This is a genomic window from Streptomyces sp. NPDC059743 (genome assembly GCF_042732975.1).
GTDB lineage: Bacteria > Actinomycetota > Actinomycetes > Streptomycetales > Streptomycetaceae > Streptomyces.
In genome coordinates, this window is sequence record NZ_JBHWGS010000014.1 from 76658 (window position 1) to 132584 (window position 55927).

54 protein-coding genes (1 of these 54 only partly in view) are annotated in these 55927 nt (G+C 69.9%); 15 read left to right on the forward strand and 39 right to left on the reverse strand.

Annotated elements, in window-relative coordinates:
* Positions 1-193: 193 nt before the first annotated feature.
* The 14 genes from ACFV6H_RS24745 to ACFV6H_RS24810 form a co-directional block, all read right to left on the reverse strand.
* Complete coding sequence (locus ACFV6H_RS24745; RefSeq protein WP_384985580.1) at positions 194-817, reverse strand: DUF1772 domain-containing protein; 624 nt, start codon at positions 815-817, stop codon at positions 194-196.
* 352 nt (positions 818-1169) lie between these two features.
* Positions 1170-2123 carry a methylenetetrahydrofolate reductase [NAD(P)H] gene (gene metF, locus ACFV6H_RS24750; RefSeq protein ID WP_385545809.1) on the reverse strand — a complete coding sequence of 318 codons (954 nt, stop codon included), beginning with the start codon at positions 2121-2123 and terminating at the stop codon, positions 1170-1172.
* Positions 2124-2268: 145 nt separating this feature from the next.
* Positions 2269-3174, reverse strand: coding sequence for an alpha/beta hydrolase (locus ACFV6H_RS24755; protein ID WP_385545812.1), 906 nt, complete (start codon positions 3172-3174; stop codon positions 2269-2271).
* Positions 3175-3303: 129 nt separating this feature from the next.
* Positions 3304-4017, reverse strand: coding sequence for an indole-3-glycerol phosphate synthase (locus ACFV6H_RS24760; RefSeq protein ID WP_093598119.1), 714 nt, complete (start codon positions 4015-4017; stop codon positions 3304-3306).
* Positions 4014-4760: an N-(5'-phosphoribosyl)anthranilate isomerase gene (locus ACFV6H_RS24765; RefSeq protein ID WP_385545816.1), complete on the reverse strand. Its 747-nt coding sequence runs from the start codon at positions 4758-4760 to the stop codon at positions 4014-4016. Before ACFV6H_RS24765 ends, ACFV6H_RS24760 begins: the two co-directional genes overlap by 4 nt.
* Positions 4757-5902, reverse strand: coding sequence for an acyl-CoA dehydrogenase family protein (locus tag ACFV6H_RS24770; protein WP_384985587.1), 1146 nt, complete (start codon positions 5900-5902; stop codon positions 4757-4759). The genes ACFV6H_RS24765 and ACFV6H_RS24770 overlap by 4 nt, the downstream gene beginning before the upstream one ends.
* 91 nt (positions 5903-5993) lie before the next feature.
* Positions 5994-6368, reverse strand: a complete 375-nt coding sequence (locus ACFV6H_RS24775) for an ectoine synthase (protein ID WP_093598128.1) — start codon at positions 6366-6368, stop codon at positions 5994-5996.
* A 2-nt stretch (positions 6369-6370) separates the two neighbouring features.
* A complete protein-coding gene (gene trpA / locus ACFV6H_RS24780; protein WP_385545821.1) occupies positions 6371-7195 on the reverse strand; it encodes a tryptophan synthase subunit alpha in 825 nt (274 codons plus the stop codon).
* Positions 7188-8237, reverse strand: a complete 1050-nt coding sequence (locus ACFV6H_RS24785) for a hypothetical protein (RefSeq protein WP_385545824.1) — start codon at positions 8235-8237, stop codon at positions 7188-7190. Before ACFV6H_RS24785 ends, trpA begins: the two co-directional genes overlap by 8 nt.
* Before the next feature lie 2 nt (positions 8238-8239).
* Positions 8240-8503, reverse strand: a complete 264-nt coding sequence (locus ACFV6H_RS24790) for an acyl carrier protein (RefSeq protein ID WP_093602737.1) — start codon at positions 8501-8503, stop codon at positions 8240-8242.
* Complete coding sequence (locus tag ACFV6H_RS24795) at positions 8500-10005, reverse strand: AMP-binding protein (protein ID WP_385545828.1); 1506 nt, start codon at positions 10003-10005, stop codon at positions 8500-8502. The genes ACFV6H_RS24790 and ACFV6H_RS24795 overlap by 4 nt, the downstream gene beginning before the upstream one ends.
* Positions 9995-10984 (reverse strand): MaoC/PaaZ C-terminal domain-containing protein, encoded by a 990-nt coding sequence (locus tag ACFV6H_RS24800; RefSeq protein WP_385545831.1) that lies wholly within the window; start codon positions 10982-10984, stop codon positions 9995-9997. The genes ACFV6H_RS24795 and ACFV6H_RS24800 overlap by 11 nt, the downstream gene beginning before the upstream one ends.
* Positions 10981-12231, reverse strand: a complete 1251-nt coding sequence (locus tag ACFV6H_RS24805) for a beta-ketoacyl-[acyl-carrier-protein] synthase family protein (protein ID WP_385545834.1) — start codon at positions 12229-12231, stop codon at positions 10981-10983. The genes ACFV6H_RS24800 and ACFV6H_RS24805 overlap by 4 nt, the downstream gene beginning before the upstream one ends.
* Positions 12232-12358: 127 nt before the next feature.
* Positions 12359-13576: an aminotransferase class I/II-fold pyridoxal phosphate-dependent enzyme gene (locus ACFV6H_RS24810; protein WP_385545837.1), complete on the reverse strand. Its 1218-nt coding sequence runs from the start codon at positions 13574-13576 to the stop codon at positions 12359-12361.
* 393 nt (positions 13577-13969) lie between these two features.
* On the opposite strand from ACFV6H_RS24810, the gene ACFV6H_RS24815 reads away from it, so the two are divergent.
* On the forward strand, positions 13970-14899 hold the full coding sequence (locus tag ACFV6H_RS24815; protein ID WP_384781241.1) for a BTAD domain-containing putative transcriptional regulator: 930 nt from the start codon (positions 13970-13972) through the stop codon (positions 14897-14899).
* Positions 14900-15095: 196 nt separating this feature from the next.
* Here the strand turns inward: ACFV6H_RS24815 and ACFV6H_RS24820 are convergent, their stop codons facing one another.
* The 3 genes from ACFV6H_RS24820 to ACFV6H_RS24830 are packed head-to-tail and all read right to left on the reverse strand — an operon-like array spanning position 15096 to position 17106.
* A complete protein-coding gene (locus tag ACFV6H_RS24820; RefSeq protein WP_384781243.1) occupies positions 15096-15851 on the reverse strand; it encodes an SDR family NAD(P)-dependent oxidoreductase in 756 nt (251 codons plus the stop codon).
* Positions 15848-16834: a 3-oxoacyl-ACP synthase III family protein gene (locus tag ACFV6H_RS24825; protein WP_079124951.1), complete on the reverse strand. Its 987-nt coding sequence runs from the start codon at positions 16832-16834 to the stop codon at positions 15848-15850. The genes ACFV6H_RS24820 and ACFV6H_RS24825 overlap by 4 nt, the downstream gene beginning before the upstream one ends.
* An 11-nt stretch (positions 16835-16845) precedes the next feature.
* Positions 16846-17106, reverse strand: a complete 261-nt coding sequence (locus ACFV6H_RS24830; RefSeq protein ID WP_046502425.1) for a hypothetical protein — start codon at positions 17104-17106, stop codon at positions 16846-16848.
* Between the two features lie 184 nt (positions 17107-17290).
* Here ACFV6H_RS24830 and ACFV6H_RS24835 point away from each other — a divergent pair, with 184 nt between their 5' ends.
* The 6 genes from ACFV6H_RS24835 (at position 17291) to ACFV6H_RS24860 (ending at position 23429) form a co-directional block, all read left to right on the forward strand.
* Positions 17291-18175 carry a class I SAM-dependent methyltransferase gene (locus ACFV6H_RS24835; RefSeq protein WP_066945730.1) on the forward strand — a complete coding sequence of 295 codons (885 nt, stop codon included), beginning with the start codon at positions 17291-17293 and terminating at the stop codon, positions 18173-18175.
* Between the two features lie 10 nt (positions 18176-18185).
* Complete coding sequence (locus ACFV6H_RS24840; RefSeq protein ID WP_385545843.1) at positions 18186-19748, forward strand: flavin-containing monooxygenase; 1563 nt, start codon at positions 18186-18188, stop codon at positions 19746-19748.
* Positions 19749-19768: 20 nt separating this feature from the next.
* On the forward strand, positions 19769-21292 hold the full coding sequence (locus tag ACFV6H_RS24845; protein ID WP_385545846.1) for an FAD-binding protein: 1524 nt from the start codon (positions 19769-19771) through the stop codon (positions 21290-21292).
* A 115-nt stretch (positions 21293-21407) separates the two neighbouring features.
* Positions 21408-21899 (forward strand): SRPBCC domain-containing protein, encoded by a 492-nt coding sequence (locus ACFV6H_RS24850; protein WP_384781250.1) that lies wholly within the window; start codon positions 21408-21410, stop codon positions 21897-21899.
* Entirely contained in the window at positions 21896-22765 is an 870-nt protein-coding gene (locus ACFV6H_RS24855; RefSeq protein ID WP_385545849.1) for an alpha/beta fold hydrolase, read from the forward strand. The genes ACFV6H_RS24850 and ACFV6H_RS24855 overlap by 4 nt, the downstream gene beginning before the upstream one ends.
* 7 nt (positions 22766-22772) lie before the next feature.
* Positions 22773-23429: a 4'-phosphopantetheinyl transferase gene (locus ACFV6H_RS24860; protein WP_385545852.1), complete on the forward strand. Its 657-nt coding sequence runs from the start codon at positions 22773-22775 to the stop codon at positions 23427-23429.
* A gap of 443 nt (positions 23430-23872) precedes the next feature.
* Here ACFV6H_RS24860 and ACFV6H_RS24865 read toward each other — a convergent pair whose 3' ends face one another.
* The 8 genes from ACFV6H_RS24865 to ACFV6H_RS24900 all read right to left on the reverse strand — a co-directional run bounded on the left by ACFV6H_RS24865 (position 23873) and on the right by ACFV6H_RS24900 (position 31191).
* Positions 23873-24865 carry an AraC family transcriptional regulator gene (locus ACFV6H_RS24865; protein ID WP_093604599.1) on the reverse strand — a complete coding sequence of 331 codons (993 nt, stop codon included), beginning with the start codon at positions 24863-24865 and terminating at the stop codon, positions 23873-23875.
* 204 nt (positions 24866-25069) lie between these two features.
* The gene (locus ACFV6H_RS24870; protein WP_384788377.1) at positions 25070-25591 is read right to left on the reverse strand and encodes a DUF1772 domain-containing protein; all 522 of its coding nucleotides are present in this window, start codon (positions 25589-25591) and stop codon (positions 25070-25072) included.
* Between the two features lie 60 nt (positions 25592-25651).
* The gene (locus ACFV6H_RS24875; RefSeq protein ID WP_093604603.1) at positions 25652-26305 is read right to left on the reverse strand and encodes a hemerythrin domain-containing protein; all 654 of its coding nucleotides are present in this window, start codon (positions 26303-26305) and stop codon (positions 25652-25654) included.
* Between the two features lie 135 nt (positions 26306-26440).
* Positions 26441-27280, reverse strand: a complete 840-nt coding sequence (locus ACFV6H_RS24880) for an NAD(P)H-binding protein (protein ID WP_384985604.1) — start codon at positions 27278-27280, stop codon at positions 26441-26443.
* Between the two features lie 99 nt (positions 27281-27379).
* Positions 27380-28165, reverse strand: a complete 786-nt coding sequence (locus ACFV6H_RS24885; protein ID WP_093595218.1) for an SDR family NAD(P)-dependent oxidoreductase — start codon at positions 28163-28165, stop codon at positions 27380-27382.
* A gap of 370 nt (positions 28166-28535) precedes the next feature.
* Positions 28536-29372 (reverse strand): BTAD domain-containing putative transcriptional regulator, encoded by an 837-nt coding sequence (locus ACFV6H_RS24890; protein ID WP_385545859.1) that lies wholly within the window; start codon positions 29370-29372, stop codon positions 28536-28538.
* A 207-nt stretch (positions 29373-29579) separates the two neighbouring features.
* Complete coding sequence (locus ACFV6H_RS24895; protein ID WP_384985606.1) at positions 29580-30239, reverse strand: ScbR family autoregulator-binding transcription factor; 660 nt, start codon at positions 30237-30239, stop codon at positions 29580-29582.
* 277 nt (positions 30240-30516) lie between these two features.
* On the reverse strand, positions 30517-31191 hold the full coding sequence (locus ACFV6H_RS24900; protein WP_385545864.1) for a ScbR family autoregulator-binding transcription factor: 675 nt from the start codon (positions 31189-31191) through the stop codon (positions 30517-30519).
* A gap of 168 nt (positions 31192-31359) precedes the next feature.
* Between ACFV6H_RS24900 and ACFV6H_RS24905 the strand changes: the two genes are divergently transcribed.
* Positions 31360-32340 carry a ScbA/BarX family gamma-butyrolactone biosynthesis protein gene (locus tag ACFV6H_RS24905; RefSeq protein WP_385545867.1) on the forward strand — a complete coding sequence of 327 codons (981 nt, stop codon included), beginning with the start codon at positions 31360-31362 and terminating at the stop codon, positions 32338-32340.
* Positions 32341-32388: 48 nt separating this feature from the next.
* Here ACFV6H_RS24905 and ACFV6H_RS24910 read toward each other — a convergent pair whose 3' ends face one another.
* The 5 genes from ACFV6H_RS24910 to ACFV6H_RS24930 all read right to left on the reverse strand — a co-directional run bounded on the left by ACFV6H_RS24910 (position 32389) and on the right by ACFV6H_RS24930 (position 36737).
* A complete protein-coding gene (locus tag ACFV6H_RS24910; protein WP_093595230.1) occupies positions 32389-33159 on the reverse strand; it encodes an SDR family NAD(P)-dependent oxidoreductase in 771 nt (256 codons plus the stop codon).
* Between the two features lie 68 nt (positions 33160-33227).
* Entirely contained in the window at positions 33228-34304 is a 1077-nt protein-coding gene (locus ACFV6H_RS24915; RefSeq protein ID WP_385545870.1) for a PrsW family intramembrane metalloprotease, read from the reverse strand.
* Positions 34301-34906, reverse strand: a complete 606-nt coding sequence (locus ACFV6H_RS24920) for a hypothetical protein (protein WP_385545873.1) — start codon at positions 34904-34906, stop codon at positions 34301-34303. The genes ACFV6H_RS24915 and ACFV6H_RS24920 overlap by 4 nt, the downstream gene beginning before the upstream one ends.
* 12 nt (positions 34907-34918) lie before the next feature.
* On the reverse strand, positions 34919-35449 hold the full coding sequence (locus ACFV6H_RS24925) for a cupin domain-containing protein (RefSeq protein ID WP_161230653.1): 531 nt from the start codon (positions 35447-35449) through the stop codon (positions 34919-34921).
* Positions 35450-35591: 142 nt separating this feature from the next.
* Positions 35592-36737, reverse strand: a complete 1146-nt coding sequence (locus tag ACFV6H_RS24930) for a type III polyketide synthase (RefSeq protein ID WP_384985613.1) — start codon at positions 36735-36737, stop codon at positions 35592-35594.
* Between the two features lie 648 nt (positions 36738-37385).
* On the opposite strand from ACFV6H_RS24930, the gene ACFV6H_RS24935 reads away from it, so the two are divergent.
* The 3 genes from ACFV6H_RS24935 to ACFV6H_RS24945 all read left to right on the forward strand — a co-directional run bounded on the left by ACFV6H_RS24935 (position 37386) and on the right by ACFV6H_RS24945 (position 39666).
* A complete protein-coding gene (locus ACFV6H_RS24935) occupies positions 37386-38027 on the forward strand; it encodes a ScbR family autoregulator-binding transcription factor (protein WP_093595809.1) in 642 nt (213 codons plus the stop codon).
* A gap of 4 nt (positions 38028-38031) precedes the next feature.
* On the forward strand, positions 38032-38907 hold the full coding sequence (locus ACFV6H_RS24940) for an SDR family oxidoreductase (RefSeq protein ID WP_385545877.1): 876 nt from the start codon (positions 38032-38034) through the stop codon (positions 38905-38907).
* Positions 38908-39012: 105 nt separating this feature from the next.
* Positions 39013-39666 (forward strand): GNAT family N-acetyltransferase, encoded by a 654-nt coding sequence (locus tag ACFV6H_RS24945; protein ID WP_385545880.1) that lies wholly within the window; start codon positions 39013-39015, stop codon positions 39664-39666.
* Between the two features lie 37 nt (positions 39667-39703).
* Here the strand turns inward: ACFV6H_RS24945 and ACFV6H_RS24950 are convergent, their stop codons facing one another.
* The gene (locus ACFV6H_RS24950) at positions 39704-40174 is read right to left on the reverse strand and encodes a DUF4442 domain-containing protein (RefSeq protein ID WP_385545883.1); all 471 of its coding nucleotides are present in this window, start codon (positions 40172-40174) and stop codon (positions 39704-39706) included.
* Between the two features lie 227 nt (positions 40175-40401).
* Here ACFV6H_RS24950 and ACFV6H_RS24955 point away from each other — a divergent pair, with 227 nt between their 5' ends.
* Positions 40402-40998: a DUF1349 domain-containing protein gene (locus ACFV6H_RS24955; RefSeq protein ID WP_384788417.1), complete on the forward strand. Its 597-nt coding sequence runs from the start codon at positions 40402-40404 to the stop codon at positions 40996-40998.
* A gap of 97 nt (positions 40999-41095) precedes the next feature.
* Here the strand turns inward: ACFV6H_RS24955 and ACFV6H_RS24960 are convergent, their stop codons facing one another.
* Complete coding sequence (locus tag ACFV6H_RS24960; protein WP_385545887.1) at positions 41096-44596, reverse strand: phosphodiester glycosidase family protein; 3501 nt, start codon at positions 44594-44596, stop codon at positions 41096-41098.
* A 225-nt stretch (positions 44597-44821) separates the two neighbouring features.
* Positions 44822-46489 (reverse strand): SpoIIE family protein phosphatase, encoded by a 1668-nt coding sequence (locus ACFV6H_RS24965; RefSeq protein ID WP_385545890.1) that lies wholly within the window; start codon positions 46487-46489, stop codon positions 44822-44824.
* A gap of 236 nt (positions 46490-46725) precedes the next feature.
* Here ACFV6H_RS24965 and ACFV6H_RS24970 point away from each other — a divergent pair, with 236 nt between their 5' ends.
* A complete protein-coding gene (locus tag ACFV6H_RS24970) occupies positions 46726-48513 on the forward strand; it encodes an ABC transporter ATP-binding protein (protein WP_385546229.1) in 1788 nt (595 codons plus the stop codon).
* Between the two features lie 149 nt (positions 48514-48662).
* The gene (locus tag ACFV6H_RS24975) at positions 48663-48947 is read left to right on the forward strand and encodes a chaplin (protein WP_385545893.1); all 285 of its coding nucleotides are present in this window, start codon (positions 48663-48665) and stop codon (positions 48945-48947) included.
* Between the two features lie 145 nt (positions 48948-49092).
* Here ACFV6H_RS24975 and ACFV6H_RS24980 read toward each other — a convergent pair whose 3' ends face one another.
* Positions 49093-49956 carry a tyrosinase family protein gene (locus ACFV6H_RS24980; RefSeq protein ID WP_385545896.1) on the reverse strand — a complete coding sequence of 288 codons (864 nt, stop codon included), beginning with the start codon at positions 49954-49956 and terminating at the stop codon, positions 49093-49095.
* A 20-nt stretch (positions 49957-49976) separates the two neighbouring features.
* Entirely contained in the window at positions 49977-50498 is a 522-nt protein-coding gene (locus ACFV6H_RS24985) for a tyrosinase family oxidase copper chaperone (protein WP_385545899.1), read from the reverse strand.
* A 288-nt stretch (positions 50499-50786) separates the two neighbouring features.
* On the opposite strand from ACFV6H_RS24985, the gene ACFV6H_RS24990 reads away from it, so the two are divergent.
* Positions 50787-51836: a YihY/virulence factor BrkB family protein gene (locus ACFV6H_RS24990; protein WP_385545902.1), complete on the forward strand. Its 1050-nt coding sequence runs from the start codon at positions 50787-50789 to the stop codon at positions 51834-51836.
* A gap of 2 nt (positions 51837-51838) precedes the next feature.
* Here ACFV6H_RS24990 and ACFV6H_RS24995 read toward each other — a convergent pair whose 3' ends face one another.
* The 4 genes from ACFV6H_RS24995 to rhaS form a co-directional block, all read right to left on the reverse strand.
* Positions 51839-52906, reverse strand: coding sequence for a glycoside hydrolase family 19 protein (locus ACFV6H_RS24995; protein ID WP_385545905.1), 1068 nt, complete (start codon positions 52904-52906; stop codon positions 51839-51841).
* Between the two features lie 182 nt (positions 52907-53088).
* Complete coding sequence (locus ACFV6H_RS25000; RefSeq protein ID WP_385545908.1) at positions 53089-54114, reverse strand: LacI family DNA-binding transcriptional regulator; 1026 nt, start codon at positions 54112-54114, stop codon at positions 53089-53091.
* Positions 54114-55538 (reverse strand): arabinose isomerase, encoded by a 1425-nt coding sequence (locus ACFV6H_RS25005; RefSeq protein ID WP_385545911.1) that lies wholly within the window; start codon positions 55536-55538, stop codon positions 54114-54116. Before ACFV6H_RS25005 ends, ACFV6H_RS25000 begins: the two co-directional genes overlap by 1 nt.
* Positions 55539-55570: 32 nt before the next feature.
* Positions 55571-55927: the end of a rhamnose ABC transporter substrate-binding protein gene (rhaS, locus tag ACFV6H_RS25010; protein ID WP_385545914.1), read on the reverse strand. It continues 729 nt past the right edge of the window; 357 of the gene's 1086 nt are visible here — the last part of the coding sequence; the start codon falls outside the window, past its right edge — the gene reads right to left on this strand; it ends in the stop codon at positions 55571-55573.

Here is a 55927-nt window from a genome sequence, read left to right on the forward strand (position 1 = left end):
GCCTACGGTTATCCGCATCCGGCGGCCCAGCCCGCCTACGGCTATCCGCCGGCGCCCGCCACGGCCGCCGCGGGGGCGCCGTCCCGGGACGGTTTACCCCCACCCGCCCCCCCCCCCCCACCCCACCCCGCGCGGGCCCCGGGCCCCCCCCCCCTCTCCTCTGTGCACTCGTCCGTGCACTCGGCGCCGTGTTTCAGACGCCGTAAGGCCGCATCGCGGGAGCGCCGACGGCAGCGGAGGCGCCGCTGCTGCGGCCGTGCAGCACCAGCGCGCGGGCGAGGAAGCCCAGCGCCGCCGTGCACACCAGGGTCCGGACGATATTGCTCGTCTCCCAGGTGCCCTTGAACTTGTCGACGATCGAGAAGTCCGTGATCTTGGCCGGGTCACCGGCGGCGGCCAGCTCGTTGTTGAGCGGGATGTTGACGCTGAACGTGATCATCAGGGCCACCAGATAGAGCACGGCCGCGGCCCCGATCCACAGCGCGGTCCCCCGCCGGCCCCGGCGGTACTCCAGGAACGCGGCGACCGCGGCGGCCACCAGGGCTCCGATGAAGGCCATGCCGAAGAGACCGTTGCCGTCGATCAGCGCGTTGAAGTTCTGCATCGCGTCGACATACGTACGGTCGTCCGTCCTGGCCAGACCGGGCATGACCGAGATGTCGTACGCGAAGAAGAGACCCGCCATGAGCCCCATCATGATGGTGGCGATCATCAGCAGAGGCCCGACCGCCTTGCTCCGGCTCACGGGCGACGGCGCCGGGGCCTGCGGCGGGTAGGCGGCGTAGGGATTGGGGGTGCCGGGCGCGTTGTAGCTCATGGGATGTCCTTGTCTGGTGGTCGAAGCCGTCCGATGCGAGGTGATCCGGCGGCCGCCACGGTGTCGTCGTCGACGCTGCCGCCGACGTGTGACACGGCGATGGGTCTGCCCGCTGATCTCAGAGTGTCCACGCGGCCTTTGGTCCGGTTCCCTGGGCAATTCTCATGATCTGCGTCATGAGACCAGTCAAGTCCAGTGCGGTGAGACGGTACATAGCCACGAAGCTCAGGTTCATATTTCTGCGTCCAAGCCGGAGTTGACCGGCCCGAAGATCATGGCAGGGCCGGTGGCGGCCCGCCAGACCCGCTGGAGCCATCCTCGACCGGGGCTCCAGCGGCCGGAGTTCGAAGTCCTAGGCGGCGGGTGCCGGGACGGGTACGGGCACGTTCCGCGCTCCCGCGCCGACGCCCAGATTCTGGTGGATCTCCATCGTGGCCGTGGAGCGGTTCAGAGTGATGTAGTGCAGGCCCGGAGCGCCCTCCGCGAGCAGCCGCTCGGCCATGGCCGTGGCGTACTCGACACCGATCCGATGGCCCTCGCCGGGCTGGTCGCGGGCCGCTTCGAGGCGCGCGGCGAGCTCCTCGGGGAAGCGGGCGTCGCTGAGTTCCGCGAACCGGCGGATCTGGCGGTGGTCGGTGGCCGGCATGATCTCCGGAATGATCGGCGTCGTGCAGCCGGCGGCCTCGATCCGGTCACGGAGCCGGAGATAGTCCTCCACATGGAAGAACATCTGGGTGATGGCGTAGTCGGCGCCCGCCTGGCACTTGGCCACGAAGTGGCGGATGTCGCTCTCCCAGTCGGCCGAGCGCGGATGGCGTTCGGGAAAGGCCGCCACACCGACGGTGAAGTCGCCCAACTCCCGGATGAGAGAGACCAGTTCGCTCGCCTGGGCGAAGCCCTCGGGATGGCGGACCCACTCGCCGCGCGGATCGCCCGGCGGATCGCCGCGCAGGGCGAGCACATCCCGGATGCCGGCGTCCGCGTACTGGCCGATGATGTGGCGCAGTTCGGCCACCGAGTGGCCGACCGCGGTGAGATGGGCGACCGGGCGCAGTGTGGTCTCGGCGGCGATGCGCTTGGTGACCTCGATCGTACGGTCGCGCGAGGAGCCGCCCGCGCCGTAGGTCACCGAGACGAAGGAGGGCGCGAGCGCCTCGATCCGGCGGATCGCGTTCCAGAGCGTGCGCTCGCCCGCCTCGGTCTTCGGCGGGAAGAACTCGAAGGAGTACGAGCGCCCTCCGTCGGCCGGCCGGACGCGTGGGCCTGGCCTCGGGTGCTCCGGACGTTCCGGGTTCTGTGCCGCCATGGCGGAGGTCCTTCCTGGTCGCTCGGTGTGTGGGTGAATACGGTCCGCACACACTAGCCGCGATGGGCCGCGCGCACCCGGGGAGGACCACGGACTGATCACGGGTACGACCGGGCCCGGCAACCGGCCGTGCGGGTACGGGAGTTCAGCCGCGCGCCGCGCCGCCGCGACCGAGCAGCAGACACTCCTCCAGGAAGGCCAGCGCCCGTAGATGGTAGGTGCGGGCCGCACGGCCGATGCTGATGTTGTGCCCGGCGGCGGGCAGCCGCTCCACGGTGACAAGAGGCGCGGCCGTCAGCCGGCCCTTCATCGAGGCCAGCGAGGCGTCGTCCAGCTCCCACCAGAGCTCGTGCTCGGCGAAGGTCAGCCGGAGCGGATTGGTGATGTGGCCGGCCAGCCGTGGGTACTGGATGGGCCACACCGCCGTCTGGATCTCCTCGCGCCGCGGTACCGCCCGCAGCAGGGAGCGGCTCGCGCGGAACGTACCGGGCGCGTAGAGGTTCAGCGGGCCCCAGTTGAGCCGGGAGGCGCCACCGCCGAGGGTGTCGGGGAAGTGCCGGGCCTCGCGGGCGTAGCGCCAGCCGCAGCCGTTGATGTCGAGGCCGATCAGCGCGCTGCCCGCGTCCTGCGCCGCCATGTGCAGACCGACCTTGCCGCCGTCGGAGTGGGCGACCACGAAGAAGCCGGCTCCGGTCGGGTGGTTCTTGGCGAAGTCGGTGAGCGCCGCGTGCAAGGTCGTCGCCTGGTCGCCGAGCGGCTGGCCCTCCGGGAGCTGCCGGGCGGAGGCGCCGTAGCCGGGCCGGTCGAGCGCGAGCACGGAGTAGCCAAGCCGCGCGCCGAGTGTGAGCAGCGAGTCGGCCGGATCGGTCAGTCCGTTGAAGTAGTCGGCGCACATGCCCCGGCCGTGGATGGCGACGACCACGGCACGCGGTTCGACGCCCTCGGGCTCGGCGAGCAGGCCCGACACCTCTACGCCGTCGGCGTCGAGGAGCACGGTACGTACGGCTGACGGCACTTCGGCGGGGACGGTGGGTGCGGCGGGTGCGGTCATGGCGGACGGTTCTCCTGGGGAGCGTGTGACAGGAGCGGTTCGGGAACGGGACGCGGGGAGAGCGAGGCGCGAGAGGCCGGGCCGGCCGAGGCGTACGGTCCCTGGGGCGGGCCCGTACCGGTCTGTCGCTCAGGCCTTGGGTGCGGCCACGGAGCGGGTTCTGGCGCCGTCCAGCTCGTCCAGCCAGGCGCTCGCGTTCGCGGTGCGCAGCAGCGAGGTGCCGACCAGCAGCCCGCCGAAGCCCGCGTCGAGCAGCCGGGCGGCGGCGAGGGGGCTGTCGATGGCGCTGGCGCTGACCGGACACGGCGTACCTGCGGCCTGGAGCGCGGGCAGCAGGGCGAGGCTGCGTTCGAGATCGCCTCGGTCGCTCTCCTTGGCCTTGATGTCCTTGTTGTTGACGGCGATCACACATTCGTCGGTGTGCGGCAGACCGTCGAGTTCGGACTCCTCCGTCACCTCGACGAAGGGAGTGAGACCGGTGCTGAGCGCGGCGGTGATCAGGGTGCGCATACTGGACCTGGGCAGCAGCGCGGCCGTGAGCAGCACGGCGGAGGCGCCCAGCTCCACCGCGGTCTTGAGCTGGTCCCTGCGGGTGATGAAGTCCTTCTGGAGCAGCGGCAGATCGGTGAGCGCGGCGACATCGCGCAGCAGCGCGGGAGTCCCGCCGAACCAGCGTCCGGTCACCACCGAGATGCACGGGGCGCCCGCGGCCTCGTACGACTCGACGATCGCGACCGGTGTCCGGCCGCCGAGGAGGTCGTAGCCGTGTGCGTCGCGCCGTTTGACCTCCATGACCAGCGGGCGTTCCGCGGCCAGCAGGGCTTCCAGGAAACGGGCAGTCATAGGGACTCCTCAAGGGACATGGCGGTCCGCCAGGCGCGGGCCAGGGCGGTGACGGCGGGCGCCGAGAAGCGTCCCTCGGCGTCACGGGCGCCGGTGTCCACATCGACACCGCGGAACCCGGGATGCGCGGCGACGCCGTCGTAGTCGGGACGGTTGTACGGGGAGATCCCGCCTGCGAGCAGGAACGGGCGGGTGAGCCTGGGCAGCAGCGCCAGTACGTCCGGCTCCGGCAGCCGGTGTCCGGTGCTGCCGATACGGCCGTCCTCGGTGGATGTGTCGAGCAGGAACAGATCGGTGCCCGCTCGTTCGTACGCGCCGATCAGCGGGCGTTCGACACAGCTCCCGCCGCTGAGATGGAGGACCTTGACGAGGACCGCGTCGGGCAGGGCGGCGCGCAGCGCGGCGATGACGGCGGGGGGCTGGTACGCGTGGAGTTGCAGCCAGCGGAGGCCGGTACGGCGCGCCAGGCCGGTCAGGGCTTCGGGATCGCCGAGGAAGGTGACGAGGACCGGTTCGAGCCGGCCGGTGGCATGGGCCGCCGCGACAAGTTCGGTGAGGCGCTCCTCGGGCAGTTCGGCATGGCCGCCCGGCACGCCGTGCCACACGCCGACGCAGTCCGCTCCCGCGGCTGCCAGCGTGGTGATGTCGTCCGTGGAGGTGGCGCCGCAGACTTTCAGAACCCGGCGGGTCTCGGGTGCGGCCGAGTGTCCCGCCGGGAGCCTGGAGCCGGGTTCCGGGCTCATTTGCCCAGGCCCAGCATCGAGGCGATGCGGTTGTACTGGATCTCCGTGGTGCCGGAGTAGATCGTGCCGGCCACGGCGTTACGCACGTCCTTCTCCAGTCCGTACTCGGTCATGTAACCGTGTCCGCCGAAGATCTGCACGGCGATCAGACTGGTCGCCAGGTTGCTCTCGCTCGTGACCAGTTTGGCGATGGCCAGGTCCACCGTGACGTTCTCGCCGGCCGCGAGCCGTTCAGCGGTGTCGTACAGCCATTTCCTCGCCGTCTCCAGCCGGATCTTCGTGTCGACGATCTTGTTGGCGACGGACTGGTACGAGCCGATCGGTTTGCCGAAGGAACGGCGGGTCTTCGCGTAGTCGAGGCAGCGGTCGAGCCGGTGCTGCATCTCCCCGACATTGACGATGAACGAGAAGAGGATCTCCCGCTTCATCACGTGGTCGAGCACGATGAACCCTCCGCCGACCCGGCCGAGCACCTGGGTCCTGGGGATACGGCACTCGTCGAAGAACAGCTCGCTGAGCGGCGAGGTCCGCAGTCCCATCTTCTTGGTCGGCTTGCCGATCGTGAGTCCCGGAGTGTCCCGGTCCACAAGGAACGCGGTGACTCCGAGTGCTCCGCCGTCCGGATGCGTACGCGCGTAGACGACGAACACATCGGCGACGGGGCCGTTGCTGACGAAGATCTTGGAGCCGTTCAGGACGAACTGGTCGCCGTCCCGCACCGCCCGTGTGGTCATCGCCATGGCGTCCGAGCCGCCCTCCGCCTCGGTGATGGCGTGGGCACCGATCAGTTCTCCGGAGCAGATCCGGGTGAGATACCGCTCCTTCTGCTCGTCCGTGCCGAACTTCTCCACCGGTACGCCGGTACTGGCCATGGTGGTGGTGACCGAGAAGCTCAGCCCCGAGTCACGGCAGTGCTCGCCCAGCCCTTCGAGCAGATACATGGTGGTGAGCAGGGACTGGCCGAGGCCTCCCCATCGCTCCTCGAAGGGCAGCGCGAGAATGCCGGTCTCCCGGATGAGTTTCCACTTGTCCCAGGAGAACGTGGCCTGTTCGTCCTGTTCTATGTGGCCGGCGCTGAGCGCCTCACCCCACCGGGCCAGACCTTCGCGCAGTTCGGCCTGGTCGGCGTTCCAGCGGATCACGGCGAGCCTTTCCGTTACGGATCAGTGGCGGGCGGTCGAGCGGTATGTGCTTGATGTGCAGTATGTGCGGGATGTTGAAGAAATACGGGAATCAGTAGGCGGAGGACACCTGCTCGTCGAGCTGGTGCACCTCGTCGCCCCGGAGCGCCGGCGAGAAGACGCACACCAGACGCAGGTCCTCGTGCGGGCTGGCCACGAGGTAGTGGGCGTCGTGCTCGTTGAGCGAGTAGAGAACACCGGGCGTGATCGGGTGCGAGGTGCCGTCCAGCTCGATCACTTCACCGGAACCCTCGATGCAGTAGCAGGATTCGATGTGATTGCGGTACTCCAGACGGGACTTGGTGCCCGCGCGCACGGTAGTGTCGGTGATGCTGTAGTCGAGGCCGTCGGCGGCCACGATGAAGCGACGGCTCAGGCCGTTGCCCCACTCGACCGTCTTCACGTTCTCCAGTTCGCGGATGAACATGTTCAGCTCCCTGTTCTCTCAGGTGTGATGGAACGGTTGGGCGATACGGACCTGACGAAGGTGCGGAAGCCGTCGATGACGTCGCCCCCTTGGTCGAGCGACTGCTCGATCCGGGCGACTCCTGCGGAGCCGATGATTACGGCATCGGCTCCGCAGGCTCCGACGGTCTCCACGTCCTGTCTGGTCCTGACCCCGAAGCCGATGGCTATCGGGGACGCTGTGTGCGCCCGGAGCGCGGTGACCGTGGCGGCCAGTGCGGCATGGCCGGCGGCCGGAGCGGTGCCGCTGCGTCCGTAGTGGGCGACGAGATAGAGATACGCGCTTGCCTCGGCCGCCGCCTCGGCCATGGTCGCGGGCGGGCTCTGCTGGTAGCAGGTGGTGACGACAGGCACTCCCGCGGCGCGGGCGGCCGTGTAGTGGGCGGTGCGCAGCCGTGGCGGCAGCGCGTGGACGAGCAGTCCGTCGGCGCCGGAGTCCGCGATCGTACGCAGCGTGCGCTCCGGGTCCCGGTGCTTGAGCGAGTGGCTCCAGTCGGCGAGCAGCGCGATCCGCAGCCGGCGCAGCCTCGGCCGTACCTCGGCGATGAAGGCCAGTACCTCGTCCAGTCCGACGCCCAGGTCGAGCGCGCGGCGGGCCGAGCGGCGGATCACGGGCCCGTCGGTGACCGAGTCCGGGAAGGGCACGGCCAGTTCGAGACAGTCGACGCCCTCCTCGTCGAGCATGAGGACCAGATCGGCGAGGACGTCGAGCGGCGGATCCCCGGCATTGAGGAAGAGCGCCAGCCCTGGTCCCTCGCCGGGCGCGGTCCGCGTGAAGAAGTCAGCCATGGCTCGCCGTCCCGGTCCCGGCGGGCCTGCCGGGCGCCGCCGCCCTTATGCGCTCGGCGAGCTCGCGGGCGGCTCCGCTCCGTACGGCGTCCTCCGCGACGGCGACGGCCTTGGTCCAGTCCGGGGTGTGGCCGCTCGCGACGGACAGTGCCGCCGCGTTGAGGCAGACCGTACGGGTGGCCACCTCACCGGCGGTGCCGGCGAGGACGGAGAGGAAGTGGGCGGGCGCGTCGGCGGGATCCGTGACCGGCAGCAGATCCTCGAAGCCGCCGCCCGCCGCTACGAGCTCGCCCGCCGGGAAGCGCAGCTCCTGGCCGTCGTTGGTGTGGATCGTGTTGTCGGCGAAGCCGAGGAGTTCATCGGCTCCGCGGTCGTTGGTGGTCAGCCACAGGGTGCGGCCGGTGACGGTGGTGGCGAGGGCGCGCAACTCCGCCAGCGGCGCGCTCGCCGAGACACCGGTGATCTGCGCGCTGACGGGCAGATCCGCGAGGAAGGGCCCGAGCGAGTTGAGAAACCGGCCGAAGGGCTTCATGCTCGTCGGCGCGATCGTCCTGGCCAGCCGGGTGAGCTGGACCGGATAGACGAACGGGCCCGCGAAGGCGATGCCGAACCGGTCCAGCGTCTCGGCGGTCTGGTCGTACGAGGAGGTCAGCCGGACCCCGAGCCGCTCCAGCAGATCGACGGAGCCGAGCGAGCTGGTGTACGCGCGCGAGCCGGTCTTGACGACCCGTACCCCGGCCGCGGCGGCGACGAACGCCGACGCGGTGGAGATGTTGAAGGTCCTCGGTCCTCCGCCGGTGCCCACCACATTGACGGTGCCCGCCCAGCGGCCCGCCGGTTCGGCGGGCCGCCGTTCGGCGAGCGAGTCGAGCAGCCCGCGCAGCGTTTCGGGGCCGGGCAGCGCGGTCGTCAGGGAGACCAGCAGGGCGAGGGCCTGCGCTCTGTCGAGGCCGCCGTCGCCGAGTTCGTCCCAGAACGACCGCCAGGTCTCGCGCCCGACCGGCGCGCGCCGCTCCAGCAGGCCGATGAGTGCGTCATGCACCGCTAGCTACCTGCCACCTCGGGACGGCGCGCACCGGCGATGAACGCGTCGATCGCCGCGACACTGCGGAAATTGTTGGGATCGAGGTCGGCGTCGCCGATCGCCACCTCGAAGCGGTCCTCGACCCAGGCGATCAGCTTCAGCACACCGAGGCTGTCGATGACCCCGTCCGAGAGCAGGTCGTGGTCGTCAGCGAGCTCCTCGGCCGTGACATCCGGCAGGAACTCCTCGATGACGAACTGCTTGATGGTGCCGACGTGGCTCATGACGTCCTTCCTTTGGCTGTTGACAACTCGTGGAGACGGTCGAGCGCCTTGCGGTCGACCTTTCCGGTGGCGGTCTTCGGCAGCGGCTCCGTGACGATCTGGAGCTTCGCGGGAACCGCCGCCCTGGGCAGGCTCCTGGCACAGTGCTGACGGAGCGTCAGAGTGCTGAGACCGCTGCCGGGCGCCGCCTGGACGGCGGCGACGAGCCGGCGGCCCTCGATCGGGTCGGGCAGGGCGGCCACGCCCGCTTCGAGCACCGCGGGATGGTCGAGCAGCACCCGTTCGACCTCCGCCGTGTTCACGGCGACACCGCGGACCTTGACCTGGTGGTCGCTGCGTCCGGTCAGATGGAGCCGGCCGTCGCCGTCGCGCCGTACGAGGTCACCGGTACGGAACCAGCGCCGGTCGTCCAGTCCCAGCGGATGGCCGGTGAACTTGTCGGCGTGGCGGGTCCGGTCGAGATAGCCGGCCGCCTGGAAGGGCGTGGACACATACAGCTCGCCGGAGCCGGGACCTTCGACCGCCTCGCCGCGCTCGTCCAGGATCAGCGCCTCGACACCGGGCAGCGGGACGCCGATCGGCACCGGCGGGAAGGCGGTGGTGGCGGTGTCGACCTCGTGGATGAAGCTGTCGTTGGTCTCGGTGCAGCCGTAGATGTTGTGGATGCGCGCCTTGGGGAAGAGCTCGGGCAGCGCGGCGAAGGTGCGGTCGGGGATGACATCGCCGCTGAACATCACATGCTCGACACCGGGCAGGGTGGCGCCGCGCCGCTGGGCCGCGTCGAGCAGCAGCCCGTAGAACATCGGCACCGCCTGGACGACCTGGACGTCATGGCGCTCCAGCAGATCGAGCAGATGGCCGCCGCGCGCGGCGAGTCCGGGATCGACCAGGACGACCCGGCCGCCATGCGCCAGTGTCGTCCAGACATCCAGCAGGCAGAGATCGAAGTTGAGCGGCGCGTAGTTGAGCACCGTGCTGCCGGGACCGATCGAGAAGGCCGGGCCGGCCCAGGCGGCGAACCGGTTCACGGCCTCCCGGCCGAGCGGGACGATCTTGGGCAGGCTGGTGGAGCCGGAGGTGGTGAGCATGAACGACACGTCGGCGGCCTCACGCGGCGCCAGCGGCTGCGGAGTGACCTCGGGATTGGGCACCACGTTCGCGTCCGTGCCGTCGGGCGTGATGACCTGGCGGCAGCCCGCCTGTGCGAAGAGATCGGCGAGCAGGGAGGGCGCGAGCGCGGGCGAGGGCAGCAGGAAGGGCCGCCGGGCCAGCAGACAGGCCAGCACCAGGGCGATGGCCGCGGGCGACTTGGTGGCGAGGACGCCCACGGGCTCGGCGGGAGCCAGCGCGAGCTGGGCCAGCCGGTCCCGTTCGCGTCCGGCGTGCTCGTACAGCTCGCGGTAGCTGATCTCCTCGCCGTTCCACAGCAGTGCGGTGGCATCGGGCCGCTCACGGACCTGGGAGAGGAAGCCTCCCACCAGGCCGAGTCCGTCAGTCGTCATCGCCGACTCCGTCTCTGTTCGTGTTCGAGATCTCCTGGGCTGGTGCGGGTGCTTGTGCAAGTGCCTCTGCTTGTACGGGTGTTGGTGCTGGTGCTTGTACGGATGCCGGTGCCAGCTCGACCCAGCCGCTCTTGACGGCGGGGCCCGCGGGCGTACGGCAGGTGAAGCGCACGACTCGTCCCGCCGCGTCGGGCTGGAGGTCGAAGCGGAGCGGCTCGCCGGGCGCGACGGGCGCCGAGAAGCGCCCGCCGATGCCGAGTACGCGCGCGGCGTCGCCGTCGGCGTACCGGTCGGTGATCTCCTCGACGGCCAGCGCCACCACGCTCATGCCATGGGCGATGACGGAGTCGAATCCGGCCGCGCGGGCCGCCTCCTCGTCGAGATGGATCGGATTCTCGTCGCCGGAGGCATGGGCGTAGCGGCGGATCCACTCCACGGTCGGCTCATGGACGACGGTGGCGGGCTCACCGGCCCCGGCGGGCGCGGGAGCGGCGGCTCCGGCGGCGATGTCTCCGAACGGTTCGAGCGCGGTGGCGCCCACCAGCAGGGCGCTGGTGATCAGTTCGGCGAACGGCTCCGGCTCACCGGCGCCGCCGGCGCCCGCCACGCCGTTCGTGCCCTCCGCGCCGTCGCCCGTGAGCCGGGAGCGCAGGGCGACACGTGTCCCGCGCGCCTCCCGCCGGGCGCCGAGCACCTCCAGCCGTACGGTGACGCGCTCACCGGCGCGTACGAGCCGGTGGCCGCGGATGTCCTGGGAGAGATGGACGACCGAGACCGGTCCCGGCTCATCGGCGGTCAGCGCGGCCACGGTCCGCTCGGCCACCGTGTGGGCGAGGACGAACGCGTGGACGGGCGAGGCCAGTTCGTCCTTGGTGACGGGCAGTTCGGCGCGGACCGCGCCGCGGTAGGCGGCGATCTCCTCGGCGGTGACGGTACGGATCACGGCCGGGATGCCGGCGGATACGGAGAAGGTCGTCATACCGGCGCCACCACCAGAGTGGAGTTGTGGCCGCCGAAACCGAAGGAGTTGGACAGCGCGGGACCGGATGCGACGGCGCGCGGCGCGCCGTGGACCACGTCGATTTCCATGCCTGGCTCCAGCCGTTCGTGATTGGCGGTGGGTGGGACCTCGCACTGGCGCATCGCCTGCACGGTGGCGATCAGTTCGACGGCGCCGGCGGCTCCGATGAGATGGCCGATGACGCTCTTGTTCGCGGTGACCGGCGGCCCGTCGGGCCCGAACACCTTGGCCAGCGCGACCGCTTCGGCACGGTCGTTGAACTGTGTCGAGGTGCCGTGCGCGTTGATGTGCACGATGTCGGAGGGCACCAGGCCCGCGTCGGCGATGGCTCCCGACATGGCACCGATCGCGGCGCCGCCGTCCGGCAGCGGCATCGAGAGATGGAACGCGTCGGCGGTGGAGGCATAGCCGGCGACGGTCGCGTAGGGCCGTGTACCGCGCGCCTTCGCGTCGTCGAGCCGTTCCAGTACGACGAAGCCGGCGCCCTCTCCCATCACAAAGCCGTCCCGGTCGACGTCGAACGGCCTGGACGCGTGCTCCGGGTCGTCGTTGCGCAGCGACACGGCGTTGAGGTTGCCGAATCCGGCCAGGGTGACCGGCGTCAGTGTCGACTCGCAGCCTCCGGCCAGCACCACATCGGCCCGGTAGGTCTGGAGCAGCATCACCGCGTGGCCGATGGCGTCGGCGCCGCTGGCGCAGGTGGTGGCGATGGTCAGAGCGGGCCCGTGCCAGCCGAGCCGCATCGCGATCTGGGCCGCCGCCGCGTTGGGCATCGTCATCAGCGGCATCAGCGGATTGACCCGGTGCGGTCCCGACTCGGTGAAGTTCTTCGATTCCGCGTCGCTGGTGGCCCGGCCGCCGACGGCGTTGCCGACGACGATCGCGGTACGGTCCGGGTCGACGGCCGGTGCGCCCGCGTCCCGGTGGGCGGCGAGGGCCGCCGTCGTGCCGTACAGCGCGAACGGGTCCATCCTGCGGGCGTCCTTGGCGGGCACCAGCCCGGTCTCGTCGAGTCCGCGGACCCGGCAGCCGATCCGTACCCGGTGCCGCTCCAGGTCGAGATGGGTGAGAGTGGCGGCCGTGGACCGGCCGGCGCGCAGTGTGGTCCACAGATCGTCGGGAGTGCAGCCGGCCGGTGTGACGACGCCCATGCCGGTGATCGCGACAGGCGCCTTGAGCTGTGTGTGCCTCGGTGAGGTTGACATCCCGTATCCCGAATCCCGTGCGAACGGCGGACGGCGGACAGCGGCCGACTGGCGCCGGCGCGCGGGTGAGCGTGAATGTGGCGATGGGCATGGCGGTGGGACGGGCGCGGTGCGCGCCGCCGGTGGATCAGCCCGCGATCAGTCCGCACTCGTGGGCGGCCTTGAGGAAGGCCTCCGCGGCGAAGTCGATGTCCGCCTTGGTGTGCCGGGCGGTGATCGCGATCCGCAGCCGCGCCAGGTCGTTGGGGACGGCGGGCGTGACCACCGGCAGTCCGATGACACCGGCCGCGCGGCAGGCGGTGGCGTAGTCGTACGCCGCGTCGTCGGAGCCCGCGATGACCGGGACGACCGCGGTCTCGCTGTCGCCGGTGCGCATTCCGCCCTCGTTCAGCATCCGGCGGAACCGCGCGGACTCCTGCTGGATGTGGCTGACGCGCTCGGGCTCGCGCTCCAGGATGCGCAGCGACTCCAGGGCCGCGGCGGACTGGGCCGGGCCGAGGGCCGCGGAGAAGAGGAACGGCCGTGCCGCGTACTTGAGATGGCCGATCAGCTCGCTCGGTCCGGCCACCCAGCCGCCCATCGAAGGGATGGCCTTGGAGAGGGTGCCCAGCTTGATGTCGACCTTCGCCCGGTAGTCGAAGTGCTCCTCGATGCCCTTGCCGGTGGCGCCGATGACACCGAGCGCGTGGGCCTCGTCCACCATCAGCAGCGCGTCGTGCGCGTCGCAGACGGCGCGCAGCTCGGGCAGCGGAGCGATGTCGCCGTCCATGGAGTAGACGCTGTCCACGATGACGAGCCTGATCCCGTCGGGGCTCGCGGCGGCCAGCCGCCGGTCGAGGTGGTCGACATCGTTGTGCCGGAAGCGGGTGACGGTGGCGCCGCTGAGCCGGCAGCCGTCGACGATGCTCGCGTGGTCGTACTTGTCGATGAAGACGGTGTCACCGCCGCCGACCAGACCGCCGACCGTACCGACGTTGGCGGCGTAGCCGGAGCCGAAGACCATCGCCTCCTGGCGGCCGGCGAACCGGGCGACCTCCGCCTCCAGTTCCTCGTGCAGCGGGATCGAGCCCGCGAGCGCCCGCACGCCGTGGTTGCCGGTGCCGTACAGATCGACCGCGGCCTTGGCCGCCGCCACCACGCGCTCGTCGCCCGCCAGGCCCAGATAGCTGTAGCCCGACATCATCAGGAGGCGTTCGCCGTCGAGGTCGGCGTACGCGGAGTCACGCTCGACCGTGTACGTCACGAAGCTGTTGCGGCGGGCGGGCTCCCACTCGAGGGACTGCACACGACGACGCGTCGCGTCCAGTTTCGGCGCGAGACGTTCCCATCCTCCGGATGTGTTCACGTGCGTCTCCTCATCCACGTTTCGGACAATTACCGGAGTCCGCTCAACCTTGGACTCAAAGTGCGTCGCAATTCAACGACAGCCGCGCAAGCCGCGCGCAACACGACTGTGAAATGCGGAAATCCGACAACGCAAGAAGAACGCGACATGGCCCAGGAAGCGGAATCCTGCTCTCCGACCAATTCCCGGGGAATGTTCCCCGGCCATGGTTGACACGTAGAGAAGGCCGATTGGTATCGTCCAAATCTTGTGCAGGGGGCATGCACCGCTTGTCCCGATCTCCTTCACAAGGACCATCGTGGACGGGCCCCCTGGCGAGATTCCGATCATGTCGCCGGCGGCAACCGCCGCCGGTGGAACCGGCAGACAGCCGACCGCACCGGGGAGTACAGCTTGCTCATCAGACTTGCTGGTCTCGTCACGATCGAACCCGAAGGGGTTCCTCCGCAGCATCTGTCCAGCGCTCAGGCTCAAGTCGCGTTCGCCCGGCTCATTCTCGAACGGTCCGGCGGTACCAGCCGTGACCAACTGGCGGACACCGTCTGGCCCGACGGCCTGCCCGACACCTGGGCCTCGGCCCTGCGCAGTGTCGTCAGCCGGGTCCGTACCTTCGTCACGTTTCCCCGGCAGCAGCCCGGTGTCACTCCGCTCGTCGCCCAGGGAGGCCGCTATCTGCTGCGGCTGCCCGACGACGCGGCGGTGGACGTCGAGTGTGCCGAGGCGGCGCTGAGCGAGGCGGCCGAGGCGTACGCGGCGGGCTCCTACGCCGTCGCGCAGCAGCTCGCGTCCGCCGCTGTGTCAAATCTACGCGGGTCATTTCTCCCCGCCCACGAGGGCGAGTGGGTCAACAGCGTGCGGGAGCGGCTCGACGAGCTGCGTCTGTCCGCGCTGGAGACCGCGAGTCTGGCCTCGTCCGCGCTCGGCGACGAGCATCACGCTCTGCGGTACGCCGAGGAAGCCGTACGCCGCGCTCCGTTCCGGGAGAGCGCCTACCGGTGCCGGATGGCCGCGCACCGTACGGCGGGCAACCGGGCCGAGGCGCTGCGCACCTATCAGCAGCTCAGGGAGGTTCTGGCGGAGGAGCTGGGGATAGATCCGGCGCCCGAGAGCGAGGCGGCGTATCTGGAACTGCTCCGTACGCCGGAGCGGCGGCGGGCACCGGAGCCCAAGGCCGTCACCCGGCTGGATCCGGTGCTGATGGGTATGTTCGAGGCTCCGTCGCCGAGACCGGCCGCGCCGCGGCCGTGCTCGCTGACGGCGGACGGCTGTCTCACACATCCGGTGCGTCCGGCGCGATCCGCGCCGACGCGGCGTGTGGCGTAACCAACCGCGGGGGAACATACGCGGGCGGCCCGGCAGTTGCCGGGCCGCCTCTTTTTTCGCCGGCCGGCCGGTCGGGGCACGATGTCCTGCCGTGCGGCCGGGGCATGCCGGACGGCCGGATGCGCCAGAGGGCACACCGGCCGTACGGGGCGATGACGGACTCTCCTGCCGGACGGCCCGGAGGCCGGAGCCGGAATCAGGTGATCGAGACTCCGCTGTCGATACTGATGACCTGGCCCGTCATACAGTCCTGGTCCAGGAAGAGCCCGGCGCTGCGGGCCACCTCCTCCACCGTGACGAACCGGGGAATGGGCGCCTTGTCCTCCATTCCCTCGATGACACGGCCCGGCAGGTCCTTCGTCATTCCGGTGATCATGAAGCCCGGTGAGAGGGCGTTCACGGTCACCCCGCGCCGGCCGCACTCGGCGGCCAGGGTGCGGGTGAAGCCGATGAGACCGGCCTTGGAGGCGGAGTACGCGGTCTGGCCCGCGGTCGCGATCAGACCGGAGGGCGAGACCACATTGATGATCCGTCCCCACCGCTGCCGGAGCATGTACGGCACGGACGCCCTGGCGGTGTGGAACGAACCGACCAGATTGGTCTGGATCACCTGCTGCCAGTCCGCCGGCGACTGCATCGCCATCAGCGCGTCCTTGCGGATCGCGCCGTTGTTGACGAGGACGTCGACGGGACCGAGCTCGTCGCTGATCCGGGCGTACATCGCGGTGACGGCCTCCCAGGAGCCGACGTCACCGGTGACCACGACCGAATCGTTGGCGAGCTTCTCCTGGACGGCCCGGGCCTGGGCCTCGGAACTGTTGTAGTGGACCGCCACCCGGCAGCCCAGCGCGTCCAGTTCCAGGGCCAGGGCCTGTCCGAGTCCACCGGACGCTCCCGTGACCAGGGCGACCGGCTTCTCGGGGCGGCTGCCCTGCGGCTTGTTGCCGCTCATTTCCTCACCCCGCCCCACTCCATGAGGATCGATCCCCAGGTCATGCCCGCTCCGAAGCCCGCGAGCAGCACCTTGTCACCGTTCTTGATCCGGCCCTCGTCGAGCGCCTCGGTGAGAGCGATCGGGACGGAAGCGGAGGCGGTGTTGCCGTACCGCTCCAGATTGGTGATCAGTGCCTCTTGGCGCAGACCGGTGTGGCTGAGGATCGAGTTGATGATCCGGATATTGGCCTGGTGCGGGATGACATGGTCGATGTCGGCCGCGTCGACCTTGGCGCTCTCCAGCGTCTCCCGGACCGTACGGACCGTGTAGCGCACGGCGTTGAGATAGATCTCGTTGCCGTTGATCTGCGCGTAGTGGAGGCCCTGGCGGACCGTCTCCTCGGTGGTCGGCATCCTGCTGCCGCCCGCCAGCACCTTGAGACTGCCGGCGCAGGAGCCGTCCGCGCCGAGGTTCCATGCCTTGACCCGGTTCTCGGGCCCCGGCTGGAGCACCACCGCGCCGGCGCCGTCGCCGACGAGGATGGACAGATCACGGTCGGCGGGATTGGCCGTCAGGGTGTGGGTGTCGGAGCCGATCAGCAGGATCGGCCGGGGATCGATGGCGATCAGCGCCATCGCCGACACCAGCGCGTAGATGAAGCCCGCGCACTCGGAGTTGACGTCGTGCGCTCCGCCCGCGATCCCGAGATCGTGGTGGACGAAGGCGGACGTCGCCGGAGAGGGCTGTTCGGGCGTGGCGGTGGCGACGATCAGATGAGCGATGTCGCCACCGGTCAGGCCCGCCTTCTCCAGCGCGCGACGGCCGGCCTCGACAGCCAGTGAGGCAGTCGTCTGGCCCGGTCCGACGGCCCGGCGCTCCCGGATACCGCACCGGCTGACGATCCAGTTCTCGTCAACGCCGAAACGCTCCGCCAACTCCACGCTGGTGACCTTGCGCTCGGGTACGGCCATGCCCCACCCGGTGATGTCGAAGCCGTTCACAGGCGCTCTCGCTACGCCTGCGCCGGCTGCGGGACGAGCGCGAGGATCCGCTCGTACACATGGCGCAGCGTGGTGGTGTCGTCGAGGTCGGCGAAGAGCGACTCGTCGGCGGGGATGTCCGGGTACTGGTTCTGGAACCCGTACAGCCACTCCATCAGGTCCAGCGAGTCCACATCGGCGATGTGCTGGAGCGGTGCATCGGGGCTGACCTCCTGGGCGCCCGACACGGCCTCGAGCTGGCTCGCCAGTTCTTCGATGGTGGGCAGCGTCATGAGCTTCGGTCCTCTCTCGCGGTGCATCCGGTTTCGAGAGGCATGGAAGCGCGGGCCGCGCAATCCGGGCGCAACACCGCCGAAGCATGGGCGTCTTGCACATCTGTTGCGAGCGACACGGTTTGCTCGTGGCCGAATCAACGGTCGGAACGAGCGGCGCAGCGACACAGGAAAGAGGTCGAGCATGACAACGGTCGCCCCCAGATCCGTGGACCCCGAGGTCGACGCGGTAAGGCACCACTACGAGGTGAGCAACGATTTCTACCGGCTCCTGCTGGGTCCGACCATGATGTACTCCGGCGGCTACTGGGAGCAGGGCGAGGACCTCGTCACCACACTGGACGAGGCGCAGGAGCGCAAGCTCGACACCTTCGCCGAGCTGGCCGGGGCCGCGGGCACCCGCCGTGTGCTGGACATCGGCTGCGGCTGGGGCACCATGCTCAACCGCCTCACCACCGTCCACGGAGTCGAGCAGGCCGTCGGTCTGACGCTGAGCCGCACCCAGGAGGCGTTCATCGCCGGCCTGGACAACCCGCGCATCACCACGCGGGTGGAGAGCTGGGCGGACCACGAGACGGACGAGAAGTACGACGCGGCGTTCTGCATCAACGCGCTGGAGCACTTCGTCTCCTCCAACCTGCCGCCGCGCGAGCGCACCAAGCGCTACCGCTTCTTCTTCAACCAGGTCGCCAAGGCCCTGAACCCGGGTGCGAAGTTCGTTCTGCACACGATGACGGCCGAGGCTCAGCCCATGAACCGTGAGCTGCTCGCCGATCTGAAGTTCCTCCAGCGCTCCGAGTTCGAGGGGATGCACATCCCGCATCTCCACGAGCTGACCGCCGCCGCGGAGGGCGTCTTCCACGTCGTGGAGATCGTCAACGAGCGGGAGTCCTTCGCCATGGCGTGCCGTGCCTGGCTGAAGCGGCTGGCCGCGGACCGTGAGACGGCTGTCGCCCTGGAGGGCGAGGAGGTCGTGGCCCGCTTCGAGCGCTACCTCGACATCTTCGCGTACACCCTCGAAGACAAGTTCTTCAACAACTTCCGCGTCACCATCGAGCGCAGGGGCTGAGGAGGCCACCGTGACGAGCATTCTCGAACCCGCCCACGGGGGCGGCGTGAGCGACGGGACGAAGGAGTCGGCCGGCCGGGGCCCCACCCGTCATCTGCGGGTCGCGGTCATCGGCACCGGCTTCTCCGGTCTGGGTACGGCCATCCGGCTGCTCCAGCAGGGGATCGACGACTTCCTGGTCTTCGAACGGGCCGACGAGGTGGGCGGCACCTGGCGCGACAACAACTATCCGGGCTGCGCCTGTGACGTCCAGGCCCATCTGTACTCCTTCTCGTTCGCCCGCAATCCGGAGTGGAAGAGCACCTTCGCCAAGCGCGACGAGGTGTTCACCTATCTGCGGGACTGCGCCGACCGCTTCGGGGTGCGCCCGCACATCCGCTTCAACCACGAGCTGATCGCGGCCCGCTGGGACGAGAACACCCGGTGCTGGCACATCGAGACCTCGGGCGGCGAGTACACCGCCCAGGTCCTGGTCGCGGGCGCCGGCTACCTCAGTGAGCCGGCCGTCCCGGATCTGCCGGGACTCGCGGACTTCGAGGGCAAGGTCTTCCACTCGGCCCGCTGGGACCACGACCACGATCTGACCGGCAGGCGCGTCGCCGTGATCGGTACGGGCGCCTCGGCCATCCAGTTCGTGCCGAAGATCCAGCCCGAGGTCGGGCAGCTCGACCTCTACCAGCGCACGCCTCCCTGGGTGGGCCCCAAGAACGACAAGGTCAACAGCGCCTTCCACACGAAGATGCTGCGCAGCTTCCCCGGCTACCAGAGCTTCCGGCGCAACTTCAACATGTGGGGCCGTGAGGTCCTGGCCTTCGCCTTCGCGCGGCCCAAGGTCGCCGAGAAGGTCCAGAAGATGGCCTCCGACCATCTCAAGAAGAGCGTCGCGGATCCGGCGCTGCGCGAGCGGCTCACGCCCGACTATGTGGTGGCGTGCAAGCGGCTGCTGTTCTCGAACACCTGGTACCCGGCGATCCAGCAGCCGAACGTGGACATCGTCAGCGACTCCATCGACCATGTCCGGGCCAAGTCCATCGTGACCAAGGACGGCCGCGAGCGCGAGGTCGACACCATCATCATGGGCACCGGCTTCCTCGCCACGGACCGTCCGGTCGCCCGGCGGATCTGGGGCAAGGGCGGCGTCCAGCTCCGGGAGGCCTGGAGCGACGGGATGTCCGCGCACCGCGGTACGACCATCGCCGGGTTCCCGAATCTCTTCATGATGCTCGGTCCCAACACGACGCTGGGCCACTCCTCCCAGACCGTGATGATCGAGTCGCAGATCGCCTATGTCATGGACGCCCTCAAGCAGATGGACAAGCGCGGCCTGTCCAGCGTCGAGGTGCGGCCGGAGGCGCAGCAGGCGTACAACGCCACGCTCGACAAGCGTCAGGCCCGCGCGGTCTGGAGCGCCGGCGGCTGCAAGAGCTGGTACCTGGACAGCGCCGGGCGCAACCCGTCCATCTGGCCCACGTACACCTGGCGGTTCCGCAACGGCACCAAGCACTTCGACCTGGGCGAGTACCAGCTCGCCACCACCGTGGGCGCCGGCCGACCGGCGGTCAACCACGTATGACGAACGGGAGAACGGACCAGATGAGCACCAACACCCCTTCTCGGCGCAGAGTTCTGGGCGGAATGGCCGCCACCGCCGCGACCGTCGTGGGCTGGAACGCGGCCACGCAGACCTGGGCCACGGCCGCCGAGGCCAGCGGCCGTGGTGGCGGTCACGGCGGCGGCTGGTGGGGCGATGTGGCGCCCGTACCGCCGCTGGACGGCTCGCTGAAGACCTCGGCGGCCGACCTTGTGCAGTTCAGCAAGGACTTCGGCGCCCTGGTGTCGAACATCACCCCGTGGGCCGTGCTGGTGCCCGGCTCGGTCAATGACATCGTCAAGATGGTCAACTACGCCCGGGCCAACAACCTGAAGATCGCCGCGAACGGGCGCAGCGGCACCGGTGACGACCTCGAGTCGCACTCCAACTACGGCCAGGCGGCGGTCCCGGGCGGTATCTCGATCGACTCCCGCGGTCTGGGCAAGGTCGTCAGCGTCGGTACGAACAGCGCCGTGGTCGAGGCGGGTGTCACCTGGGCCCAGCTCACCGACGCGGCGGCGGCCAAGGGCAAGATGCCGCCGGCCATGCCCGACTACATGCACCTGTCGATCGGCGGCACGATCAGCGTCGGCGGCATCGGCGGCACGGTCGGCAAGTACGGTCTGGCGGTCGACACCATCGAGTCGATCGACATCGTCACGGGTGCCGGGCAGCTGCTCACCGCCTCCCCCAGTGTCCGCCCCGACCTGTTCAACGCCGCGCTGGCCGGCGGCGGCCAGGTGGGCATCATCGTCCGCCTCACGGTGAAGATCGTCCCCGCCAAGGAGCGGATCGTCGTCTTCAACCTCATCTACAACGATGTGACGACCTACCTCGCCGACGCGGAGAAGGTCCTGGCAGAGGGCAAGTTCGAGGTCCAGGCCGGTGAACTCGCGCGCAAGCCCGACGACTCGGGCTGGCGTTACCGGATGGAGCTGGGTGCCACCTACACCGGCACCGCCCCGGCCCGGGACCCGCTGATCGCCGGGCTGCGGGACGTCCGTTCCGAGGCCACCGTCGACGACATGTCGTTCCGTGACTACATCTTCCGGTTCGACGCCTATGTCGAGGACTACAAGGCGTTCGGTTACTGGGAGCAGCCGAAGCCCTGGCTGAGCCTGTTCCTGCCGGCCGCCAAGGTCAAGCAGTTCCTCCAGATCGCCGAGGCCGACCTGACCGCGAACGACCTGGGCGTCGGCTTCGTGCTGACGTACCCGTACCGTACGTCGAAGCTCAAGCGTCCGATGGCGGTCCAGCCGAACGACTCGATCGGCTACCTCTTCGACCTGCTGCGCTTCCCGCACCCGGGTGAGCCGAACATCGCGGGGATGCTGGAGCAGAACCGGCGGCTGTACGACAAGGCCGTGGCGCTGGGCGCCAAGCGCTATCTGGTCGGTGCCATCCCGCGGATGACCACCACGGACTGGAAGAAGCACTTCGGCAGCCGCTACTCCGACCTCCTGAACGCGAAGCGCCGTTACGACCCGGCCGGCATCCTCACGCCCGGTCAGGGCTTCTTCGGCTGATCCGGTGTGCCGGACCGGCCACTCGGGCCGGACCGGCACAGCGGACACGGAAGCGGGGCCCGTCGCGGGCCCCGCTCCTTCGATCCCATCCGCCGTCCCACACAGGGAGACTGGCATGAACGGCTACGACATCATCGACGAGGCGGTGGTCGACGCCCCCGCGGACGTCGTCTGGGACGCGCTCGTCGCCGAGTTCCGCGGTGCCGCCCGCTGGTGGGTCCCGGCCAACACCTTCGAGACGGTCTCCGGCGCGCCCGACGAGGTGGGCGGCCTGGTCGCCGTGACCGTCCACACGAAGGGCGTCGGCAACGGGGGCCCCAAGCTCCGCTTCACCGCCCGTACCGAGTCCGTCGTCCCGGGCCGCAGGATGACCGTCGAGTATGTCGACGGAGACTTCCGCGGTCCGGCCGACTTCATTCTGGAGCCGCTGGACGACGGGCGCCGCACCCGTATCGCCATGCACTTCCGCGCGCGTCCGCACGGCGGCAAGCTGAAGCTGATGGCCAAGGTCGCCGACATCGGCGCCGAGCACTCGAAGGCGGCACTGGCGGCCTTTGTGGCGCTGGGCAAGCAGCTCAGCGCGGTACCGGCCGGAGGAGCGCGATGAGCACCGTCACGTCGGCGGCCGACGCGGGCGCCCGTACCGACGAGACCACCGTACGCACCGACGACGGCGCCGCGCTCGCGGTGAGCGTCCTCGCGCCGCTGAAGGCCGGTGCCGGCAGCGGTACGACGGTCGTCCTCGCGCACGGCTGGGCCGCGGGCCGCCGGGTCTGGGGCACCGTCACGGACCGGCTGATCCGGGCCGGATTCCGGGTGGTGCTGTACGACCAGCGCGGCCACGGCGCGTCGAGCCTGGGCAAGGAGCCCATCGCCGTCCGGCGGTTCGGCGCGGACCTGGCCGCGGTGCTGGGCGAGACCGGCTCGCGGGACGCGGTGCTGGTCGGGCACTCGGGTGGCGGTTTCGCCGCCATGTCGTACGCCACGGCCGATCCGGCCGCCGCGCGCCGGCTGCGCGGACTGGTGCTGCTGGGCACGGCCGCGCACGACCAGGAGACGCCCGACAGCGAGGTGCGCATGATGGGCAGCGCGCTCTTCTCCCGCGCGCTGCGCCGTCCCGCGCTCGGCCGGCGGCTGCTCGCGCAGACGATGGGCAAGGGCGTCGACCCGTTCCTGCTGGAGGTCAACCGGCAGATGTTCGCGGCGACCGCGCCGCAGGTGCGCGCCGACTGCTTCGCCTCCTCGCGCGGGATGGATCTGCGCGCGGGACTGGCGGCGGTGGAGGTACCGGCCGTGGTGCTCGCGGGCGAGAACGACCGGGTCGTCAAGCCGGAGCTGGGCAACACGGTGGCCAAGGCGCTGCCGGACGCGCGCTTCGAGCAGCTTCCCGGCGCCGGTCATATGCTCCCGCTGGAGCGGCCGGACGAGATCGTACGGGCCGTCGGCGGTCTCGTCGCCCGTCCGCGCGCCTGACTCCGCCGTGATCGAGGAGATTCTGCCCCCGGGCGTCAGATCGTCGGAAGCGTTCGACGATCTGGCGCCCGCTCCGCTGTTCCCGGAGGAGGCCGCGCTGATGGCCGGGCGCCGGGCGCGCAGACAGGCGCAGTTCGCCACCGCACGCGCCTGCGCGCGCCGCTCCCTCGCCGAACTGGGCCTGGCGCCGGCGCCCTTGCTGCCCGGCGCAGGCGGCGCGCCTCAGTGGCCCGCGGGTGTCGTGGGCAGCATCACCCACTGCGACGGCTACCGGGCCGCGGTGGTGGCCAGGGTGGCCGAGGTGACCGCGCTCGGCATCGACGCGGAGCCCGCGGAGCCGCTGCCGCGCGGTGTGCTGGGCCTGATCGCCTCGGACGGCGAGCGCGCGGCCCTGGAACGGCTGACGGCCGAGCGCCCGGGCCTGTGCTGGGACCGGCTGCTGTTCTCGGCCAAGGAGGCGGTCTACAAGGCGTGGTACCCGTCGGTGGAACGCTGGCTGGGCTTCGCGGACGCGACGGTACGCATCAGCCCGCGCGGCACGTTCACGGCCCACCTCCACCCGTCCGATCCCCCACCGGGCGCCCCCACGGCCTTCTCCGGCCGCTGGCTGACCCGAAACGGCCTACTACTGACGTCGGTCGCCCTCAATCGCCGACCGGGCTGATTTTTCGGCCTGCGGCCGGGGGCGCGGCTGGGCTGGCCCCCACCGTCCGGGAGCCCGGCACCGGGGTTGCCGGTTCTGTCCTCAATCGCCGGACGGGCTGGATTTTGCCCCACAGTCTGGGAACCCGGTACCGGGGCGGGCCGTTCCGTCCTCAAACGCCGGACGGGCTGGATATGCGGGCCCGGCACGAGCCGCAGCCGGGGTTCGGGCGGGAGGGGGTCGGGGTCGGAGGAGGTGCGTGTCCGGACACTAAAGCGTGATTTGTGCCGCACACCGGCCCGCACCTAACAACGAAACCCGCACGCGGCGTAAATCATGCCGTCCGGACATGTACCTCCGGAGGCCCCGACACCCGCACCCACCACGCACCCGGCCCCGCGCCGCAGGCGCGCACCGCCCCGCCGCAGGCGGCCCCCGCCGGGAGGCGCACCGCCGGGAGGCGCTCAGCGGTCCAGGACCACCGTCTGCGTCGGCGCGCTCAGCCGTTGCAGCGGCTCCCCCTGGCCCCCCTTGCGGAACTCCTGCGGGCTCACCCCCCGTACCCGCTTGAACGCCGCGCTCAGCGCGAACGCGCCGCTGTAGCCCACCCGCCGCGCCACCGTCGCCACCGTCGCGTCCGGCTCGCGCAGCAGGTCCGCGGCGAGGGTGAGCCGCCAGCCCGTCAGATACGCCATCGGCGGCTCGCCGACGAGCGTGGTGAAGTGGCGGGCGAGACCGGCGCGGGAGACTCCCACCGTGTCCGCGAGCGAGGCCACCGTCCAGGCCTTGCCGGGCTGTTCGTGCAGCAGCCGCAGCGCGGGGCCGACCACCGGGTCGCTCTGGGCGCGGTACCAGGCGGGCGCGCCCGACTCGGGCACCGCGAGCCAGGTGCGCAGCACGCTCACCAGCAGCAGGTCCAGCAGCCGGTCGAGGACCAGCTCCTGGCCGATCTCGTCCTTGCTGATCTCCTGGGCGAGGATCTGGACGAGCGGGTTGTCGCCCGCCTCGGCGGGCCGTACCAGCAGTACGGGCAGGGCGGCGAGCAGCCGCCTGCCGATCTCGCTGGGCGCCTGGTAGGTACCGCTGAGCATCACCGAGGCGCCGGCCCTGCTGTCGTCGCCCCAGGTGCGTACGCCCAGCGCCATCGTCTCGGTGACGTCCTCGCCCTCGGTGGTGTTGCAGCGCTGCTCGGGTCCCACAACGATCTGTACGTCCGTCTCCGGCCGGTCGGAGATGGTGTACGCGTCGGGGCCGCGCACCACGGCGACATCGCCCGGGCGCAGTTGTACGGGATGTCCCTTGTCGGGGAGGACCCAGGCGTCTCCGCGCACCATGGTGACCACGGAGATCGGTGCCCGGTCCTCGACCCGGAGGGACCACGGAGGATTGAAGACCGACTTCAGCAGGAACGCGCCGCGGGCCTTCGGACCTTCGAGCAGACCTGTAAGTGTGTCCATGACATCACACCTTAGACGACCCCGTATGAATGGTCACCGGTTTCAACGGATCCGTCTCAGGCGGGGCGGGGGATCGAGGTGGTGCGCCCGCCCTCCCCGCGGGGGAACGAATGGGAGGACGGGCGCAGTTCGGGGCGGGCCGGACGGCCCGGGTCGAGGCAGGTTTCAGGAGCGGGTCGGGGCAGGTTCACGAGCGGGTCGAGGTCAGGACTGCGCGGTCGCCGCCCTGTTGTGCAGGACCAGCGCACGGCCGAGCGCGGCGAGCGCCGCCGTACAGGCCACCGTGCGCGCGATGTTGGCCGAGGTCCACGGCCGCTCGAACCGGCCGCGCAGGGCGCCGAAGTCGGGACTCGACGCCGGTGCGCCGGCGCGGGCCAGCATGCGGTTGAGCGGGATGTTGACGCACATCGTGACGGCGACGGAGACGCCGTAGAGCACAAAGGCCGTCCGGGTCCAGCGCGCCGCGTCCGGCCGTCCCAGCCGGCGCTGGAGGGCCGCGGCAACACCCGTGGCGAGGAACACTCCGACGAACAGCAGGCCGAACAGCGCGCTGTTGTCGAGAACGCCGTTGATCTTCCGCATGACGGTCACATACGTCTGGTCGTCACGGCGTGCGAGGGCGGGCATGACTCCCACGTCGAAGCTGAAGTACAGCCCCGCCATCAGCCCGGTACCGATGGTGGCGGCGGTGAGCACGGGGCCGGCGGCTGCGGGAAGGGTCTCCATCGGGCTTCCTCATCCGGTTGTTGACGGGCTGGGCGGGGCGGTCGTGGACCGGTGCGGCTCTCAGGAGGGCCGCATCACTCCGGCGAGGGTCTTCTCGTACCGCCTGCGCAACACCGTATTGCCGATCAGCCGCACGGGCGGCGGAATCGTGGCGGCGACATGAGCCACCGACCACTTGTCCGCGCCGTCGAACATCCAGGGCTGGAGCTGCGTCATGACCTTGAACGGAGCACTGGCGATCACCTTGCGCTCGACCGCCAGATACTCGTCCGGCACGAGCCGGGCGAAGACGGGGAAGGACACCGCCTCCTCGTCCCGCAGATGATCGCGCAGGACGGAGTCGAAGCGCGTGGCGGCCAGACCGACGGCGGGCAGATCGCCGCCCGGCCGCAGCGCGGCCGTGACCGCCTCCATGGCCCGGTCGAGCACCACATGGTCGTCCCCGAGCTGACGGGCCTGGGCGGAGAACTCCGGCGCCCTGCGCAGCAGTCCGGGCCACAGGACATTGTCCTCGCTGCGGTGGTGCCAGTCGATGATGTCGCGCAGCTGCTGCCACCACAGACCGGCAGCGCCGAGCCCGGCCTGGGTGAGCCGGGGCGCGGCGGCGAGCAGTCGCCTGGCGTCACGGCGCATCGCGATGTGCATCAGCGCGAACCCGTGGAAGTGAGCGGGCAGGGAAGCGAGTCCGAACTCGCTCGACATGGGGGTACTCATGGCCGCCTCCTCGTGGCTGACGCGTCATCGTTCCATGCGTCGTCGCTGGGGAATCGTCAGTGCTTGGCGCTCCCCCGCCCGGCGGGCCGGCCGCGGAGATCGTCCGCGGCCGGCACCGCCGGCCGGAGTGCCGGATCAGACGTTCCAGACGCCGGTGGCGGCGGCGTCCCTGGCGAAGTCGGCGAAGTCACGGGGCTTGCGGCCCAGGACCTCCTCCACACCGTGCACCAGGTGGGCGTTGCGGCCGTCGAGCGTCAGGGCGAACAGCTCGACGAAGTCCTCCGGAAGGTCGTTCTCCTTCAGGAAGGCACGGTACTCGTCACTGGTGACCGCGGTGTACGTGATCTCCCGGCCGGTGGCCTTGGACAGCTCCTCGGCCACGTCCTGGTAGCTGAGCAGCCGGGGGCCCGACAGCTCGTACGTCTTGGCGATGTGCTTGGGGTCGGCCAGCGCGGCGACGACCACGTCGGCGATGTCGTCGGCGTCCACGAAGGGCTCGACGGCGTGACCGGTCGGCAGCGCGAGCTCGCCGCCGAGGACGGGCTCCAGGAAGAAGCTCTCGTTGAAGTTCTGGTTGAACCAGCTCGACCGTACGACGGTCCAGTCGGCGCCGGACTCCTTCAGCTTCTCCTCGGCGACCTGCGCGCCCTCCTCGCCGCGGCCGGAGAGCAGCACCAGGCGGCGCGCGCCCTTGGCGACGGCGAACTTGGAGAACTCGCCCACGCTCTCGGCGGCACCGGGGAAGGCGAGGTCGGGGTAGTAGGTGACATAGACGGCTCCGACGCCCTCCAGCGCACCTTCCCAGGTGGCCGGGTCCTCCCACACGAAGGGACGGTCGGCGTTGCGCGAACCGATCCGCACGGGAAGGCCCTGGGCGGCAAGGCGCTCGGCGACCCGGCGGCCGGTCTTGCCGGTGCCGCCGATAACGAGCGTCGTCTTCGTCTCTGTCTGGGCGTTCTGCGTGGTCTGAGTCATGAGTACAGTCAAGTCCATTCACCTGAGACGCGACATAGCTACGAAGCTCAGTTCCATACGTATGCGTCTACGCTCCGCTCCCGGATCCCGGCGAGGAGCTCAGGAACTGCCCATACCGCCGCAGACATTGATCGCCTGGGCGGTGATCGACGCGGCGCTCTCCGTGGTGAGGTAGCCGACCAGACCGGCGACCTCCTCGGGAGTGGAGTAGCGGCCGAGCGGGATCTTCGACTCGAACTGCTCCTGGACGAAGTCCTCGGTGGTGTCCCAGGCCGCCGCGTATCCCTGCCGGACCTGCTCGGCCATCGGCGTCTCCACATAGCCGGGGCAGACCGCGTTGACGGTGACACCGACGGGCGCCAGCTCCTTGCCCAGCGCCCGGGTGAAGCCGACGACACCGTGCTTGGAGGCGGAGTACGGGGCGCCCATCACGACGCCCTGCTTCCCGGCCGTCGAGGCGATGTTGATGATGCGGCCATGGCCGGCCTCCACGAGGCCGCCGTTCAGCAGGACCTCACGGGTCAGCAGGAACACGCCGTTGAGGTTGGTGTCGATGACGTCGTACCAGAGCTCGTCGGCGATCTCGGCCGTGGGCCCTCCGCCGCCCCGGCCCGCGTTGTTCACCAGGATGTTGACCGGGCCGAACTGGGCGACGACCGTCGCCACCAGGGCCGAGACCGACGCCCGGTCCCGTACGTCGGCGACCGTGCCCTCCACCTCGAACCCTTCAGCGCGCAGATCCTCGACGGTCTGCTTGACCTCCTGGCCGGTCCGCGCGCAGATGAACACACGGTGGCCGCGCCCGCCGAGTTCCCGGGCGACTCCCAGACCGATTCCCCGTGTCGCACCCGTGATCAATGCCACCGGGTTTCTCGGCGGCCTCATCCCATTTCCCCGGCACTCAGCGGTCCCCGAACCTGAATCTCCACGGTTTCCCTCCGTACCTCGTCGAATCCCCGTCGAACCGAAACTCTTCGACGCGAAGTACGGTAGCCGTGCCGAGCCTTTAGTTCTTGAATTCTTGAGTACCCGTCTAGTACGGCTCCAAGACCGGCAAACGGAATGTCATTTCCACCGTCCCGAATGGTACTGACGGAACGGAGAACGGCGGGTGGGAATAGCTCCGCCGAAACAACGGCCAACAATGAGAATGAAATCCCTGCCCGTACGGACGGACCAGGACAGGCCGAACCGGTACGGAAGCGGAAAAGGAAGCCGGAACGGAAGCGGAACGGAATGCGGTGTGCCCGTACGGTCAGCTCACGCGGACGAGAGGCTCGCGGGAGTTCTCCACGGGGGCCGCGGCCTCCGGTCCCGCCATCAGGATCGAGCGCTGGAGCCTGCGCAGCCCGGCGGACGGTTCGAGGCCCAACTCCCGTACGAGCGTGCCGCGCAGCCGGTGGTACACGTTCAGCGCCTCGCCGCGGCGGCCCGAGCGGTGCAGCGCGAGCATGAACTGGCCGTGCAGATTCTCATGGGTGCGGTAGCGGCTGACGAGCACGGTCAGCTCGGCGAGCAGCTCACGGTGGCGGCCCAGCCGGAGATCGGCCTCGATACGCTGATCGAGCGCGCAGAGCCGGCTCTCCTCAAGCCGCTTGATCTCCATGTCGAGTTGAGCGCCGCCGTGCACATCGGCGAAGGCGGGACCGCTCCACAGCGCGAGCGCCTCCCGCAACTGGCGGGCCGCGCCGACGTAGTCGCCCGCGTCCATCGCCCGGTAGCCGAGACCGGCGAGCCGGTCGAACTCCCGGACGTCACTGGTGCCGCCGCCGCTGTCGAGGCGGTATCCGCCGGGAAGAGTGACCAGCACCTCCTTGGCGGTCCGCGCCGTGCCCTCCTGGCCCTCCTGGGCCCCGTGCTTGAGCGCCGCGGCGATCAGGGACCGCAGCTGGAGCACATAGGTCTGGAGCGTGGTCCTGGCGCTGCGCGGAGGCTCTCCCGCCCACAGCTCTTCGATCAACGCGGTCACCGGCACCACTTGGTCGGCGTGGAGCGACAGTAAAGCGAGCACCTGCCGGGGCTTCGGCGCCGTCGGCGTGATCGATCTCCCGTTCTCCCGCACAGCCAATGCGCCCAGTACGTCGATGTCCACGCGTCTCCCCAATCCCTGCAGGTGAAGTCAGTACCGTTCGAGGCCGCTCACGGGGTGCGATTGCTGCGCATGGATTCAAAAACAGGACAGACGGTTTGTCAATACCAAACCGTACAGACTGTTTTTTGTTAACGCTCCGTACATCAGCGTCACCGTCAGGTCACCGAACAGTCGGGGTACGGGCGCAACACGGGCAGCGTACTCCCGTCAAACGGGCTCCTCGACACCTGCCTCCCCGCCCATGGCCGAATGGCAGGATCCGCAGGTCACCAAGGTGCCAATGGCCTGGCGCGGGGCCATCGCGGGTAGCATCAGCTCCCAGAAGCGGGTTAGCGTACGCCGCGAGATCCACTCCCTGTCGTCTCTGGCACCCAGCACCTCGAAACCGACCGTGGCCGCCATCAGGGCGCTTGCCACATCGTCGGGCGCCACACCGTCGGCCAGTCCACCGTTGGACGCCGCCCGTTCGACTTCACTCTCGACCCAGCGCCGCCATTCGCGCCGCAGATTGATGCCGTGAGGGCGCGAGATGTCTCCGCTCAGCTCGAATCCCGCCCGTACGACCACATCGTCGTCAAGGCTGCGCATCAGCGTGTGCGTGGCGTCGACAAGGAGCTGGAGGCCCACCGCGCCGGCGAGCCGGCAACGCTCGGTGATCAGCCGGACCTCCTGTGCCGCCTCCTCCTCGACCGCTTTGGCCAGGGCTTCCTTGCTGGTGAAGTGGAAGTGCAGCGCGCCGTTGCTCACCCCGGCCCGGCGGCTGATCATCGTGAGCGACGCAGGAACGTATCCCTCGTCCGCGAACACCTCCGCGGCGGCCCGGATCAACGATCGTCGCGTACGGGCGGCGCGCTCCTGCTTGACCATCAACGGCTCCAGATGTCGGGAGGACCGGAAGCGATGCGCGGTGTGCGCTGCGACATTAACAAACCGTCGGCGCGGTTTGTACAAGCTTTACGCCACTCTCGATGTCCGGAACTGTCATCGGTCCGTATCGCTCAAGAGCCGCTTGAGCCGCCCTGGAGAACGGCTGGACGGCCGCTCGATCAAATGAACTTGAACACGTGCACTCCCGTGCGGCTCCACCGCTGAACCGAGGAGGATCCGGGAAGGGATCGGGAGACCGTTCGGTCACGGTCCGTCATCACTGTGCGTCCGGCTCGGATCCCTCCCCGGCCTCGGCGGCGAGCCTGCGGGCGGCCTCGACACGGGCCCCGCGGTCGTACGCCACATCGAGCCCGAGCAGCAGACGCGGCATCACCATGCTGGGCAGCAGGTGCTCCCACATCACCGAGACCCGGCGCTCCACGTCCCGGCGGTCCGCCACCACCCGCGAGTAGACATGGATCCCGGTCCAGGCACCGACGACCAGTTCGGCCGTCTCCCGCGGTTTGACATACGGCAGCAACTCGCCCCGCTCCTTGGCCTGGACCAGCAGATCCTCGCTCAGACGCGACCACACGGGGAAGGGACTGACATCGGAGAAGTCGACCGATCCCTGCTCCACGGCGAGCCGGGTGCCGGCCCTGAGGATCATGTCGTGCAGGGAGCGGTGTGCGACGACCATCGTGACATCGATCAACTCCTGGACCTTGGAGTCCGTCGGCCCGGTGACCAGGTCCCTGGTCTGATCGCTCAGCACGCCCCGCGCCAGGTCCTCCTTGGACGGGAAGTGGAAGTAGAGGGCACCCTTGGTCACCTCGGACCGTGCGAGAATCTCCGAGATCGTGGCCGCGTCGTAGCCGTACTGGTCGAAGACCGAGGCCGCGGCCTCCAGAATGGCGGCGCGCGTTTTGATCGCACGCTGTTGCTGCGCCATGCGGGTGGCTCCCGTCGTGCAGTTCCAGGGGTCCTCATGACGCCCTGAGGTGGCTCCCCCGCCGTTCTCGGTCAAGCCTACCGACTAAACCGGGTGGTCTGTATATTCCCCGGCTCCGGGAGCGCTCCGCCGCTCCCGTCCAGCATCCGTGCTCCACGGGGAGACTCCATGTCCGAAACGACCGTCCGGATGGACAGCACCTCACGCACCGGGAGACCGGTGGCGCCGGTGGCGCCTCAGCTGACCACCACGGTGCCGAGGGAGTATGTGCACCGTGCCGCGATGGCGGAGGTCCTGCTCACCGGCTGGCGCCGGATGGACGAGCGACGCTTCTCGGTGACCGGGCAGTGGCCACGGCTGCACGGCTTCTTCAGCGCGGTCGACGGACTTCATGATCCGCTGCTCGCCGCCGAAACAATCCGCCAGGTCGGTTCTCTATTGGCACACGCCGAGTTCGGTACACCGCTGGGACATCACTTTCTGCTGCGGGATCTGTCCCTCACCGTCGAGCCCCGGCATCTCGCGATCGGCGGTGTCCCTGCCGGTCTGGATCTCGATGTCTTCTGTCCGCAGATCCGCACACGCGGCGGTGAACTCGCGGGGCTGCGCTACGAAGCGGTCGTCCGCCGCGACGGACAGACCGTCGCCACCGGCGGCGCCTCCTTCGTCTGCGCCGCTCCGGCCGTCTACCGCCGGCTGCGCGGTGAGCGCGCCGCCCGCTCCGACGTACGGCGACCGCCGCTGACCGCGCCCGTACCGCCGAGCAGCGTCGGCCGGTCCGCCGCGTACGACGTGGTGCTCTCCCCGACCGGCGAGGAGCACATCTGGCGGCTGCGCGTCGACACCGGGCATCCCGTGCTCTTCGACCATCCGGTCGATCACATCCCGGGCATGGTCCTGCTGGAAGCCGCCCGTCAGGCGGCCAACTCGGTGCTGCGCGGCGGCGCCTGTGTGCTGACCGGCTTCACCGCCGAGTTCCCGCGCTTCGCCGAGCTGGACCTGGAGTGCCTGATCGAGCTGCGTCGGCTGCCGGAGCAGTTCCACGGGCTGTCGTCGGTCCTGGTGACCGGGCGTCAGGAGGGCGAACCCGTCTTCACCTGTGTGGTGAGCGCTCCCCCGCCCGCGGACTCCCCGACACCCGGCGCCTGAACACACCCGGCTCACACACGCCCGGCTTCCGCTTACACACTCACACGCTCACAGCACGGTGAAGCCGCCGTCCACCGGCAGGACCACACCGGTGACAAAAGAGGCCCGGTCGCTGCAGAGCCAGGCCGCTGCCTCCGCCACCTCCTGCGGTTCCGGTGTGCGCGGCTGCGGTGTCGACCGGTGGAGCAGCTTCTCCGCCTCGGGATGCCGGCTGAACCACTCCTGGACCACCTCGCTGCCCGCGATGCCCGGTGCGATGGCATTGATCCGTATCCCCTGGGCCCCGTACTCCGCCGCGGCGGCCCTGGTCAGTCCGATCACCGCGTGCTTCGCCGCGATGAAGGCCGCGGAGACCGGTGTCGCCACCAGCCCGGCGACACTGCTGTTGTTGACGACCGCACCACCGCCGCCGCGGAGCATGGCCCGGACCTGGTGGCTCAGGCCGTTCCACACGCCCCGGACATTGGTGTCCATGATCTCGTCGTACTCGTCCTCGCCCGTGAGATGCAGTGGTGTCTGATGGGCTCCCACACCCGCGTTGTTGAACGCCACGTCCAGCCCGCCGAAGCACTCCACCGCCGTCTTGACCGCCCGGGCCATATCGCTGGAGCTGGCCACATCGCCCACCACGTACTCGGCTCTTCCGCCCGCCCGGCGCACATCCTCGGCCACGGCGGCGAGCCGCTCCTCCCGGCGTGCCATCAGCACCACCGAGGCTCCCTCACGTGCGAACACATGGGCGGCGCACGCGCCCACGCCACTGCTCGCGCCCGTGATGAGGGCGGACTTGCCGGTCAGCATCTGTGAGTTGGTCGACATGGCCGGAGTGTGCCAGGGGGCGGCCCGGTGCGGAGCACTCTTGAGGTTTTTCCAAGCTGAACAACCGATTAATAGGCCTGTCCATGGCCGATGTCCGAACCGGGCCCGTTTCCGGTGGTGTTGGCGGCGTGTTCCTCGACCACGGTCAGATAGGCGGAGGCCCGTGCCTCGGCGGCGGGACGCAGCGCCGGCGGGACTCTGCGCAGGGCCCGCCGGCGGGAGCCGCGCGTGAGCAGATCGGCGGAGAGCGGAGTGCGCGGCGAGCGCAGAAAGGCACGTGCCCGCCGCCGCGACCGGTGCCGCAGTGTGAGATAGAAGCCCGCCGCGATCAGGAAGTTGAGCGCCATCTTGACGGCGACGCCCGCGACCGAGCCGAGCAGTGGCGAGTCGAAGAACCAGTGCATGGCCATGGCGGTCAGCAGACAGAACACGGCCGGGACGATCCGCCGGTGCGCCGGCCGGGCGTCGTGCGCGAGCAGAAAGCCGATCCCGGCTCCGGCCACTCCGGTCATCGCCCAGTGCGAACCGAGGCCCGTCAGCAGGACCCGGGTGGCGAAGGACTGGACGACATCGGCACTGCCGTTGACACCACCGCTGTTCAGGATGGAGTTCATGGCGTACGTCCAGTTCTCCACCACCTGGAAGCCGAGACCGGTGAACGCGCCGAGGAAGAATCCGTCGAGCGGACCGCGGACCAACTGCCGGGTGCCCAGGGCGATCAGCGCGACACCGGAGAGCTTGAGGAGTTCCTCGTTGAGCGGCGCGGTGAGGGCCGCGGCCCACCGGGAGGCGAAGTCGATGCCCGCGGTCTTGGCCCAGATGCCCTGGAGCCCGGTGTTGGCCACGATGGCACAGCCGGTCGCCGCGGTGGCGCCCCAGACGACTCCGCTCCAGGCCCAGGCGCGCGGCGCCGCCCGGAACGGCCGTACCCGTTGAAGGACCGTCACCCCGATCGTCACCGTGATCAGGAGCAGCACGAAGGCGAGCAGCGCGGAGGCGGGAAAGACCCGGACGACCGCCCCGAAGTCGAGAGCGATCAGGGCGGCGCCGAGAAGACAGAGCGCGGCGCAGAGCCAGCCCACCGGCTGCCGTCGCAGCGATCCGCGCAGCGAGGCGTATGCCGCCGACGGCACGGCCGTGGTCATGATGCCTCCCGTGGAAAGGCGACGCTGTGGGCCACGGCCGTGGCGTCGGCCACCGTGCCCGGTGCGGTGCCCGGCTCGGCCAGTACGGTGATCTCCACGGCGTAGTTCTCGCTCGGCGGCACCCAGACGGTGGCGGTACCAGCCCGTCCCGGCCGTGTCAGCGGCCCGGTCAGACCGCGCGCGCCCGCCGCGCTGGTGACGGGCCGTGGACCGCCGAGCCGGGTGGCGCCGTCCGCGACGGACAGGACCTTGCGCAGGCCCGTCCAGAGCTGCCTGGCGTCGCTACGGCCCGAGGAGAGGTCGACATAGCCCGCGACCAGGTCGACACCGTCCCGGGACAGCGCGTACGAGGAGCCGGGATCGCTGCGCGACTTGCTCAGCTCCCAGCCCGCGCCCGCCACCCGCAGCAGGGCGGTACTGCCGCTCGGTCCCAGCTCCAGTACCGCGCCGGCCGGTACGGGCTCGCCGTCGGCGATGGCACGGTCGATCAGCGGCCAGCCCGCCGTGAGGGCGGCCATGACGAGCAGGACCCCGAGGACGGCCCAGCGCCGAGGGCGGGCCAGTCGACGGGGCGGGCGCCGGGTGACCGCTGCGGTGTCCATACGGCGGACGGCCTAGGCGTCGTGGCGCAGCGGCGTGAGCTGCTCGATGTCGTAGCGCACCCGCAGTTCCGCGATCGCCACCGGGTCCGGGGTGCCGCCCTCCTTGAGGATGTCGAGCAGTTCCTCGAAGTACCGCTCGTGGTCGGACGGCGGCGACGACTGGAAAAACATCTTGGCGTCCCGGCCGGTCCGGTTGGCGAACGCGTGCGGGCAGCCGGGCGGTACGACGACGACCGTGCCCGGTGTGGCCCGTACCGCTCTCAGCCCTGACGCGGACTCCCAGTGCCGCCAGTCCTCGCTCAGCACGCGCGGCTCGAAGGCCAGCACGTCCAGCTCGCCGTCGAGGATGTAGAACAGCTCCTCGCTGCGGGTGTGCCGGTGGGCGCCGACGTCGAAGCCGGGCGGCACGACGACCTCGAAGGTGGAGGAGACCCGTGAGTGCTCCCCGGTGACCTTGAAGGTCACCTGCTGCGCCGCGGTGTGGATGACGGTGCCCCCGCCCGGGGGGACGATCAGCCCCTCGGCCCTCATCAGCTCGGTCATGCGGTGCTCCAGGACGGTGGGGTGCGGCGGTGGGGAGCCGGTCACAGGAGGACCGGAGGCGTCTTGGGACCGCGGCGCGGCCACACACCGGAGGGCCGCTCCGGCCGGGAGCCGACCGCCGTGGCGGGAGTGGTGCTCGTCATCACCAGCCCACCGGTTCGGTCGCGGGCGAGGGATGGGCGCTGCGGCCCCGGGTTCCGAAGACATGGCGTTCCGTCACGGCCGACGCGGGCCCGGCTCCGGTGGTGGTCCAGCGGCCCAGGGCCATCTCGGCGGTGATGCCGGGCCCGAAGCCGGCGATGATGCCTCGCTCCCCGGAGGCCCGTCCGCCCTCGTCGAAGAGTCTTCGTACCGCGTCGAGGACGACGGCGCTGGCGATGTTCCCGTACTCGGTGAGGGTGCCCCGGCTGAACCGGAACGCCTCGGGCGCCACCTCCAGGAAGTGGCTGAGGTCGTCCAGGATGCGCGGGCCGCCCGCGTGGATGATGTAGAAGTCCAGGCCGGTGGCGTCCCAGCCGTGCTGGTCGGCGATCGTGCGCAGGGCGGGTGCCAGCGGCTCCATGGTGGTGGGCACACGCTTGTCCAGCAGGAAGTGGAAGCCGGTGGCCCGGACGCTGTAGGCGATCCAGTCGGTGGTGTCGGGCACCAGATGCGAGCCGTTGCGCTCCAGCGCGATACCGGTGCCGCCCTGGCCCCGTACGACGGCCGCGGCGACCGCGTCCCCGAACAGCCCGTTGGAGAGCAGCGAGCCGACGCCGAGGTCGGTGGGCTGGTAGCAGAGCGAGCAGAACTCGCAGGCGACGATGAGCACATTGGCTCCCGGGTACGCCCGGCAGAAGTCATGTGCCCTGTTGATGGCCGCACCGCCCGCCGCGCACCCCAGTTGGGCGATGGGGAGCTGCCGGGTGTGGTTGGGGAAGTCCATGGTGTTGATCAGCCAGGCCGTGAGCGACGGCATCATGAACCCGGTGCACGAGACATAGACGATGAGGTCGATGTCCGCGGGACGGAGCCCCGCGTGGTCCAGGGCGGTATTGATCACCCCGGGCACACGGGCCTTCGCCTCTGTCTCGTACAGCATGTTCCGGTGCTCGAAGCCGGGGTGCCGGAGTGTCTCCTCGATGGGCTGGACGATATGGCGTTTGGCCACGCCGGTGTTCTGGATCAGTCGCAGGGCGAGAGGCAGTTGCGGATGGTCCGAGTGCAGGGAACGCGCGAGAGCGAGCGTGTCTTCCATGGTGATCACATGCTCGGGAACCGAGACAGCGGGTTTGCACAGGGTCGCCACGAGTGCTCTCCTTCATCCGGTGTTCGCAGGGAACTGCGGCCCACACTCACGGGTGGTCCAGCGCCACGCAACCCGGGAGAAGCAGGGGAGAGGGCGTGCGAGGACGGCCGCCGAGGGAGGACCGGCGCGGGATGCGAAGCACCGTCCGGGTTGCGCGTACCGGCTACGGAACGTAGGGACGGAGCGGGCCGGTTGGGCCATTCAGGGGGCCGCCCGGGGTACGGGGCCGGGGTGAGGCGTGCTCGGCCGGGGTGAGGCGTGCTCGGCCGGGGCGAGGCGTGCTCGGCCGGGGCGAGGGATGTTCGGCCGGCGCTCATGCTCGGCCGCCGGTGGTACTCACGTACCGGTCCCGAGACTCCCAGGTGTGTTCGGTGCATATGTGCCCGGCGCGCCGTCCCACGGCCACCGCGTCCTTGCCACAAGAAAACCGACTGCCCTGTATGCGGACGCTGCACGGTACCGACGGCCAATAAAACGCGGGCAGGTATCGGCCATCCCCGGATACGGGAGTCCATGAGTCTCCGTGTCCGTCCAAATTGTTATGGCGTACAGGATATATTCCTCATCCGGTTGAGCACTATAGTACGGGGTGGGCGGTTTGTTTTTGGGACACCGATGTCCGCTTGCCGGTCCGTAGAGAGGCATTTCATGGCAACACAGGAGCGCGCCATCAGGACGCGCACGGCGATCCTGGAGGCGGCCGGAGCGGTCTTCGACGAGTACGGGTACGCGTCGACCACGCTCACGATGGTTCTTCAGCGGGCCCGCGTCACCAAGGGCGCCCTCTACTTCCACTTCCAGTCCAAGGAGGCGCTCGCACAGGCCGTTCTGGACGAACAGGTGCAGCTCGGGACCGTTCCGCCGCAGGCCTGCAAATTACAGGAAGTCATCGACATCACCTTCGCCGTCGCCCATCGGCTCCTGGAGAACGCTCTGCTCAGAGGGAGCGTCCGGCTCACCGTGGATCAGGGCGCGCCTCCCGGTGTCGATCACAGCGGCCCTTTCCGTCAGTGGCCGGAGCACTTGATCGTACTGATGGAACAGGCCCGCGATCAGGGCGAGTTGCTGCCCAATGTGCAGCCTCGGGACACGGTGGAGCTGCTGGTGGGCGCGTTCGCCGGGATTCAGCTCATGTCCCGCGCGCTCACCCAGCGCGAGGATCTCGGACGCCGGATCTCCTTGTTGTGGGGCCATATCCTGCCGAGCATCGCGGTGCCCGGATTGATGCCCAGTATCGACACCGCGCCCGACCGGGGCGCGCGTGTGACGGCGGCGGACTTCACGGGCTGACCGGATGATCCTGCTCACCGGAGTCACCGGCACGGTAGGACGGTTGGTGGCGGAACGCCTTCGCGCCTCCGGCACCGCCACCGAGGAGCCAGTCCGGCTGCTGTCGCGTGACCCACGCCGTATCGCCACGCTCGCCGGTCCCGGGACGGAGGTCGTGGGCGGTGACTTCGCCGATCCGGGCAGCCTGGCCATGGCGTTGAAAGGCGTCAGGGCCGCGCTGCTGGTGACGGCCGATCCGCTCACACCGGCCCATGACGAGCACTTCGTCGCGGCGGCCCGCTCGGCGGGCGTACGGCATCTCGTCAAGCTCTCCGCACAGGCGGTGGCCGAACCGGACGCGACGGATCTGATCACGCGGTGGCAGCGGAACAGCGAGGAGGTCATCCGAGCCTCGGGCCTCGACTGGACCTTTCTGCGGCCCAGGTCCTTCATGTCCAACACACTCGGCTGGGCACGCTCCGTCCGGGACGAGGGCGTGGTGCGAGGGATGGACGGCACCTCGCCCAACGCCACCGTCGATCCACGCGACATCGCGGACGCGGCCGTCCTGTCCCTCGCCTCCACCGGCACCGGCCATGTCGGCCGGGCCTACGCCCTGACGGGTCCGGCCGCGATCAGTCCCGTACAGCAGGTCGCCGTGCTGTCCGAAGTGCTCGGACGTCCGCTGAGGTTCCTGGAGGTGACACGGGACCAGGCGTACGAGGCGCTGCGCGCCAGGTATCCGGTCCCGGTGGCCGACGCGCTGATGGAGAGCGCCGTACGGCAGCGGTCCGGCGCCAAGGCCCGGGTGGAGCCGACGGTGGAGACGCTCCTCGGCCGGCCTCCCGGTACGTACCGCTCCTGGGCGGCGGACCATCTCCAGGCCTTCCGTCCCGTCTGACGGACCGTGCGGGACGCGCCGCCGGGCGGGCCGTCGGGCAGGCCCCGGAACCGTACCGTGCGCACGGCTTGTGGGAGCGCTCCCGTTGCGGGCAACATGCACCGTATGTCATCGCTGTCCGCCTCATCCCCGCCCGCCACCGTCCGCGCCTACCGACCCGACGATTCGCCCGCGCTGTACGACATCTGCGTACGCACCGGCCATGAGGGCGGCGACTCCCGGCAGCTCTATCCGGATCCGGAGCTGCTGCCGAGCCTCTTCGCCGCGCCCTACGCCGCTCTGGAACCGGAGCTGACCTTTGTGCTCGACGACGGCCGGGGCCGGGCCGTCGGCTATGTTCTGGGCACCGCCGACACGCCCGCCTTCGTGAAGGCGTTCCGGGAGGTCTGGCTCCCGTCACTGGCCGACCGCTATCCGGAACCGGTCGGTCCGGCCCGTACACCGACCGACGAGATGATCGCTCTGCTGCACTGGCCCGAGCGGATGGTCCTGCCCGAACTGGCCGGTTATCCGGCTCATCTGCATATCGATCTCCTGCCCGGCCACCAGGGCCAAGGGCACGGCCGGGCGCTGATGCACACGTTCCTCCGCGCCCTGCACCGGAAAGGAGTGGGCGCGGTCCATCTGTCGATGGTCACCGCCAATACGGGCGCCCGGGCGTTCTACGACCGTCTCGGCTTCCATGAGATCGCCGTGCCGGATCCCGGTCCACTGACCTATCTCGGACGCTCGACGGCAGTCTCGACGGCAGTTGAGTAGCCGTACTCATCCGCCGACCCGCTGACCTCCCCGGCGGTCAGACGGCCTTGCGCATACGCCGTACGCTCCAGTCGAAACGTCCCCGGCACACCGTCGCGCCCGCCTCGTCGACGACCTCCGCGGATGTGGTCAGCCGTGCTGCGCGGTCGCTCGCGCCGGAGAGAACGGTACGCAGCGCCTCGCGGGCCGCGTCGTCCAGTCGGCAGGACGCGACGAGACGCCCACGGGCGGGCGCGAGGAACTCCATGGAGGCCGCGGCTCCCAGCGGCACCACGCCCTGGAAGTCGTCCGCGCTCCCGCTCGCCGCGATCATCGCGGCGAGCCCGGCCGCGTCGACGAGCGCGATCAGACCGCTGGAGTGCAGCGAGCCGATCACATTGGTCAGCGCGTGCGGTGTCGAGAGGGCGACTTCGGCCGCGCCGTCCGCCGCGCGCAGCACCTCGATCCCGGCCGTCAGATGCGCGGGAACGGGGCCCAGCAGCGTACGCGCGAGCGCGGTGACATCCACCCGGCCCATGCTGGCGCGACAGCACGACGGCCGGGTGACCGCCCGTACAACGACAGACGACGGACGAGACGGACGACAACGGGCGACGACGCCCAAGGCCGCCCGGCGGTCAGCCGGATCTCGGCCGCCTCAGCGGCCGACGGGCCGCGGGGGTCGGGCGACGTCCTGGGTGGGGCCGTGCGAGTCTGTCTCCTGTCCGCCGACGACCGCCGACACAAGGAGAGAACATGGGCGAGCGCGCCACCGGTACGGAGTCGTGCCTTGGCTTCACCGACTGGAGCTGGCTCAATCCGCCCGCCCACTGGGCTCCGTACGACGACGCTCTGGATGTCACCACGGCGCCGGACACGGACTTCTGGGTGACCACGCACTACGGCTTCGTACGGGACACGGGCCACGCCCTGCTGCGGCCGGTGCCCGGGAACTTCGTGCTGCGCGCCACCTTCACCGGCGACTACCGCGAACAGTACGACCAGGCCGGGCTGTTGCTCCGGATCGACGAGAAGAACTGGATCAAAACGGGTATCGAGTATGTCGACGGCCGGCAGCAGCTCAGCGCCGTCGTCACCCGTGAGGTCTCCGACTGGAATGTCGTACCGCTCGCCCATCTCACCGACAGCCCGGCGCCCGTGACCGTCGAGCTGCGGCGCGAGGGCGACACCGTGACGATCCACTACGGCATCGACGGCTCGCCCGCGACCATGCTGCGGCTCGCCTACTTTCCGCCCGATGTGGCCGCGCAGGCGGGACCGATGTGTGCCTCTCCCGACGGCAAGGGCTTCACGGCCCGGTTCACGGCGCTGAGCTTCGACACACTGTCCTGAACGAACGGACTGCGGTGTCCCGTGCCCGGTTCCGGCGGTTCCGGCGGTTCCAGGCACGGGAGACCGTACTCATCGTGAAGAAGCACGCCTCACGGGATCACGCCGCAGGCGCGACCGCCGTCGCCGCGATCCGGATCTCCGCCCTCCGTGTCACACCGTTCACCGTCACCGCGAGCGTGACGGTGCCCGGCCGCAGCGCGGTCAGTGTGCCCGTCGCCGGGTCGAAGACCGCCGTATGGCGGGGCCGGACACCGTCCCGGTCGCCGATACGGAGATTCGGGGACCCGGTCCAGTCCGCGCTCAGCGGGAAGCCGACCGGGATCCGCCGGGCGCCCTGGACGACGGTTGCCACGACCTGGGCGCTGTGACGAGGAGTCAGCACGGCCGGCGCGTCCAGTTCCAGCGCGTCGGTGTGCGCGCGGGTCTGCACGGAGAGCCAGTCGGGCCCGCCCTCCCACGGCTTCAGCCGCGCCGCCGACTGCTCGCCACGGGAGATCCGGTCCACACCGACGAGCGACCAGCCGGTGAAGCCGCCCTCGTCCACAGGCGCGGCGGGCGCCTTGCCCGAGTTGCCGTTGATCAGATACGGCACGCCGTCCACCCGCGAGGCGTGGAAGACACCGACATGGCTGCCGATGAGTCCCGCGCCCTTGCCGGTCGTACGGCGGAACTCCGCGAGCCACTGCTCGATCAGGGCCGCCTCCTTGCGGTCGCTCAGCTCGCTGGCCTTCTGGACCGTCGGATCGCGCGGCGGTACATGCTCGATCACCATGACCGAGCGGACACGGCTGTCCTTCGCCGCCGCGTCCAGCTGCTCGCGTACGGCCCTGATCTGGGCGAAGCCGCCGCCGCGCAGCGTCAGACTCGATGTGTCAAGGGTGAGGAAGCGGGTGCCCTCGTGGTCGAAGACCCGCTGCGCGGGACCGAACCGGTCGGTGAAGTTCTTGATTGAGCCGCCCATCACCTCGTGGTTGCCCGGAACGTAATACCAGGGCACCGCGTCGCCCAGCTCCTCCGTCAGTACGGTACGGGCGAAGTCGAGATCCGCGGGTGAGCCCTCGTCCACCAGGTCGCCGTTGATCACCACGAAGTCCGGCTTCGCCGCTCTGATCTCGCGCAGCGTACGCCGGGCCTGGGCGACGATCGCGCTGTCCGGAGCACGGGCGACGAACTGGGCGTCGGACATGACCGCGAACCGCCAGTCCCTGCCCTCCGTCACCGCGGCCGAGTCGATCAATGGATCAGCCACACGCGGCTGTTCTGGCAGATCCACGGTGGGCGGTACCTGCGCCGTCAGATCGTCGATCACGATCTCGCCCGTGTACTGCTTGGTGGCGGCGGTCTCGGCGAGATAGAAGCGGTAGAGGCTCAGTGGCATGGCCGCTCCGGCCGGTACGGCGAAGGTCACCTGCCGCCAGCCGGTCCAGGTGACATACGGTCCGCGCAGCAACTGGTCGGAGCCCGCCGCGTCCTTGAGATGCAGAGTCGGCCAGGCGCCCTTGCCGTCGCCCTTGATCCACAGCTTGAAGGACTGCGGCTGGCCGGGCACCGCGAGCTGCCGCGGCGGAGAGGCATAGGCGGCGCGGGTGGCGGTGGACTGAGTGAAGTCGTAGGAGAGGGTGAGCCCGGTGCCGGTGTGGCCGTCGGGAGTCGCCGAGACCGAGCCGCTCGCGCGTGCCTGGCTGAACGTCCACGACGCGGCGTCGTCCAGACCGGAGACCGGCTGCTCGGCGAGTCCGACGCTCACGGCGAGTACGGTCGTGGCGCCGCCGACGCTCGCCGTGATCGCTCCGGCGCCGCTGCCGGTGAGGGACTTCACGGTGAAGGAGCCCCGGCCGTCGTCGGTGACGGCGAAGAGGGACCGGTCGTACTCCAGCCGTACGTCCCGGGGTTCGACGGGCGCGCTGGTGCCATGGGCGTCGAGTCCGACGATGCCGAAGGTGCCCGTCGCGTCCGCGTCGGCGAGTCCGACGCGCCGGGTGGTGGGCTGGATACGGTCGAGCGCGTCGAGCACGGTCAGTTCCGTACCGCCCGTCGCGTGTCCGCGCTCGGCGCGTACCTCGGTGGTGCCGCTGTGGCGCGCGGTGAACACGCCCTGGGAGTCGATCCGTCCCACCGAGGACCGTACGGCCCGCCAGCGCGGTGTGCCGGCCGCCGGGCCATAGGTCTCGTCGTATCCGGCCGCGGTGAGCCGGCGGGTCAGTCCCGGGAAAACGCGCTCGGGATGGCCGCCCTTGACCAGATCGACGGTCGGTGCCGTGCCCGCGGGAGTACGGGTCTCGACCCAGAAACCGCTGAGCCGGCCGCTGCCGTCCGGCGCGGTGAGCGCGAGACCGTTGGGCACTGTGCGCTCGCTGCCGTCGGAGGGACTGTTCTCCACGCGCAGGGCGTCGCTGCCCGGCGCGCGGGCGACCAGTGTGGAGGAGCCGCCGCCGTCGAGGTTGAGCGCGTTGTACGCACCGGCCTCACGCATCATCAGGCCCAGCTCGGTGAGGGTGACTCCACCGCTGTCGGCCTGCCGTCCGTCGACGGTGATCACCTGCATGGTGCTGCCGTCACGGGAGAAGCCGACGGCGGTACGGGGAGCCGCGGTGTTGTTGCCCTCTCCCTCGTGGCCGACCGCCGTCCCGTCCACGACCAGCAGTTCCCGGCCGCCGACGGCGGTGCGCGGCACCGGCCCGCTGTCGGCACGCGGCCGGTACTCCACCGTCACCGGGTCGCCTGGCCGCAGCGCGGTGAGCGCCACAGCGCCCGCTTCCCGGCCGACCAGCACCGTGGTGCCCTCGGCGATCGGACCGCTGCCGGGCAGGTCCGAAACGGAGACGACCTTGCCGTCCCGTACGGCGGCCTCGGCGACGGGAGCCGCCCGGTCCACGGTGAGTCGGCGGTCGGCCTCGCCCCAGCCCGTGGTGTACGCGCCGATGCCGCCGGCGGGCACGTTCGCCGCGTTGTACGCCTCCAGCGCTCGTGTCCCCGAAGGGAGCGTCACGGTGCCGTCGAAGTAGAGCTTCAGGATCCGTCCGGCGTTCCCGGGACCGATTCCGACGGCCTGATGGGCGCCGGGCGCCGGCGAGTGGACGACCTCGCCGTCCGCGAGACCGGGGCCCTGGGGCGCTCCCGTCTCGTTGATGTCGAAGAAGTCGGCGTTGATCGCGGCGACGGTACGGCGGCCCGGCCCGGCGTCATGGCCGGCGGCGAGCTGGGAGACCGTACGGCGGTCGGAGACCTTGCCCGAGGAGAGATAGTCGGCCTGGGCACCGCTGCCGTCGAGATCGACGGAGAGCGTGTCGACACGCAGCCACTTGTCGGATTCGAGCCGGTCGTACGAGGTCAGCCGGATGCCGGGGGCGATCGGACGCGAGGCGCGCGCGGTCTCGATGCCGTCGCCGTCGGCGATGGATCTCGGGATCGCCGTGGCGCCCGGAACGGCGGTGGCCGCGCTCGCGGGCGGCGGCGCGACGGGCCGCAGGATCTCCGCGGCGGTACGGGGACGGGGATCGGGGACGGAGTCGGCGAGGGACGGGGCTGCCGCCCCCGCCGTCAGGGCGGTCACCGCCGCGAACAGCACGGCGGACCGCCCGGCAAAGCCTGGGCCCACAACTTCTCCTGAAAGACGGTGGATACGCACGCGGAAAGCGCTGTCGGCCGTCAGCATCGCGGTGCGCAGACCATTGATCCAGGGGTTCGTGGGAACGTCGGGGAGAACACGCGGTGACAGGGTGAAACGGACCGAGGCGCGCGCGGATCCGGAAAACGCGGCACGGCACAGGTTTCTGACGTTGCGTCAGCAGGTCGCATCAGCAGCGGGAAACCCGAAGGCCGGTCAGTCCCGGCGCAGCAGCAACAGGGCCATGTCGTCCTCGCCGCTCTCCTGTCCCAGTCCCTCGAACAGCAGATCCGCCAGTTCCGACGGATCGGCGGGGCCCGTCCGTACCGTCTCCCTGAGCACTTCGAGCCGCTCGCCCAGATCGACGCCCGGCTGCTCCACCAGACCGTCGGTGAAGAGCAGCAGTGTCTCGCCGGGCCCGAGCACTCCGGTGGTCACCGGGTAGCCGATCCCGCCCGGCCGGGTGAACTCCGCCGAGAGCCCGAGCGGCAGTCCGCCCGCCGCCGGCATCCAGTGACAGCTTCCGTCGGCCCGCCGCAGCAGCGGATCGAGATGCCCGGCCCGTACGACGCTCAGCGCACCGCTCGACAGATCGACCTCCACGTATGTACAGGTCGCGAAGCGGTCGGTGCCCAGCTCGTGCAGGAGCGCCGAGGCGCGGACCATCGCGGTGGCGGGCGGATGTCCCTCGGCGGCGTACGCCCAGAGCGCCATGCGCAGCTGTCCCATCACCACCGCCGCGTCCGTGTCATGGCCCTGGACATCGCCGATCGTCAGCCCGACCCGGCCGCCCGGCAGCGGAAGCACGTCGTACCAGTCACCGCCGACGCTCCGGCCCATACGGGCCGAGCGGTAGCGGACGGCGGTCCGTACACCGGGGATGTCGGGGATACGGCGCGGGAGCATCGCCTGCTGGAGGCCCTCGGCGAGATCGTGCTCCTGTTCGTAGAGCATGGCGCGTTGCAGGCTCTGGGCGATTCCGCTGCTGAGGGCGACCAGCAGATTGCGCTCCTCGTCGCTGAAGGCGCCGTGCCGTGGATAGAGCAGACCGAGGGCGCCGATCGGCCGGGCCTGCGCGATCAGCGGCAGATAGGCGCCGGAGCCGACCGAGAGCGGTTCGAGATACGGCCACAGGAGCGGATAGCCGGAGCGGAACTCCTCGCGTGAGGTGATGAAGCGGGGCCGCTGGGTGCGTACCACCTCGCTCATCGGGAACTGGTCGTCGATCCTGGTGTAGAGCAGCTCCGGCACATAGGAACCGAGCCGTCCCTCGGCGACCAGCCGGATCCGGCCGCCCTCGATCACGCCCAGCATCACGCTGACGGCCCGGAGATGTCCCAGCGCCTCGTCGTCCTTCAGGATGGCGATGACATCGTCCATCGAGGAGGCGCGGGCCAGCAGATCGGTGGTCCGGCCGACCACTCCGGTCAGTCTGCGCCGGCCCTCGTCCACATCGCTTCTGAGGGCGGCCTCGGCGAGCTCCTGCTCGGCGGACCGTAGGATGCCGATGATTCTGCGCGGCCGTCCCGCCTCGTGCCGGATATGCGCCTGGGTGCGGGTCCAGTGCAGCGATCCGTCGCGGTGCCTGATCCGGAAGTACGCGCCGTAGGAGGCCAGACCTTCCTTGAGCGCCCGCGCGATCAGGCTCTTCAGCCGCGCGGCCTCGTCGTTGGGCACCAGGCCGAGGAGGACCTCCGGATCGCCGTCGAACTCCTCGCGCCGCAGGTCGAAGAGCTCGAGGGCGGGCCCGTCCAGATGCACCAGCCCGCTGCCGAGATCCCAGTCGAAGCCGCCCATGCGGTTCAGCGCGAGGCTCAGATCCGGATGGGCGGGCCAGTCGTCCGGCAGCGACACGGCAGCCGGAGGTCGACCCCGATCAGCCATGGAGCCACCATCTCACCGATCGGGCCGTCGCACGCCCCGGGAAAGTCCTGACGGGTGGCCGGCAGGTGCCCCCGGGTGCTGGGCTGTTCCTGGGCTGTTCCTGGGGCGCGCATCGGAGGGCTCGGATCGGAAAGCGCCTCGGAAAGCGCTTCCGACCGTGGGCCGGTCGGAGGAGACTGCATGTCTGCACGCCGAGGGCTAATATGATCATCATTCGAAAGAGGACCTCGCTCTCCATGCAGAATCCCGAATCAACCCCGCGTTCCAGTCCGCTGGACCACCACTACTCGGGGGAGCATCCGCTCCGCACGCTCGCCTACCTCTTCCGCCCCGACCGCCGCAGGCTGCTGCTCGCCGTCGTGGTCTTCGCCGTCAAGCACATCCCGGTCTGGATGCTGCCTCTGATCACGGCCAACATCATCGATGTGGTCGTGGACCACAGGCCCGTCTCCCATCTCTGGTACAACACGGGCGCCGTGGTGCTGGTCCTCGTGCTCAACTTCCCGCTGCATCTGCTGTACGCGCGTCTGATGAGCGCCAGCATCCGCCGGATGGGACGTGAGCTGCGCTCGGCACTCTGCCGCCGGATGCAGTATCTGTCCATCGGCTACCACGCCCGGGTAAGCGCGGGTGTGCTCCAGACCAAGGTCGTACGGGACGTCGAGTCGGTCGAGACGATGACCCAGCAGAGCGCCGACATGGGGCTCGGCGCCATCATGACGCTGCTGGGCGGACTGGCGGTGATCGGGTTCCGTACGCCGGTCGTGCTGCCGGTGTTCCTGGTCGTCGTGCCGCTGGCGGCGCTGCTGGTACGCCAGCTGCGCTCCCGGATACGGAGCAGCAACGAGGAGTTCCGGCTGGAGGTCGAGCGGCTCTCGTCGCGGGTCGGCGAGATGACGACGCTCATACCGATCACCCGCGCGCACGGTCTGGAGCGCACGGCGCTGCACCGTGTCGACAACACACTGGAGCGGGTGCTCACCGCCGGATTCCGGCTCGATGTGCTCAACGGCCGCTTCGGCTCGCTCTCCTGGATCCTGCTCAACACCATGGCGGTCGGCTGTCTCTCCGGCTCGGCGCTCGTGGCGTACTACGGCTGGTGGGGCCTCTCGGCCGGTGACGTGGTGATGATCAGCACCTTCTTCACCGCGCTGACCGCCTCGCTGACGACGCTGATGAATCTGACTCCGATCATCTCCAAGGGACTGGAGTCGGTACGTTCGGTCGGTGAGGTCCTCCAGGCGCCGGACCTGGAGAGCAACGAGGGCAAGACACTTGTCGAGCGGGTCGAGGGACGGATCGACTTCCAGGGAACGGGCTTCCGCTATCCCGACGCGACGGAGCACTCCGTGCACGGATTCGATCTGTCGGTGCTGCCCGGCGAGACCGTCGCGCTGGTGGGCGCCTCGGGCGCGGGCAAGTCCACGATCCTCAATCTGCTGATCGGTTTCATCCGGCCCACGGAGGGCCGGATCCTGCTCGACGGTACGGACATGGCGTCCCTGGATCTGCGCACCTACCGGCGCTTCCTCTCCGTCGTACCGCAGGAGTCGATCCTGTTCGAGGGAACCATCCGGGAGAACGTCACCTACGGTCTGGAGGGCGGCGCGGACGAGGACGCGCTGCGGGAGGCGCTGCTGGCCGCCCACGCGATGGAGTTCATCGAGCGGCTGCCCGACGGTCTCGACACGGTGGTGGGACAGCGCGGCGCCCGGCTGTCGGGCGGTCAGAAGCAGCGGCTCGCGATCGCCAGGGCGCTGATCAGGGATCCGCGTGTGCTGGTGCTGGACGAGGCGACCTCGGCGCTCGACAGCCGCTCGGAGGGACTGATCCAGGACGCGCTGTCACATCTCGTCCAGGGCAGAACGGTCTTCGTGGTCGCGCACCGGCTCTCCACCATCAGAAACGCGGACCGCATCATCGTGATGGACCGCGGCAGGATCGTGGAGGTGGGCAGCCACCATGAGCTGCTGGCGCGAGGCGGAGAATATGCCACCACACTCCAGCCCCGCCGCTCCGGCTGACTCCAGGTCAGCCGCGTCCGCGCGCGGGCCGGAAGATGCGGCACCGAATGGCTGGTTGTCCGTTACCGAGCGTGAGTCACGGCGTTGAAGTGCGTGAAGGCCGCACATCGTGCGGCTGCGCTCCCAAACGTCCAAGGAGAAGAAACTTGATGTCGCGTATCGCGAAGGCAACCGCTGTTCTCGTCGGCACGGGTGCCGTGCTGGCCTCCGGTGCCGGTATGGCCGCTGCCGACGCCGAGGCCGAGGCGGCGGCAGTCGGCTCGCCCGGTGTTCTGTCCGGCAACGTCATCCAGGTGCCCCTGCACATCCCGGTCAACGTCTGTGGCAACACCATCGACCTGGTCGGTCTGCTCAACCCGGCGTTCGGTAACCAGTGCGCCAACATCTCGGGCAAGCACGGCAAGGGCCATGGCCATGGTGGCTACGGCGGCTGATCACCGGTGAGAACGCACGGCTCCAGTGCCGTGCGGGATCCGTGAATGACGGCCTCCCGCGTTCGCGCGCGGGAGGCCGTCGCGTCCTCCGGGCGGAGGCCGCGAGACGGTGCGCCGAGGAGTGGTGTGCCGAGGGCGGGCGCCGTCACTGTTCGTAGCGGTACAGGTCCCGGTGGTCGAGGAGTTCGGACGGCTTGACGTCCCACGGCGGCATGGGCTCCTCCAGACTGATGACCCGTCCGCTCTGCGGATCGTCGGGCCGCAGCCGGGTCCTCGGCAGATAGACCGCCTTCGGATGGCGCCGCTGCCAGCGGTCCCAGAGCAGATCGACAAAGGAGTGGTGGAGCCAGAAGACGGGATCGTTCGGGGAGGAGGCGCCGAGCATATGTCCGCCGACCCAGCGGTGGACCCGATTGTGGTTGCGCCAGCGCTCGACACCGCCGGACAGCCAGCCCTCCAGCCGGTTGCGGAACCCGGAGGCGGCGGTCGAGTCCCAGGGTTCCATGTCGTACACCGGCTCGTTCATCGCCCAGGCCAGTTCGTCATGGCTGGGCAGCGAGATCGGCGCGGACGGCCGGCCCAGATTGCGCATGAGGTACTTCCGGTCCGTCACTCCGTTCATGATCGTCCACTGTCCGGTCTCATACGCGAACGGACCGGTCATGACCTGATGGTCGCGCGTGCGGCCGTTGCCGCCGAGGAAGTCCTCGGACCAGAGCGCGGCGGCGGGTGTGTTGTCGGTCGTCCAGTCCCAGTACGGCACGGTCACCTTCGGGTCGATCCGCTGGAGCGCGCGCTCGAACTCCAGCAGAAAGCGGCGGTGCCAAGGGAAGAAGGACGGTGTCATATGCGCGGCGCGCAGTCCGTCCTCCCCGTCGGTGACGTAGTACTCGATGTGCTGCCGTACGAACTCGTCGTACTCCCCGTTGCGTTTCAGCTCCAGCACAGCACCGACGAAGCCTCTCCTCTCCGCGCTGGTCAGATTCCGCTGGTTCTTTCTCGTGTACACCGGTGACGGCCCTCCCGGGTTCAGATGTGGTGGATCGGTCCGGAGATCGACAGTTCGGCGCCGGCGAGATCCTCGACGGCCGCGCGGGCCGCGGCCAAGGGTGTCGGGAACGACTCGTAGTGGTTGACGGCGCTCAGATAGCTGCCGTCCGCGCGCCGCATCAGCTGGAGCGGCCGGCCGTCGATACGGATGTCGAGCACGGGCGCGGGACGGAGCGGCGAGACGCCCGAGGCGGCCAGGAACCTCGCGCCGGGCGGTACGTACGCGCTTCCCGTGGCACCGATCCGGATATGCCGTCCTCGGTACATCTCGTCGACGATCCTTCTCTCACCGGACGCCTCCGCTCCCTTGTCCCCTCCTCCGGCCGCTCCCTCGGTCACCCGGCGGCCCGCTCTGAAGACGGGCGTCAGCACCGCCGACGTACCGGCGACCACACCGAGGCCGAACAGCGCGCGCAGGAAGTGGCGGCGGGCGCGTCGGCGGCCGGACGGCGCCGTCGTCGTCGTTCCGGGACGGCGTCCGTGGACGGGTCTCGGCTCCATCTGTGTTCCGTCTGGCACAAGGGACCTCCGCTCGTCGGTGTCTGGGCGGGCGCTCCGGTACGCGGGCGCTCCCGGTACGCGGGCACGCGAAGACCGGCCGCCGCCCCGACCGGCACAACGAGACGGTGGGCAAACAGTTATCCGGCGGGCGAACGCCCCAGGTCGGCAGGGCGCGGAAGCGCGGCGGCGGTGCGGTGCGCGGGCCGGTGGAGGGATGAGGCAGGGTAGGCCGGGACCGGAAGATCACCGGCAGCACGGCAGCGCAGCAGCGAGAGCACGGGAGGCAGCTTGTCCGCCGAGGAATCCGGGCATCGGGAGCCGTCGCAGGACGGCGAGAGGGATCCTGTGGCGCGGGAGGCCCTCAGCGCTCAGGCCCACGACGGTCCGGCACCTGACAGACCATCGCTCGCCGGGCCGGGACGGATCACCGGAGCGCTGCGCCGTACACCGCTCGCGCTGTGGCGGGACGATGCCACCGACCGGGCGGCCGCCCTCACGTACTACGCCGTTCTGGCGATCTTCCCGGCGCTGCTGGTCACCGTCTGCTTCATCGGCCTCGCCGGTCCCGGCGCGAGCGGAGAGCTCGCCGGTCAGATCACGGTTCTCGTTCCCGCGCAGTCCCGGATGCTGGTCCACAGCGCCCTGGAGGAGATGGCACGGCAGCGCTCCGCGGCCTGGGTGCTGGCGTCCTTCGGCACCGTCGGCGCGGTGTGGTCGGCCTCCAGCTATCTCGGTGTGTTCCGCCGGGCCCTGCACACCATGTACGGCACCGTCGACCGCAGACCGCCGTGGCGTACGGCGCCGCGGATCGCGATCACCGCCTGCGCCCTGCTGGCGCTGCTGGTGACCAGTGCCTTCACGCTGGTGCTGACCGGTGAGGTCGCGGCCACGCTGGGACGCGTCCTGGGGATGGACTCGACGGTGAGCCTGGTGTGGAACGCGCTGAAGTGGCCGCTGCTGCTGACGCTGGCGGCGGTTCTGGTGCTGGTGGTGTTCCGTACCGGTCCGCCCGGCAGACGCGGGCTGCGCCACGCGCTGCCCGGTGGTGTCCTCGCGGTCGCGCTCTGGCTGCTGACGTCCGCGGGCTTCGCGCTCTACACGGCGCAGGCGGGGACGTACAACCGGCTGTACGGATCGCTCGCCGGGATCATCGTCTTTCTCGTCTGGCTCTGGGTCACCAATCTCTCCCTGCTGGCCGGTGCGCAGTTCAACGCCGAACTGGTCAGGGAGGAACGGCCCGGACCGCACGAAGGCCGGAACGGCGACCCGGAGGTCGTCGGACCGGCCTTCGCACTCGCACCCGGCGGCTCGAAGGCCACGGGCGCGGGGACCGAATAGGGTCAGCAGCTCAGATTGGCTCCGGGAGTGGTGCCGAGGATCTGCACGAAGCGCTGGTAGTTGTTGATCCGGCTCTGGACCTGCGCCGGGTTGCGCCCGTCGCACTCCAGTGAGCCGTTGATCGAGCGGATGGTCTGGCCGAAGCCGGCCTGGTTCACCATCGCGTTGTGCGGCGTCATCGTGCCCGGACCGTTCTGGGTGTTCCAGTACCAGAGACCGGTCTTCCAGGCCACCGCCGACTCACGCTCCACACGCCACGGATCGGCCAGCAGGTTGATACCGAGCGCGTCGCCCGCGGCCTTGTAGTTGAAGTTCCAGCTCAGCTGGATCGGACCACGCCCGTAGTACGCGGCCTGACCGGCCGGGCAGCCGTAGGGCTGTGAAGTGTCGCAGTAGTGGGGGTAGTTGGCGGTGTTCTGCTCCACCACATGCACCAGACCACCGGTCTCGTGACTCACATTGGCGAGGAAGGCCGCGGCCTCCTGCCGCTTCACCGTGTCACTGCCGGTGTTCGCGAAGCCCGGGTACGCGCTCAGCGCGGCCGTCAGCCCGCTGTACGTGTAGAAGGAATTCCGGCTCGGGAACATCTGGTTGAACTGGCTCTCGCTGACGACGAAGCCACCGGCCGGCGGCGGATCGGTCGGCGGGGTGCCGGTGCAGTTGTACGGCTCCCAGTACCAGGTGCTGATGACCGGGTCGTAGCCCGGGTTGTCGTGCTCCGCGATGTAGAACTTGCCGTCGGTGTACTTCACGATGTTGCCGGCGACATACGCACGGCCCGCCACCCAGGCCGGGTAGTCACAGGCGCCGGAGCCGCCGCCCGGGCTGGAACCGTCACAGATGCCCTGGTCGGCCCAGACATCGGTGGTGCCGGGAGTCTCTCCCTGCGTCCACCACTTGGCCGACCAGTTGTGACCGTTGTACGAAGCCGTGTTACCGCCGGTATACACGGCGGACGCGTTCCATCCCGCCGCGCAGGTCGCGGCGGAGGCGGAAGAGGCGGGCAGGAAAATCGTGAGGGCGAGGGCCGAAACCATCGCCGCGAACAGGGCCAGGACGCGCTGTCTCAAACGACTCACTCCTTCGCGCGAGCAACCGGGTGTCCCGCTGCTCGCCATGGGGGGTGAGGGAACCAAATCGGAATCCCGTGAACCTGTCAAGGTCTAGACCAAGTGATGGCGCGGCGGCCAGGGCGCATCCGGCCGATCCGGCCACTGCGGGCAACCGGACGCACCGTCAGCCCGTCAGCCCGTCAGCCACGCGCACGGGAGAGCGTCGAGGCGCGCACCACCAGTTCGGGCTGGAGCACGATACGCCGGTGCCGGTGCCCGGCGGCCCCGTCGCCGGTCTCCTCGATCAGCAGATCGGCCGCGGCGCCGCCGAGCCGGAAGGCGGGCCGGCGCACCGATGTCAGCGGTACGGCGGCTGCGGACGCGAACTCGATGTCGTCGTAGCCAACAAGCGCCATCTCCTCGGGCACCCGTACGCCCGCGTGGTAGAGCGTCTGGAGCACGCCCAGCGCGAGCAGGTCGTTGGCGCAGAACACCGCTCTGGGCCGTGGCGCCATCCCGAGCAGCCGCGCTCCGGCGTCCCGGCCCGCGGCCACATCGAGTCGCGCTGCCTCCACATGGCGGAGCGACACGGGCGGCAGCCCCGCCTCGGCGAGGGCGAGCAGCGCGCCCTCACGGCGGCTCTGGCACTGCGGCAGACGCATCGGGCCGCTGACATACGCGATATCCCGGCATCCGCCGCGCAGCAGATGGCGTACGGCCATCGCGCCGCCGGTCACATCGTCCACGGACACCGAACAGCCGTCCGCGCTCGGTACGACACGGTCGACAAGGACGAACGGGATGTCATGGCGCCGGAACGCGTCGAGATTGCGGCCGCTGGTGTCGGCCGGAGTCACCAGCACACCTCGTACGCGCTGTTCGGAGAAGAGCGTGAGATAGGTGGCCTCCTCCGCCGGGTTCTCGGCGCTGTTGCAGAGCATCACACCGAGTCCGGCCGCGCGCGCCGAGCGTTCCGCGCCCGAGGCCACCACCACGAAGAACGGATTCGCCATGTCGAGGACGAGCATGGCCAGAATGCGGCTGCGCCCGGCGCGGAGCTGGCGCGCGGACTCGCTGCGTACATAGCCGAGCCGTTCGATGGCGGACTGAACGCGCCGGCGGGTCTCCTCCGTGACGGTGTCCGGGCGGTTGATCACATTCGAGACGGTGCCCACCGAGACACCGGCCGCCCCGGCCACGTCCTTGATCCCCACCGGACGCCGCATCAGACGGTGACCTCCACCAGGTCCAGGCCGGTCAGACCGGAGAGCGCGCGCAGCTCGGGCAGCAGCCGGCCGGTGGCCAGGGCCCAGTGGTGACCGACACCACTGGCGCTCCAGGCATCGGTCCACTCCCCCGGATCGCAGCCGAAGTCGACACGGGAGGTGGTGTTGCCGATCTCCAGATGCGGCCCGGGAACGACCTCGCCCTCGGCCGCGACCAACCGGTAGCGGCCGTCACGGCTCTGTCCCAGGCCGACCAGGGTGACGGGCCCGTGCCGTACGTCGAACTCGACGGAGACGCCCCAGCCGCGCTTGCCGTGGTAGACACCGAGTCCGCGCAGCAGTGGCTTGCGCTCGCTGATGGCGAGATGCCCGGGGCCGTCATGGCCCATCTCCACCACTCCGGCCGTGAAGTCCAGTGCCTGGAGTTCGGTGAAGGAGCCGCCGGCGCCGAGACGGTCGGCGATCAGCATCGCGAGCGAGGTGCGCAGTTCGTACTCGCCGCAGGCCGGAACTCCGCGGGCGGTCAGCAGCGAGGAGCCGAGGATCATGCCCGCGCCGAGCCGTTCATGGATCTCGCCGTCGAGCCCTCGGTGGTAGTACGCGAGCGAGTCCAGGTCGAAGTCGGCGACAAGCCGGTCGAGTCCGGCGGAGACACGCGCGGCCCAGCGCAGATCGTCCTCGACCACGGAGTCGGCGAGCTCGAAGACCTCGCGGGTCTCGTCGAGCTTCGCGGTGAGTTCTCCGTCCTTGACCTGCTCGACCCGTACGCGCAGATCGTCGAACTCCACGACCTCGACATGGCCGCCGAGATGTCCCGGGACCATGGTGAGGTCGGTGGAGACGTCGTACATACCGGGATAGAGATGTCCCATCAGACCGTGCCGGCCGTGGCGCAGGACGGAGCGGACTCCGGCGGCCCGGATCCAGCGGCCGATGCGCTCCCAGGCCCGCTCGTCCTCAAGATGTCCGGAGACGGAGCGGAAAGGGACGCCTACGCGCTCGAAGGCGTTGGCCATCTCCGGCAGCGGACAGGCACCGCAGTAGGCGAGCCACTGTCCGGTGTCGAAGGAGGCGTGGTCCATGGACGGTGTGGGCTGGAGATTGATCAGCAGGACGGGCGCGCCGCTGCGCTGGGCGACGGGAACGAGCATGGTCGCCGTCATATAGGTGGTGAGGAAACCGACGATCAGATCGCAGTCGGCGGCGCGCAGTTTCCCGGCCGCCTCGGCGCCTTCCCGGGCGTCCGAGATGAAGCCGACGTCAACGACCTCGGCGTCGAACTCCCGCATGCGCGTGGTGACCCGGTCGGCGGAGCGCCGTAGCTGCGGCAGAAGATCGGGGAACTGCGGCCAGTAGGCGCCCAGTCCGCCCGCGACCAGCCCGATCCTGGGCTTGCGGGCGACGGCTGCGGTACGGACGGTCATGGCGGCTCCGTTCAGGTCTCCGGCTGGGCCGGTCAGAAGTCGAACGTGTCGATGTTGTTCTTGTCGAAGACGGTCGGCTCGCCGAGGATGACCTCGCCGTCCTTCCCGACGGTGTACTCGCCGAGCTTGCCCGCCTTGAACTTCTCACCCTCGGCGCCGGTGATCTGTCCCGACGCCAGGGCGGCTGCCGCGTACGACCCCAGATAGCCGAGCTCCTCCGGGTTCCAGAGCGAGAACTGCTCGACGGTGCCGTCCTTGACGTACTTGCGCATCTGGTTCGGTGTGCCCAGCCCGTTGAGCACGACCTTGCCCTTGTACGAGGAGTCGCTGAGATAGCGGGCGGCGGCGGCGATTCCGACGGTGGTCGGCGAAATGATGCCCTTGAGGTC

Bases quoted from the DNA above. Each gene is read 5' to 3' on its own strand.
- ACFV6H_RS24745 (WP_384985580.1), bottom strand. From the start codon at position 817: ATGAGCTACAACGCGCCCGGCACCCCCAATCCCTACGCCGCCTACCCG.
- metF (WP_385545809.1), bottom strand. From the start codon at position 2,123: ATGGCGGCACAGAACCCGGAACGTCCGGAGCACCCGAGGCCAGGCCCA.
- ACFV6H_RS24755 (WP_385545812.1), bottom strand. From the start codon at position 3,174: ATGACCGCACCCGCCGCACCCACCGTCCCCGCCGAAGTGCCGTCAGCC.
- ACFV6H_RS24760 (WP_093598119.1), bottom strand. From the start codon at position 4,017: ATGACTGCCCGTTTCCTGGAAGCCCTGCTGGCCGCGGAACGCCCGCTG.
- ACFV6H_RS24765 (WP_385545816.1), bottom strand. From the start codon at position 4,760: ATGAGCCCGGAACCCGGCTCCAGGCTCCCGGCGGGACACTCGGCCGCA.
- ACFV6H_RS24775 (WP_093598128.1), bottom strand. From the start codon at position 6,368: ATGTTCATCCGCGAACTGGAGAACGTGAAGACGGTCGAGTGGGGCAAC.
- trpA (WP_385545821.1), bottom strand. From the start codon at position 7,195: ATGGCTGACTTCTTCACGCGGACCGCGCCCGGCGAGGGACCAGGGCTG.
- ACFV6H_RS24790 (WP_093602737.1), bottom strand. From the start codon at position 8,503: ATGAGCCACGTCGGCACCATCAAGCAGTTCGTCATCGAGGAGTTCCTG.
- ACFV6H_RS24795 (WP_385545828.1), bottom strand. From the start codon at position 10,005: ATGACGACTGACGGACTCGGCCTGGTGGGAGGCTTCCTCTCCCAGGTC.
- ACFV6H_RS24800 (WP_385545831.1), bottom strand. From the start codon at position 10,984: ATGACGACCTTCTCCGTATCCGCCGGCATCCCGGCCGTGATCCGTACC.
- ACFV6H_RS24805 (WP_385545834.1), bottom strand. From the start codon at position 12,231: ATGTCAACCTCACCGAGGCACACACAGCTCAAGGCGCCTGTCGCGATC.
- ACFV6H_RS24820 (WP_384781243.1), bottom strand. From the start codon at position 15,851: ATGAGCGGCAACAAGCCGCAGGGCAGCCGCCCCGAGAAGCCGGTCGCC.
- ACFV6H_RS24830 (WP_046502425.1), bottom strand. From the start codon at position 17,106: ATGACGCTGCCCACCATCGAAGAACTGGCGAGCCAGCTCGAGGCCGTG.
- ACFV6H_RS24835 (WP_066945730.1), top strand. From the start codon at position 17,291: ATGACAACGGTCGCCCCCAGATCCGTGGACCCCGAGGTCGACGCGGTA.
- ACFV6H_RS24845 (WP_385545846.1), top strand. From the start codon at position 19,769: ATGAGCACCAACACCCCTTCTCGGCGCAGAGTTCTGGGCGGAATGGCC.
- ACFV6H_RS24850 (WP_384781250.1), top strand. From the start codon at position 21,408: ATGAACGGCTACGACATCATCGACGAGGCGGTGGTCGACGCCCCCGCG.
- ACFV6H_RS24855 (WP_385545849.1), top strand. From the start codon at position 21,896: ATGAGCACCGTCACGTCGGCGGCCGACGCGGGCGCCCGTACCGACGAG.
- ACFV6H_RS24865 (WP_093604599.1), bottom strand. From the start codon at position 24,865: ATGGACACACTTACAGGTCTGCTCGAAGGTCCGAAGGCCCGCGGCGCG.
- ACFV6H_RS24870 (WP_384788377.1), bottom strand. From the start codon at position 25,591: ATGGAGACCCTTCCCGCAGCCGCCGGCCCCGTGCTCACCGCCGCCACC.
- ACFV6H_RS24875 (WP_093604603.1), bottom strand. From the start codon at position 26,305: ATGAGTACCCCCATGTCGAGCGAGTTCGGACTCGCTTCCCTGCCCGCT.
- ACFV6H_RS24880 (WP_384985604.1), bottom strand. From the start codon at position 27,280: ATGACTCAGACCACGCAGAACGCCCAGACAGAGACGAAGACGACGCTC.
- ACFV6H_RS24885 (WP_093595218.1), bottom strand. From the start codon at position 28,165: ATGAGGCCGCCGAGAAACCCGGTGGCATTGATCACGGGTGCGACACGG.
- ACFV6H_RS24895 (WP_384985606.1), bottom strand. From the start codon at position 30,239: ATGGTCAAGCAGGAGCGCGCCGCCCGTACGCGACGATCGTTGATCCGG.
- ACFV6H_RS24900 (WP_385545864.1), bottom strand. From the start codon at position 31,191: ATGGCGCAGCAACAGCGTGCGATCAAAACGCGCGCCGCCATTCTGGAG.
- ACFV6H_RS24905 (WP_385545867.1), top strand. From the start codon at position 31,360: ATGTCCGAAACGACCGTCCGGATGGACAGCACCTCACGCACCGGGAGA.
- ACFV6H_RS24910 (WP_093595230.1), bottom strand. From the start codon at position 33,159: ATGTCGACCAACTCACAGATGCTGACCGGCAAGTCCGCCCTCATCACG.
- ACFV6H_RS24915 (WP_385545870.1), bottom strand. From the start codon at position 34,304: ATGACCACGGCCGTGCCGTCGGCGGCATACGCCTCGCTGCGCGGATCG.
- ACFV6H_RS24920 (WP_385545873.1), bottom strand. From the start codon at position 34,906: ATGGACACCGCAGCGGTCACCCGGCGCCCGCCCCGTCGACTGGCCCGC.
- ACFV6H_RS24925 (WP_161230653.1), bottom strand. From the start codon at position 35,449: ATGACCGAGCTGATGAGGGCCGAGGGGCTGATCGTCCCCCCGGGCGGG.
- ACFV6H_RS24935 (WP_093595809.1), top strand. From the start codon at position 37,386: ATGGCAACACAGGAGCGCGCCATCAGGACGCGCACGGCGATCCTGGAG.
- ACFV6H_RS24940 (WP_385545877.1), top strand. From the start codon at position 38,032: ATGATCCTGCTCACCGGAGTCACCGGCACGGTAGGACGGTTGGTGGCG.
- ACFV6H_RS24945 (WP_385545880.1), top strand. From the start codon at position 39,013: ATGTCATCGCTGTCCGCCTCATCCCCGCCCGCCACCGTCCGCGCCTAC.
- ACFV6H_RS24955 (WP_384788417.1), top strand. From the start codon at position 40,402: ATGGGCGAGCGCGCCACCGGTACGGAGTCGTGCCTTGGCTTCACCGAC.
- ACFV6H_RS24965 (WP_385545890.1), bottom strand. From the start codon at position 46,489: ATGGCTGATCGGGGTCGACCTCCGGCTGCCGTGTCGCTGCCGGACGAC.
- ACFV6H_RS24970 (WP_385546229.1), top strand. From the start codon at position 46,726: ATGCAGAATCCCGAATCAACCCCGCGTTCCAGTCCGCTGGACCACCAC.
- ACFV6H_RS24975 (WP_385545893.1), top strand. From the start codon at position 48,663: ATGTCGCGTATCGCGAAGGCAACCGCTGTTCTCGTCGGCACGGGTGCC.
- ACFV6H_RS24985 (WP_385545899.1), bottom strand. From the start codon at position 50,498: ATGGAGCCGAGACCCGTCCACGGACGCCGTCCCGGAACGACGACGACG.
- ACFV6H_RS25000 (WP_385545908.1), bottom strand. From the start codon at position 54,114: ATGCGGCGTCCGGTGGGGATCAAGGACGTGGCCGGGGCGGCCGGTGTC.
- ACFV6H_RS25005 (WP_385545911.1), bottom strand. From the start codon at position 55,538: ATGACCGTCCGTACCGCAGCCGTCGCCCGCAAGCCCAGGATCGGGCTG.